The 56,679-nt window shown below is 63.1% G+C and carries 51 protein-coding genes and 2 pseudogenes (2 of these 53 only partly in view); 30 read left to right on the forward strand and 23 right to left on the reverse strand.

Annotated elements, in window-relative coordinates:
• Positions 1-716 carry the 5' portion of a formimidoylglutamate deiminase gene (locus DNK59_RS06600; protein ID WP_110722660.1) on the reverse strand. It extends 649 nt beyond the left edge of the window, so only the first 716 of its 1,365 coding nucleotides appear in the window; the start codon lies at positions 714-716; its stop codon lies beyond the left edge, outside the window.
• 107 nt (positions 717-823) lie between these two features.
• On the opposite strand from DNK59_RS06600, the gene hutC reads away from it, so the two are divergent.
• From hutC to DNK59_RS06695, 19 genes are all read left to right on the forward strand, one after another.
• On the forward strand, positions 824-1,573 hold the full coding sequence (gene hutC / locus DNK59_RS06605) for a histidine utilization repressor (protein WP_092318813.1): 750 nt from the start codon (positions 824-826) through the stop codon (positions 1,571-1,573).
• Complete coding sequence (locus DNK59_RS06610) at positions 1,570-2,142, forward strand: HutD family protein (RefSeq protein ID WP_110722661.1); 573 nt, start codon at positions 1,570-1,572, stop codon at positions 2,140-2,142. The genes hutC and DNK59_RS06610 overlap by 4 nt, the downstream gene beginning before the upstream one ends.
• A gap of 417 nt (positions 2,143-2,559) precedes the next feature.
• Positions 2,560-4,242 (forward strand): urocanate hydratase, encoded by a 1,683-nt coding sequence (hutU, locus tag DNK59_RS06615; protein ID WP_092318817.1) that lies wholly within the window; start codon positions 2,560-2,562, stop codon positions 4,240-4,242.
• Between the two features lie 145 nt (positions 4,243-4,387).
• A complete protein-coding gene (locus DNK59_RS06620) occupies positions 4,388-5,857 on the forward strand; it encodes a cytosine permease (protein WP_110722662.1) in 1,470 nt (489 codons plus the stop codon).
• A gap of 75 nt (positions 5,858-5,932) precedes the next feature.
• On the forward strand, positions 5,933-6,898 hold the full coding sequence (locus tag DNK59_RS06625) for an ABC transporter substrate-binding protein (protein WP_092318821.1): 966 nt from the start codon (positions 5,933-5,935) through the stop codon (positions 6,896-6,898).
• Between the two features lie 72 nt (positions 6,899-6,970).
• The gene (locus tag DNK59_RS06630; protein WP_092318823.1) at positions 6,971-7,822 is read left to right on the forward strand and encodes a proline/glycine betaine ABC transporter permease; all 852 of its coding nucleotides are present in this window, start codon (positions 6,971-6,973) and stop codon (positions 7,820-7,822) included.
• The gene (locus tag DNK59_RS06635; RefSeq protein ID WP_092318825.1) at positions 7,819-8,649 is read left to right on the forward strand and encodes a glycine betaine/L-proline ABC transporter ATP-binding protein; all 831 of its coding nucleotides are present in this window, start codon (positions 7,819-7,821) and stop codon (positions 8,647-8,649) included. Before DNK59_RS06630 ends, DNK59_RS06635 begins: the two co-directional genes overlap by 4 nt.
• Positions 8,650-8,718: 69 nt before the next feature.
• Complete coding sequence (hutH, locus tag DNK59_RS06640; RefSeq protein ID WP_110722663.1) at positions 8,719-10,242, forward strand: histidine ammonia-lyase; 1,524 nt, start codon at positions 8,719-8,721, stop codon at positions 10,240-10,242.
• Between the two features lie 115 nt (positions 10,243-10,357).
• Positions 10,358-11,896, forward strand: coding sequence for a histidine ammonia-lyase (gene hutH, locus DNK59_RS06645; protein ID WP_092318829.1), 1,539 nt, complete (start codon positions 10,358-10,360; stop codon positions 11,894-11,896).
• Between the two features lie 153 nt (positions 11,897-12,049).
• Positions 12,050-13,462: an amino acid permease gene (locus DNK59_RS06650; protein WP_092318831.1), complete on the forward strand. Its 1,413-nt coding sequence runs from the start codon at positions 12,050-12,052 to the stop codon at positions 13,460-13,462.
• A 12-nt stretch (positions 13,463-13,474) separates the two neighbouring features.
• Positions 13,475-14,680: an imidazolonepropionase gene (gene hutI, locus DNK59_RS06655; RefSeq protein ID WP_092318833.1), complete on the forward strand. Its 1,206-nt coding sequence runs from the start codon at positions 13,475-13,477 to the stop codon at positions 14,678-14,680.
• Between the two features lie 10 nt (positions 14,681-14,690).
• The gene (gene hutG / locus DNK59_RS06660) at positions 14,691-15,491 is read left to right on the forward strand and encodes an N-formylglutamate deformylase (protein ID WP_110722664.1); all 801 of its coding nucleotides are present in this window, start codon (positions 14,691-14,693) and stop codon (positions 15,489-15,491) included.
• A gap of 216 nt (positions 15,492-15,707) precedes the next feature.
• The gene (gene pip / locus DNK59_RS06665; RefSeq protein WP_092318837.1) at positions 15,708-16,679 is read left to right on the forward strand and encodes a prolyl aminopeptidase; all 972 of its coding nucleotides are present in this window, start codon (positions 15,708-15,710) and stop codon (positions 16,677-16,679) included.
• Positions 16,676-17,113, forward strand: a complete 438-nt coding sequence (gene dtd / locus DNK59_RS06670; protein ID WP_110722665.1) for a D-aminoacyl-tRNA deacylase — start codon at positions 16,676-16,678, stop codon at positions 17,111-17,113. Before pip ends, dtd begins: the two co-directional genes overlap by 4 nt.
• Before the next feature lie 276 nt (positions 17,114-17,389).
• Entirely contained in the window at positions 17,390-19,213 is a 1,824-nt protein-coding gene (locus tag DNK59_RS06675) for a glucan biosynthesis protein G (protein ID WP_092320567.1), read from the forward strand.
• Positions 19,206-21,776 (forward strand): glucans biosynthesis glucosyltransferase MdoH, encoded by a 2,571-nt coding sequence (gene mdoH, locus DNK59_RS06680; protein WP_110722666.1) that lies wholly within the window; start codon positions 19,206-19,208, stop codon positions 21,774-21,776. The genes DNK59_RS06675 and mdoH overlap by 8 nt, the downstream gene beginning before the upstream one ends.
• Before the next feature lie 224 nt (positions 21,777-22,000).
• On the forward strand, positions 22,001-22,798 hold the full coding sequence (locus DNK59_RS06685; protein WP_110722667.1) for a transporter substrate-binding domain-containing protein: 798 nt from the start codon (positions 22,001-22,003) through the stop codon (positions 22,796-22,798).
• A 147-nt stretch (positions 22,799-22,945) separates the two neighbouring features.
• Positions 22,946-23,908: an amino acid ABC transporter permease gene (locus tag DNK59_RS06690; RefSeq protein ID WP_110722668.1), complete on the forward strand. Its 963-nt coding sequence runs from the start codon at positions 22,946-22,948 to the stop codon at positions 23,906-23,908.
• A complete protein-coding gene (locus DNK59_RS06695; RefSeq protein WP_092318845.1) occupies positions 23,901-24,635 on the forward strand; it encodes an amino acid ABC transporter ATP-binding protein in 735 nt (244 codons plus the stop codon). The genes DNK59_RS06690 and DNK59_RS06695 overlap by 8 nt, the downstream gene beginning before the upstream one ends.
• 61 nt (positions 24,636-24,696) lie before the next feature.
• On the opposite strand, the gene DNK59_RS32410 is transcribed toward DNK59_RS06695, so the two are convergent.
• The 11 genes and pseudogenes from DNK59_RS32410 to ubiE form a co-directional block, all read right to left on the reverse strand.
• Positions 24,697-25,569, reverse strand: a complete 873-nt coding sequence (locus tag DNK59_RS32410; protein ID WP_371920256.1) for a methyl-accepting chemotaxis protein — start codon at positions 25,567-25,569, stop codon at positions 24,697-24,699.
• Positions 25,570-25,602: 33 nt separating this feature from the next.
• Positions 25,603-26,613 (reverse strand): annotated as a pseudogene (locus tag DNK59_RS32415) (methyl-accepting chemotaxis protein); the annotation flags it as partial.
• Between the two features lie 124 nt (positions 26,614-26,737).
• Positions 26,738-27,445 (reverse strand): 16S rRNA (uracil(1498)-N(3))-methyltransferase, encoded by a 708-nt coding sequence (locus DNK59_RS06705; RefSeq protein WP_092318847.1) that lies wholly within the window; start codon positions 27,443-27,445, stop codon positions 26,738-26,740.
• Positions 27,442-28,236, reverse strand: coding sequence for a twin-arginine translocase subunit TatC (gene tatC, locus DNK59_RS06710; protein WP_110722670.1), 795 nt, complete (start codon positions 28,234-28,236; stop codon positions 27,442-27,444). The genes DNK59_RS06705 and tatC overlap by 4 nt, the downstream gene beginning before the upstream one ends.
• Positions 28,233-28,685 (reverse strand): Sec-independent protein translocase protein TatB, encoded by a 453-nt coding sequence (tatB, locus tag DNK59_RS06715; protein WP_110722671.1) that lies wholly within the window; start codon positions 28,683-28,685, stop codon positions 28,233-28,235. Before tatB ends, tatC begins: the two co-directional genes overlap by 4 nt.
• Positions 28,686-28,695: 10 nt before the next feature.
• Complete coding sequence (locus DNK59_RS06720) at positions 28,696-28,977, reverse strand: twin-arginine translocase TatA/TatE family subunit (RefSeq protein ID WP_011058797.1); 282 nt, start codon at positions 28,975-28,977, stop codon at positions 28,696-28,698.
• A 25-nt stretch (positions 28,978-29,002) separates the two neighbouring features.
• Positions 29,003-29,335, reverse strand: coding sequence for a phosphoribosyl-ATP diphosphatase (locus DNK59_RS06725; protein WP_060837142.1), 333 nt, complete (start codon positions 29,333-29,335; stop codon positions 29,003-29,005).
• A 1-nt stretch (position 29,336) separates the two neighbouring features.
• Positions 29,337-29,729 (reverse strand): phosphoribosyl-AMP cyclohydrolase, encoded by a 393-nt coding sequence (gene hisI / locus DNK59_RS06730; RefSeq protein ID WP_011058799.1) that lies wholly within the window; start codon positions 29,727-29,729, stop codon positions 29,337-29,339.
• 80 nt (positions 29,730-29,809) lie between these two features.
• A complete protein-coding gene (ubiB, locus tag DNK59_RS06735) occupies positions 29,810-31,414 on the reverse strand; it encodes a ubiquinone biosynthesis regulatory protein kinase UbiB (RefSeq protein ID WP_092318857.1) in 1,605 nt (534 codons plus the stop codon).
• Complete coding sequence (locus DNK59_RS06740; protein ID WP_092318859.1) at positions 31,411-32,034, reverse strand: SCP2 domain-containing protein; 624 nt, start codon at positions 32,032-32,034, stop codon at positions 31,411-31,413. The genes ubiB and DNK59_RS06740 overlap by 4 nt, the downstream gene beginning before the upstream one ends.
• On the reverse strand, positions 32,034-32,804 hold the full coding sequence (gene ubiE, locus DNK59_RS06745) for a bifunctional demethylmenaquinone methyltransferase/2-methoxy-6-polyprenyl-1,4-benzoquinol methylase UbiE (RefSeq protein ID WP_011058802.1): 771 nt from the start codon (positions 32,802-32,804) through the stop codon (positions 32,034-32,036). The genes DNK59_RS06740 and ubiE overlap by 1 nt, the downstream gene beginning before the upstream one ends.
• A 155-nt stretch (positions 32,805-32,959) precedes the next feature.
• On the opposite strand from ubiE, the gene DNK59_RS06750 reads away from it, so the two are divergent.
• From DNK59_RS06750 to DNK59_RS06760, 3 genes are all read left to right on the forward strand, one after another.
• Positions 32,960-33,235 carry a polyhydroxyalkanoic acid system family protein gene (locus tag DNK59_RS06750; protein WP_110722672.1) on the forward strand — a complete coding sequence of 92 codons (276 nt, stop codon included), beginning with the start codon at positions 32,960-32,962 and terminating at the stop codon, positions 33,233-33,235.
• 200 nt (positions 33,236-33,435) lie between these two features.
• On the forward strand, positions 33,436-33,858 hold the full coding sequence (locus DNK59_RS06755; RefSeq protein WP_060837147.1) for a phasin family protein: 423 nt from the start codon (positions 33,436-33,438) through the stop codon (positions 33,856-33,858).
• 10 nt (positions 33,859-33,868) lie between these two features.
• Positions 33,869-34,684 (forward strand): phasin family protein, encoded by an 816-nt coding sequence (locus DNK59_RS06760; RefSeq protein WP_110722673.1) that lies wholly within the window; start codon positions 33,869-33,871, stop codon positions 34,682-34,684.
• An 81-nt stretch (positions 34,685-34,765) separates the two neighbouring features.
• Here the strand turns inward: DNK59_RS06760 and DNK59_RS06765 are convergent, their stop codons facing one another.
• The 10 genes from DNK59_RS06765 to DNK59_RS06810 all read right to left on the reverse strand — a co-directional run bounded on the left by DNK59_RS06765 (position 34,766) and on the right by DNK59_RS06810 (position 47,628).
• Positions 34,766-35,386, reverse strand: coding sequence for a TetR/AcrR family transcriptional regulator (locus tag DNK59_RS06765; RefSeq protein ID WP_092318864.1), 621 nt, complete (start codon positions 35,384-35,386; stop codon positions 34,766-34,768).
• 63 nt (positions 35,387-35,449) lie between these two features.
• Positions 35,450-37,132 (reverse strand): class II poly(R)-hydroxyalkanoic acid synthase, encoded by a 1,683-nt coding sequence (phaC, locus tag DNK59_RS06770; protein WP_110722674.1) that lies wholly within the window; start codon positions 37,130-37,132, stop codon positions 35,450-35,452.
• Positions 37,133-37,240: 108 nt separating this feature from the next.
• Positions 37,241-38,101: a poly(3-hydroxyalkanoate) depolymerase gene (gene phaZ, locus DNK59_RS06775; protein WP_092318868.1), complete on the reverse strand. Its 861-nt coding sequence runs from the start codon at positions 38,099-38,101 to the stop codon at positions 37,241-37,243.
• Positions 38,102-38,231: 130 nt separating this feature from the next.
• Entirely contained in the window at positions 38,232-39,911 is a 1,680-nt protein-coding gene (gene phaC / locus DNK59_RS06780) for a class II poly(R)-hydroxyalkanoic acid synthase (RefSeq protein ID WP_092318870.1), read from the reverse strand.
• Between the two features lie 258 nt (positions 39,912-40,169).
• Entirely contained in the window at positions 40,170-40,547 is a 378-nt protein-coding gene (locus DNK59_RS06785; RefSeq protein WP_110722675.1) for a gamma-butyrobetaine hydroxylase-like domain-containing protein, read from the reverse strand.
• Positions 40,548-40,626: 79 nt separating this feature from the next.
• Positions 40,627-41,964 (reverse strand): ATP-dependent protease ATPase subunit HslU, encoded by a 1,338-nt coding sequence (gene hslU / locus DNK59_RS06790; protein WP_092318874.1) that lies wholly within the window; start codon positions 41,962-41,964, stop codon positions 40,627-40,629.
• A gap of 57 nt (positions 41,965-42,021) precedes the next feature.
• The gene (hslV, locus tag DNK59_RS06795; RefSeq protein ID WP_003186641.1) at positions 42,022-42,552 is read right to left on the reverse strand and encodes an ATP-dependent protease subunit HslV; all 531 of its coding nucleotides are present in this window, start codon (positions 42,550-42,552) and stop codon (positions 42,022-42,024) included.
• Positions 42,553-42,750: 198 nt separating this feature from the next.
• Positions 42,751-43,458, reverse strand: a complete 708-nt coding sequence (locus tag DNK59_RS06800) for an SPOR domain-containing protein (protein ID WP_092318876.1) — start codon at positions 43,456-43,458, stop codon at positions 42,751-42,753.
• A 1-nt stretch (position 43,459) separates the two neighbouring features.
• The gene (gene argS / locus DNK59_RS06805; RefSeq protein WP_092318878.1) at positions 43,460-45,196 is read right to left on the reverse strand and encodes an arginine--tRNA ligase; all 1,737 of its coding nucleotides are present in this window, start codon (positions 45,194-45,196) and stop codon (positions 43,460-43,462) included.
• Positions 45,197-45,408: 212 nt separating this feature from the next.
• Positions 45,409-47,628 (reverse strand): primosomal protein N', encoded by a 2,220-nt coding sequence (locus DNK59_RS06810; protein WP_110722718.1) that lies wholly within the window; start codon positions 47,626-47,628, stop codon positions 45,409-45,411.
• A 298-nt stretch (positions 47,629-47,926) separates the two neighbouring features.
• On the opposite strand from DNK59_RS06810, the gene rpmE reads away from it, so the two are divergent.
• From rpmE to DNK59_RS06825, 3 genes are all read left to right on the forward strand, one after another.
• Positions 47,927-48,148, forward strand: a complete 222-nt coding sequence (gene rpmE, locus DNK59_RS06815; RefSeq protein ID WP_016962748.1) for a 50S ribosomal protein L31 — start codon at positions 47,927-47,929, stop codon at positions 48,146-48,148.
• A 41-nt stretch (positions 48,149-48,189) separates the two neighbouring features.
• Positions 48,190-48,969, forward strand: a complete 780-nt coding sequence (locus DNK59_RS06820) for a thermonuclease family protein (protein WP_110722676.1) — start codon at positions 48,190-48,192, stop codon at positions 48,967-48,969.
• Positions 48,970-49,156: 187 nt separating this feature from the next.
• Positions 49,157-50,425, forward strand: coding sequence for a malic enzyme-like NAD(P)-binding protein (locus DNK59_RS06825; RefSeq protein ID WP_092318884.1), 1,269 nt, complete (start codon positions 49,157-49,159; stop codon positions 50,423-50,425).
• A 138-nt stretch (positions 50,426-50,563) separates the two neighbouring features.
• On the opposite strand, the gene DNK59_RS06830 is transcribed toward DNK59_RS06825, so the two are convergent.
• Complete coding sequence (locus DNK59_RS06830) at positions 50,564-52,996, reverse strand: penicillin-binding protein 1A (protein WP_371920257.1); 2,433 nt, start codon at positions 52,994-52,996, stop codon at positions 50,564-50,566.
• A 217-nt stretch (positions 52,997-53,213) separates the two neighbouring features.
• Between DNK59_RS06830 and pilM the strand changes: the two genes are divergently transcribed.
• The 5 genes and pseudogenes from pilM to DNK59_RS06855 all read left to right on the forward strand — a co-directional run.
• Entirely contained in the window at positions 53,214-54,275 is a 1,062-nt protein-coding gene (pilM, locus tag DNK59_RS06835) for a type IV pilus assembly protein PilM (RefSeq protein ID WP_110722678.1), read from the forward strand.
• Positions 54,275-54,838 carry a PilN domain-containing protein gene (locus tag DNK59_RS06840; RefSeq protein ID WP_110722679.1) on the forward strand — a complete coding sequence of 188 codons (564 nt, stop codon included), beginning with the start codon at positions 54,275-54,277 and terminating at the stop codon, positions 54,836-54,838. The genes pilM and DNK59_RS06840 overlap by 1 nt, the downstream gene beginning before the upstream one ends.
• Positions 54,835-55,458 (forward strand): type 4a pilus biogenesis protein PilO, encoded by a 624-nt coding sequence (locus tag DNK59_RS06845; protein WP_110722680.1) that lies wholly within the window; start codon positions 54,835-54,837, stop codon positions 55,456-55,458. Before DNK59_RS06840 ends, DNK59_RS06845 begins: the two co-directional genes overlap by 4 nt.
• Complete coding sequence (locus DNK59_RS06850; RefSeq protein WP_110722681.1) at positions 55,455-55,988, forward strand: pilus assembly protein PilP; 534 nt, start codon at positions 55,455-55,457, stop codon at positions 55,986-55,988. The genes DNK59_RS06845 and DNK59_RS06850 overlap by 4 nt, the downstream gene beginning before the upstream one ends.
• A gap of 191 nt (positions 55,989-56,179) precedes the next feature.
• A pseudogene (locus DNK59_RS06855) lies at positions 56,180-56,679 on the forward strand (type IV pilus secretin PilQ) (its annotated part continues 757 nt past the right edge of the window); the annotation flags it as partial.

Consider the following 56,679-nt stretch of genomic DNA (forward strand, 5'->3'; position numbering starts at 1 on the left):
TTCTGCTGCTCGGCAATGTGGATGTGTACCGGGCACTGGGGATCGCTGGCGGCCAGCACTTCGCTGATCTGCTGGGGCGTGACCGCGCGCAATGAGTGAAAGCACAGGCCCAGTTGCTGGTTGGCCTGCTGCGCCAGCATGGGTTGCAGTTGCTGTTGCAGCTTGAGGTAGTTTTCCGTGCTGTTGATGAAGCGGCGCTTGCCGTCATTCGGCGCCTGGCCGCCAAAGCCCGAGTGGCTGTACAGCACCGGCAGCAGAGTCAGGCCGATGCCGCTGCCGGCAGCCGCCTGGCTGATGCGTCGGGACAGCTCGGCGGGGTCGGCATAGGGCCGGCCATCGCTGTCGTGGTGCACGTAATGGAATTCGGCCACCGAGGTGTAGCCGGCCTTGAGCATTTCGATGTACAGCTGGCGGGCGATGACCTGCAGTTGGTCTGGGGTGATCTTGCCCACCAGGCGGTACATCAGGTCGCGCCAGGTCCAGAAGCTGTCATTGGGGTTGCCGGCCACTTCCGCCAGCCCGGCCATGGCCCGCTGGAAGGCGTGGGAGTGCAGGTTGGGCATGCCGGGCAGCAGCGGGCCCTTGAGCCGTTGTGCACCTTCAGCGCTGGCGTTGGCCTGGATCTGTGTCAACAGGCCATCGGGGCTGACTTCAAGACGTACATGATTGGCCCATCCATCAGGCAGCAGCGCGCGTTCGGCAAAGAAGGCGGACATGGTTCAAGCACCCCATCGTGTGTTATTTGTATATACATATACAGACGTTTGCCTGCCCGGTAAACTCCGGCAAGCTAGTCACCTTTTTTGCTCAACAAGGATTTCCTGTGCCGACTCCGCCTGCCAAATCGCCGCTGGCTGCCCATCTGGGCGATAGTCCGGCGCCCTTGTATGCCCGCGTCAAACAGATGATCACCCAGCAGATCGAGAGCGGAAACTGGCCGCCGCATTATCGGGTTCCCTCGGAGAGCGAGCTGGTCAACCAGCTGGGTTTCAGCCGCATGACCATCAACCGCGCGCTGCGCGAGATGACTGCCGAAGGCCTTCTGGTGCGCATGCAGGGCGTGGGGACGTTCGTCGCCGAGCCCAAGAGTCAGTCGGCCTTGTTCGAAGTGCACAACATTGCCGACGAGATCGCTTCCCGCGGCCATCGGCATACCTGCCAGGTCATTACCCTGGGCGAAGAGGCCGCCGGTTCCGAGCGCGCCCTGGCCCTGGACATGCGTGAAGGGCAGAAGGTCTTCCACTCGCTGATCGTGCATTTCGAAAACGACATCCCGGTGCAGATCGAAGACCGCTTCGTCAACGCCCTGGTGGCGCCGGAGTACCTCAAGCAGGACTTCACCCTGCAAACCCCCTACGCCTATCTGTCCCAGGTGGCGCCGCTGACCGAGGGCGAACATGTGGTCGAGGCGATCCTCGCCGAGCCCGAGGAGTGCCGGCTGCTGCAGATCGAACGTGGCGAGCCGTGCCTGCTGATTCGCCGTCGTACCTGGTCCGGACGTCAGCCGGTAACCGCTGCCCGGTTGATCCACCCCGGTTCCCGTCATCGCCTGGAAGGACGCTTTCATAAATGATCCGGCCCACCCTGTTACGCGCCGCCGACTACCCGCGCATGCCCTGGAAGAACGGCGGTGGCAGCACCGAAGAAATCACCCGTGATGCCGGCACTGGCCTGGAAGGTTTTGGCTGGCGCCTGTCGATTGCCGACATTGGCGAGTCCGGCGGCTTTTCAAGCTTTACCGGTTATCAGCGGATCATTACCGTGCTGCAAGGCGCGGGCATGCAGTTGACGGTGGATGGCGAAGAGGTACGGCCGTTGCTGCCGCTGGATCCCTTCGCCTTCAGTGGCGCCAGCCAGGTGAGCTGTGCGCTGCTGGACGGGGCGATCCGCGACTTCAACCTGATCTACTGCCCTGAGCGTTATGTCGCTCGTTTGCAGTGGTTCGATGGTCAGCAGCGCTTCTTTACCCAGGCCCACACCGTGCTGGTGTTCAGTGCTGCCGAGCAAGCCTGGGTCGACACGGGCGGTACTCCGTTGCAGGCCCTGGGTCGTTACGATTGTCTGCGCCTGGATCGCAATGCCGGCGTAGTGGAGATCGCCACCGACGGACGCTGCTGCGTCATCGAACTCACCGCCCGCTGATTCCCAAGGGCCGTCGCAGACCGGGATACGGGCTGCGACGGCCGCAGATTTTCCCTCCTGATACCTTCCCTTCGAGTGCCTCCCGCTGCGGGTCCGCGGCGCCGGTTTGTGCAGCGCATCTTTCCCCACCGGGGCGGTGTCCCCCGCGCACCCATTTGTTACCGAACGCCCCAGAACAGCGCAAAACTGCTGTCTGGTAACAGTCTCGCGGCTGAGCAAAATTCCCTTCTTGAAAAATCTCGCTCTGTTGAAAGCCTTATTCCACAAGGCCTGCAGTTTTATCCCAGGGTTTTTCAGTTACGTCTCAAGCAAGTTGGCCGCTTGATTGCATATGCTTGTATGTACAAGTAAATATGTGTGCGTAAGAGTCGATGGAATCCTCTTCGCACCTTGGACTCATCGCCGAGGAGTTTTTCCGTGACTGACAGCAAACCCACCAAGTTCCGCAACGTCGAAATTCGCGCCGCACGTGGCAACAAGCTGACCGCCAAGAGCTGGCTGACCGAAGCGCCGCTGCGCATGCTGATGAACAACCTCGATCCGGAAGTCGCCGAGAACCCCAAGGAGCTGGTGGTCTATGGCGGCATTGGTCGCGCCGCGCGCAACTGGGAGTGCTACGACAAGATCGTCGAGGCCCTGACCCAGCTCAATGACGACGAAACCCTGCTGGTGCAGTCCGGCAAGCCGGTCGGTGTGTTCAAGACCCACAGCAATGCGCCACGGGTACTGATCGCCAACTCCAACCTGGTGCCGCACTGGGCCAGTTGGGAGCACTTCAACGAACTGGACGCCAAGGGCCTGGCCATGTACGGCCAGATGACCGCTGGCAGCTGGATCTACATCGGCAGCCAGGGCATCGTCCAGGGCACTTATGAAACCTTCGTCGAGGCCGGTCGCCAGCATTACGACTCCAACCTCAAGGGCCGCTGGGTCCTGACCGCAGGCCTGGGTGGCATGGGTGGTGCGCAACCTCTGGCCGCGACCCTGGCCGGGGCCTGCTCGCTGAACATCGAGTGCCAGCAGACCAGCATCGACTTCCGCCTCAAGACCCGTTACGTCGACGAACAGGCCACCGACCTGGACGACGCCTTGGCGCGGATCAAGAAATACACCGCCGAAGGCCGCGCGATCTCCATCGCCCTGTGTGGCAACGCCGCTGAAATCCTGCCGGAACTGGTACGCCGCGGCGTGCGTCCGGACATGGTCACCGACCAGACCAGCGCCCACGACCCGCTCAACGGCTACCTGCCCAAGGGCTGGACCTGGGAGCAGTACCGCGATCGCGCCAAGACCGAGCCGGCCGCCGTGATCAAGGCCGCCAAGCAGTCGATGGCCGAACACGTCAAAGCCATGCTGGCCTTCCAGAAGATGGGCGTGCCGACCTTCGACTACGGCAACAACATCCGTCAGATGGCCCAGGAAGAAGGCGTCGAGAATGCCTTTGACTTCCCGGGTTTCGTCCCGGCCTACATCCGCCCGCTGTTCTGCCGCGGCATCGGCCCGTTCCGCTGGGCGGCGCTGTCCGGCGACCCGCAGGACATCTACAAGACCGACGCCAAGGTCAAGGAACTGATCCCCGACGACGCCCACCTGCACAACTGGCTGGACATGGCCCGCGAGCGCATCAGCTTCCAGGGCCTGCCAGCGCGGATCTGCTGGGTCGGCCTGGGCCAGCGCGCCAAGCTCGGCCTGGCGTTCAACGAAATGGTGCGCAGCGGCGAGCTGTCGGCGCCGATCGTCATCGGTCGCGACCATCTGGACTCCGGTTCCGTGGCCAGCCCGAACCGTGAAACCGAATCCATGCAGGACGGCTCCGACGCCGTGTCCGACTGGCCGCTGCTCAACGCCCTGTTGAACACCGCCAGCGGTGCGACCTGGGTTTCCCTGCACCACGGCGGCGGTGTCGGCATGGGCTTCTCCCAGCATTCGGGGATGGTCATTGTCTGCGACGGCACCGATGAAGCAGCCGAGCGGATTGCCCGGGTGCTGCACAACGATCCGGCTACCGGGGTCATGCGTCACGCCGACGCCGGCTACCCGATCGCGATCGATTGCGCCAAGGAACAGGGCCTGAACCTGCCGATGATCACCGGCAAGTAACCGGAGTATCGGTTCTCCCAACCCTCCCTGTAGGAGCCAGCTTGCTGGCGAAGCAAGCACCGCGGTGCATCAACTGCACCGCCTCGCGAGCAAGCTCGCTCCTGCAGTGGAAGTCGTCTGTAGTGCCCATAGAGGTTTGACGTCCATGGCCTTAGGAAATGATCGTGCAAGCAGCAAGCCGTTGATCGAAAGGCGCTCGATCGACTACATCCCGGAAGCGGAAAGACACGGTCGTCTACTGAGCCAGTTCACTCTGTGGCTGGGTGCCAACCTGCAGATTACGGCGATTGTCACCGGCGCTCTGGCGGTGGTGCTGGGCGGTGATGTGTTCTGGTCGTTGATCGGTCTGCTGATCGGGCAATTGCTGGGCGGCGGGGTGATGGCCCTGCATGCGGCGCAAGGACCGAGGCTCGGGCTGCCGCAGATGATTTCCAGTCGGGTGCAGTTCGGGGTCTATGGCGCGGCCATCCCGATGGTGCTGGTGTGCCTGATGTACCTGGGTTTCACCGCGACCGGTACGGTGCTGTCCGGGCAGGCGCTGGGGCAGATGTTCGGTGTCAGCGACAGTCTCGGCATCCTGATGTTCGCCAGCGTCATTGTGCTGGTCACCGTGCTCGGCTATCGGGTGATCCACTACATCGGCCGGGTCGCCAGCGTGATCGGCGTGGTCGCCTTCTTCTATCTGTTCAGCCGGCTGCTGAGCCAGACCGATATCAGTGCCTTGCTGGCCATTCGTCACTTCAGCTGGAGCAGTTTCCTCCTGGCGGTGTCGCTGGCCGCGTCCTGGCAGATCGCGTTCGGCCCTTATGTGGCCGACTACTCGCGCTATTTGCCGAGCAAGACGTCGCCGTTGAAGACGTTCTTCGCCGCGGGCGCGGGTTCGGTGATCGGTGCCCAGGTGGCGATGGTGCTCGGCGTGTTCGCCGCAGCCCTGTCCAAGGGCCAGTTCGCCGGTCGTGAAGTGGCCTACATCGTCGGCCTGGGAGGCAGTGGCGCGATTGCCGCGATGCTCTACTTCAGCATCGCCTTCGGCAAGGTGACCATCTCGACGCTGAACTCCTACGGCAGCTTCATGTGCATCGCCACCATCATCAGCGGCTTTCGCGGCGAGTTGAAAGTGACGCGCCTGCAGCGGTTGGTCTTCGTGTTGCTGATCGTCGGTGCCGCGACCCTGATCGCACTGCTGGGCCAGCACTCGTTCCTTGGCGCATTCAAGTCTTTCATCCTGTTCCTGCTGGCGTTCTTCACGCCCTGGAGCGCGATCAACCTGGTGGATTTCTACTGCATCACCAAAGAACGCTATGACATCCCGGCCCTGTCCAACCCGGACGGTCGCTACGGTCGCTGGAATGTCATGGGCATCGGCATCTATGTATTCGGCGTGCTGGTTCAGATGCCATTCATCTCTACCCACTTCTATACCGGCCCGCTGGTGGCGAGTCTGGGCGATACCGACATCTCCTGGATCATCGGCCTGGTGGTGCCCGCGGCGTTGTATTACGCCTGCGCGAAGAAGTGGCATGGCGCGGTGCCCGAGCAGTTGATCCTGCCGGTAGAGCAGGGCGCGGCCAACGAACAAAAGCTGAGTGAGGCCGGCCGCGCTGCTGCGGTGTGAGTCTTGACGGGACGTGGACTGGGCTGGATGCCTCTTGACTGCCGTAAGCCAACTCATGATTAGGAGCGTCACACAATGAAAATGCACAAGACCCTGCTGACCACGTTACTGTCCATGGGCTTGCTGGCTGCCTCCGGTGCCCAGGCGGCCGGTTGGTGCGAGTCGGGCAAACCGGTGAAGTTCGCCGGCCTGAACTGGGAAAGCGGCATGTTGCTCACCGACGTTCTGCAGTTCGTCCTGGAGAAGGGCTACGACTGCAAGACCGACAGCCTGCCGGGCAACTCCATCACTATGGAAAACGCCCTGGGCAGCAATGACATCCAGGTCTTCGCCGAAGAATGGGTGGGCCGCAGCGAGGTGTGGAACAAGGCCGAGAAGGCCGGCAAGGTGGTGGGCGTCGGCGCGCCGGTGGTGGGTGCCATCGAAGGCTGGTACGTGCCGCGCTATGTGATCGAGGGCGATGCCAAGCGCAAGCTCGAAGCCAAGGCGCCGAACCTGAAAAACATCGCCGACCTGGGCCAGTACGCCAGCGTGTTCAAGGACCCGGAAGAACCGAGCAAGGGCCGTTTCTACAATTGCCCGGCCGGCTGGACCTGCGAGCTGGACAACAGCGAGATGCTCAAGAGCTACGGCCTGGAAAGCAGCTACACCAACTTCCGTCCGGGCACCGGCCCGGCCCTGGATGCGGCGGTGCTGTCGAGCTACAAGCGTGGCGAGCCGATCCTCTTCTATTACTGGTCGCCGACGCCGCTGATGGGCCAGGTGGACCTGGTCAAGCTGGACGAGAAGCCCGGTGTCGACAAGAGCGTGAGCATCAAGGTCGGCCTGTCCAAGACCTTCCACGACGAGGCCCCGGAACTGGTGGCGGTGCTGGAAAAGGCCAACCTGCCCATCGACCTGCTCAATCAGAATCTGGCGCGGATGACCAAGGAACGCATCGAGTCGCCGAAACTGGCGAAACTCTTTCTCAAGGAACATCCTGAAGTCTGGCACCCATGGGTCAGTGAAGACGCAGCCAGGAAAATCGACGCGGCCTTGTAGGTCGAGCCTTTCCGGCGGTTCGCAAGCACCGCCGGAAGCCGGACCACAACCTCCTTAGATCGAGAGTTTCTTATGTTTCCAGACCGCTTCACTTTTTCCATCGCCGACTGGGTCAACGGCTGGGTCGACGCCCTGGTGACCCAATACGGCGACGTGTTCCGGCACATCTCCGACACCCTGCTGTGGGCTATCGTCAATCTTGAGGGGTTGCTGCGCCTGGCGCCCTGGTGGCTGATGCTGGCGATTGTCGGCGGCATCGCCTGGCATGCGACCCGCAAGCTGCTGACCACGGCGGTGATCGTCGGCCTGCTGTTCCTGGTGGGCGCTGTCGGCCTGTGGGACAAGCTGATGCAGACCCTGGCCCTGATGCTGGTGGCGACGCTGATCTCAGTGCTGATCGGCATCCCCCTGGGGATCCTTTCAGCCCGCAGCAACCGCTTGCGTTCGGTGCTGATGCCGCTGCTGGACATCATGCAGACCATGCCCAGCTTCGTGTACCTGATCCCGGTGCTGATGCTGTTCGGCCTGGGCAAGGTGCCGGCGATCTTCGCCACGGTGATCTACGCAGCTCCGCCGCTGATCCGTCTCACCGACCTGGGCATCCGCCAGGTGGATGGTGAAGTCATGGAGGCGATCAACGCCTTTGGCGCCAACCGCTGGCAGCAGTTGTTCGGCGTGCAACTGCCCCTGGCCCTGCCGAGCATCATGGCCGGGATCAACCAGACCACCATGATGGCTCTGTCGATGGTGGTGATCGCCTCGATGATCGGTGCCCGTGGCCTGGGCGAGGATGTGCTGGTGGGCATCCAGACCCTCAACGTCGGGCGTGGCCTGGAAGCGGGGCTGGCGATCGTGATTCTGGCGGTGGTGATCGACCGCATTACCCAGGCCTACGGTCGTCCACGTCATGAGGTGAGCAAATGAGCAGTGCTGCCGTGAGCAAGATCGAAGTCAGGAACGTCTTCAAGATATTCGGCAACCGCCCCGCTGACGCGCTGGCGATGATCCGCCAGGGCCAGAGCAAGGATCAGGTACTGGCCCAGACGGGCTGCGTGGTGGGGGTCAATGACCTGTCGCTGAGCATCGGCACGGGTGAGATCTTCGTCATCATGGGCCTGTCCGGTTCCGGCAAGTCGACCCTGGTGCGCCACTTCAACCGTCTGATCGACCCCACCAGTGGCGCGATCCTGGTGGACGGCGAAGACATCCTGCAATACGACATGGAGGCCCTGCGCCAATTCCGCCGGCACAAGATCAGCATGGTGTTCCAGAGCTTCGGCCTGCTGCCCCACCGCAACGTGCAGGACAACGTCGCCTATGGCCTCAAGGTGCGCGGCGAAAGCAAGGCGCTGTGCGCCGAGCGGGCCCTGCACTGGATCAACACCGTGGGTCTCAAGGGCTACGAGAAGAAGTACCCGCACCAGCTGTCCGGTGGCATGCGCCAGCGGGTCGGCCTAGCCCGGGCCCTGGCCGCGGACACCGACATCATCCTAATGGACGAAGCCTTCAGCGCCCTGGACCCGCTGATCCGCGCCGAGATGCAGGACCAGTTGCTGGAGCTGCAGAAGACCCTGCACAAGACCATCGTCTTCATCACCCACGATCTGGACGAGGCGGTGCGCATCGGCAACCGCATCGCGATCCTCAAGGACGGCCGCCTGATCCAGGTCGGTACGCCGAAAGAGATCCTGCATTCGCCGGCGGACGAGTATGTCGATCGTTTCGTCCAGCGTCGCGCCGCGACGGTGTAGGAGCCGGCTTGCCGGCGAAAGGTCCGGCAAAGCGGCAGACAACCCAAGGTTTGCAAGAAGAGGTCCCCGATGTCCCAGGCTGAAAAAATCGTTATCGCCGACGCCCCCCTGGGTTGGCAGGATGTAGTCGCCGTCGCCCGTCATGGCGCGCAGCTTGAACTGTCGGCCCAGGCCTGGGCGCGTATCGACAATGCCCAGGCCATCGTCCGCCAGGTGGTGGACAGCGGCGAGCGCGCCTATGGCATCAGCACCGGCCTGGGCGCCTTGTGCAACGTGCTGCTGGCCGGTGAGCAACTCAGCCAGCTGTCGCGCAACACCTTGCTCAGCCACGCTTGCGGGGTCGGGCCGGCGCTGGCCGACGAACAGACCCGGGCGATTCTCTGCGCCGCCATCATCAACTACAGCCACGGCAAGTCCGGTATCCACCGCCAGGTGGTCCAGGCGCTGCTGAACCTGCTCAATCGCGGCATCACCCCGCAAGTGCCGTCCCAGGGCTCGGTGGGTTACCTGACCCACATGGCCCATATCGGTATCGCCTTGCTGGGTGTCGGCCAGGTCAGCTATCGCGGACGTCTTGTCAGCGCCGAACAGGCCCTGGCCGAGGAGGGGCTGCAGCCGGTGCAACTGGGAGCCAAGGATGGCCTGTGCCTGGTCAACGGCACGCCGTGCATGACCGGCCTCAGTTGCCTGGCCCTGGCCGAAGCCAGCCGCCTGTTGCAGTGGGCCGATGTGATCGGCGCCATGAGTTTCGAGGCCCAGCGCGGCCAGATCGACGCCTTCGATGCCCAGATCATTGCCCTCAAGGCGCACCCCGGCATGCAGGTAGTGGGCAGCAATCTGCGGGCCTTGCTCGACCGTAGCGAAGTGATCGCCGCCAGCCGTGGCATCCGCACCCAGGACGCCTTGAGCATCCGTTCCATTCCCCAGGTGCATGGCGCTGCCCGGGATCAACTGGCCCACGCTGTCAGGCAGGTGGAAATCGAACTCAATGGCGCCACCGACAACCCGTTGCTGCTGGGCACTCCGGACCGCTATCGGGTGGTGTCCCAGGCCAACCCTCACGGGCAGTCGGTGGCCCTGGCGGCGGATCTGCTGGCAATCGCCATGGCCGAGATCGGCTCGATTGCCGAGCGCCGCCTGGACCGCCTGATCAACCCTCATGTCAGTGGCTTGCCGGCGTTTCTGGTGAGCGAGCCTGGGGTCAACTCCGGGATGATGATCGTGCAGTACGTGGCCGCCTCGCTGTGTGCCCAGAACCGTCAACTGGCCCAGCCGGCGGTGCTGGACAACTACGTGACCTCGGGTCTGCAGGAAGACCACCTGAGCCTGGGCACCAATGCCGCCCTGAAGTTGCATCAGGTACTGGAGAACTGCACCCAGATCCTTGCCATCGAGTACCTGCTGGCAGCCCAGGCTTTCGAATTTCTCAAGGCGCAGCGCTTCGGCACCGGCACCGGTATCGCCTGGTGCCTGTTGCGCGAGCGGGTCCCGGCCTATGACCAGGACCGCTGGCTGGCGCCGGACATTGCCAGCGCGGCGGCGCTGCTCAAGGACCCGGAGCTGCTGCACAAACGTTTTTCCAAGGTGCAATAAACGGTTTTTCCATCACCAGCGTGCCAAGGCGTCACTCGCGCAGAACCGCAAATGACGACGGATAACGGAAACTTCCGGAGCGACTGGTAGTTATTACAAAACTCTCAAAAGGAGCATGAATGTGACTGCGCTTAATCTGATTCCCGGCCAACTGACCCTGGCCCAACTGCGGGCCATCTATCAGCAGCCGCTGACCCTGACCCTGGACCACAGCGCCTCGGCGCAGATCGACGCCAGCGTGGCCTGTGTCGAGCAGATCCTTGCCGAGAACCGCACCGCTTACGGGATCAACACCGGTTTCGGCCTGCTGGCCTCGACCCGCATCGCCAGCGCCGACCTGGAAAACCTCCAGCGCTCCCTGGTGCTGTCCCATGCCGCCGGCGTGGGCGAGCCGATCAGCGACGATCTGGTGCGTCTGATCATGGTGCTCAAGGTCAACAGCCTGAGCCGCGGCTTCTCCGGCATCCGCCGCCAGGTGATCGACGCCCTGATCGCCCTGATCAATGCCGAGGTCTATCCGCATATTCCACTCAAGGGTTCGGTGGGCGCTTCCGGCGACCTGGCGCCTTTGGCGCACATGTCCCTGGTGCTGCTGGGCGAGGGCAAGGCGCGCTACAAGGGCCAGTGGCTGGACGCCACCGCAGCCCTGGAAATCGCTGGTCTGAAGCCCTTGACCCTGGCCGCCAAGGAGGGTCTGGCGCTGCTTAACGGTACCCAGGTGTCCACCGCGTTCGCCCTGCGTGGCCTGTTCGAAGGCGAAGACCTGTTCGCCGGTGCCCTGGTCTGCGGTGGCCTGACCGTGGAAGCGGTACTGGGTTCGCGCTCGCCGTTCGACCCACGGATTCATGCCGCTCGCGGTCAGCGCGGGCAGATCGATACCGCCGCGGCCTACCGGGCGTTGCTGGGCGAGAGCACCGAGGTTTCCGCTTCGCACCAGAACTGCGACAAGGTTCAGGATCCGTACTCCCTGCGTTGCCAGCCTCAGGTGATGGGCGCCTGCCTGACCCAGTTCCGCCAGGCCGCTGAAGTGCTGGTGGTCGAAGCCAACGCCGTGTCCGACAACCCGCTGGTGTTCGCTGCCGAAGGCGACGTGATTTCCGGCGGCAACTTCCACGCCGAGCCGGTGGCTATGGCGGCCGACAACATGGCCCTGGCCATTGCCGAGATCGCGTCCCTGAGCGAGCGCCGTATCTCGCTGATGATGGACAAGCACATGTCCCAGCTGCCGCCGTTCCTGGTGGCCAATGGCGGGGTCAACTCCGGCTTCATGATCGCCCAGGTGACCGCTGCGGCCCTGGCCAGCGAGAACAAGGCCCTGGCCCACCCGCACTCGGTGGACAGCATTCCCACTTCCGCCAACCAGGAAGACCACGTTTCCATGGCGCCGGCCGCCGGCAAGCGTCTGTGGGAAATGGCCGAGAACACCCGCGGTGTGCTGGCCGTGGAATGGCTGGCGGCCTGCCAGGGCCTGGACCTGCGCGAAGGCCTGAAAACCTCGCCGACCCTGGAAAAAGCTCGCGCCACCCTGCGCGAGAAAGTGGCGTACTACGAGAAGGACCGTTTCTTCGCACCGGATATCAACGCGGCCAGCGAGTTGTTGGCTTCGCGGTGCCTGAATGGGCTGCTGCCAGCCCAGTTGTTGCCGAGCCTGTAATGCACGCCGGGCCGCCAGACAACGCCGTGTTCGGCCAATGGCGGCCCTCGTGGGTTTGCTGTACCTGCAAGACAGGCGCGGAGCGCCTGCTTCTTCTGCCTCGCGCACCTGCGCGGGGCGTATGTGTCCGATAACAATAAAAGGGACGATGACATGCAATCGCAAGAGACTGGATTACGCCGGGGGCTGACAGCTCGCCATATACGCTTCATGGCCCTGGGGTCGGCCATCGGCACCGGATTGTTCTACGGTTCGGCCTCCGCCATCCAGATGGCTGGCCCGGCCGTGTTGCTGGCCTACCTGATTGGTGGCGCGGCGGTGTTCATGGTGATGCGCGCCCTGGGGGAGATGGCGGTACACAACCCGGTGTCCGGCTCCTTCGGGCAGTACGCCAGCCAGTACCTGGGACCCTTGCCGGGCTTCATCCTGGGCTGGACCTATGCCTTCGAGATGCTCATCGTCTGCCTGGCGGACGTCACGGCCTTCGGTATCTACATGGGCTTCTGGTTTCCCGAGGTGGCACGCTGGATCTGGGTGCTGGGCATCGTCCTGCTCATCGGCGGGCTGAACCTTTGCAGCGTCAAGGTCTTCGGTGAGATGGAGTTCTGGCTGTCGCTGCTCAAGGTCGGGGCGATCATCGCGATGATCCTCGGCGGCTTCGGCATCATGCTGTTCGGCATGGGCAGCGCCTTCACCGAGCAGGCCACCGGCGCCAGCAACCTCTGGGCCCATGGCGGCTTCATGCCCAATGGCATCAGCGGGGTGATCGCCTCCTTTGCGGTGGTGATGTTCGCCTTCGGTGGCATCGAGATCATTGGCGTCACCGCTGGTGAGGCCAAGGATCCGCAGCGGGTCATTCCCAAGGCGATCAACGCGGTGCCTCTGCGCATCCTGCTGTTCTACGTGCTGACTCTGTTCGTGCTGATGTCGATTTTCCCCTGGCCACAGATTGGCACTCAGGGCAGTCCGTTCGTGCAGATCTTTGACAGCCTGGGCATCAGTTCGGCGGCCACCATCCTCAATATCGTGGTGATTTCGGCGGCAGTGTCGGCCATCAACAGCGACATCTTCGGGGCCGGGCGCATGATGTACGGCCTGGCCCAGCAAGGGCAGGCGCCCAAGGGCTTTGCCCAGGTGTCCAAGGCCGGGGTGCCGTGGATGACCGTGGTGGTGATGGCCGTGACCCTGTTGGGCGGCGTGGTGCTGAACTACCTGATCCCGGAAGACATCTTCCTGCTGATCGCTTCCCTGGCCACGTTCGCCACGGTCTGGGTGTGGCTGATGATTCTGCTGACCCATGTGGCCATGCGCCGCTCCATGACCGCCGAGCAGGTAGCCAGGTTGCAGTTCAAGGTGCCGTTCTGGCCTTGGGCGCCTGCGGCGGCGATCGCCTTCATGCTGTTCATCTTTGGCGTGCTGGGCTACTTCCCGAAAACTCAAGCGGCGCTGTTGGTGGGCGCGGTGTGGATCGTGCTGTTGGTGGTGGCCTATCTGTTGTGGGTCAAACCGGCGGCGGGACAGGCTCAGCAGATCCGCGTCGACTCTTCTTTACCCACTGATCATTAACGGAGGCCTTGGATGAAAACTCTTTGGCAACACTGCAACGTCGCCAGCATGGCCCAGGGCACTTACTCGATCATCGAGGACGCGGCCATCGTGACGTCAGGGGCGCACATCGAGTGGATCGGCCGGCGCCAGGCGGCGCCGGTCGCCGATTATTCCCAGGTCCAGGACCTGGGCGGTGCCTGGGTCACCCCTGGGCTGATCGATTGCCACACCCACATCGTGTTTGGCGGCAACCGCAGCGGTGAGTTCGAACAGCGCCTGCAGGGCGTGAGCTACGCCGAGATCGCCGCCGCCGGTGGCGGTATTGCCAGCACCGTGCGAGCCACTCGCGCCGCCTCGGAAGAGGAACTGTTCGTCAGCGCCCGCAAGCGACTGCTGAGCCTGCTGCGCGATGGCGTCACCAGCGTCGAGATCAAGTCCGGCTATGGCCTGGACCTGGCCAGCGAGCGCAAGCTCCTGCGGGTCATCCGCCGCCTGGGCGAAGAGTTGCCGGTCAGCGTGCGCAGCACCTGCCTGGCGGCTCATGCCCTGCCGCCGGAATACGCCGAGCGCAGCGACGACTACATCGAGCACATCTGCATGGAAATGCTCCCGGCCCTGGCGGCCGAAGGGCTGGTGGATGCAGTGGATGCCTTCTGTGAATACCTGGCGTTCTCCCCGGCCCAGGTGGAGCGGGTATTCATCGCTGCGCAGCAGCTCGGACTGCCGGTCAAGTTGCATGCCGAACAACTGTCGTCCCTGCATGGTTCGAGCCTGGCGGCACGCTACCGGGCGCTTTCCGCCGATCACCTGGAGTTCATGACCGAGGACGATGCGATCGCCATGGCGGCCTCGGGAACCGTCGCGGTGTTGCTGCCGGGAGCGTTCTATTTCCTCCGGGAAACCCAGCTGCCGCCGATGGCCGCCTTGCGCAAGCATGGGGTGAAGATGGCAGTGGCCAGCGACCTCAATCCCGGCACGTCGCCGGTGCTGTCGCTGCGCCTGATGCTGAACATGGCCTGCACCTGTCTGCGCATGACCCCCGAGGAGGCGCTGGCCGGGGTGACCCTGCACGCGGCCCAGGCCCTGGGCATGGACAAGACCCATGGTTCGCTGGAAGCGGGCAAGGTGGCGGACTTCGTCGCCTGGCAGATCGAGCGCCCCGCCGACCTGGCTTACTGGCTGGGCGGCGACCTGGAAAAGCGCGTCGTGCGACACGGCGTTGAAGTGACTGTTTAGGAGAAGGCTTGTGGATAAGGTTCTGACGTTCAAACAAGGCCGGGTGCCGCTGCTGATCAGCATGCCCCACGCCGGTACGCGCCTGACCCCGGAAGTGGCGGCCGGCTTGGTGCCCCAGGCGCAGAGCCTGCCGGATACCGACTGGCACATCCCGCGGTTGTATGAATTTGCCGAGGAGATGGGGGCCAGCACCCTGGCCGCCGAGTACTCGCGTTTCGTCATCGACTTGAACCGGCCCTCCGATGACAAGCCGCTGTACGCGGGCGCCACCACCGGGCTGTATCCGGCGACGCTGTTCGATGGCCAGCCCTTGTTCGTCGAGGGGCAGGCACCGTCCAAAGAAGATCGGCAGCACTACCTGGAACAGGTCTGGGTGCCTTATCACCGCACCCTGCAGGAGGAGCTGGCGCGGCTCAAGGCCGAGTTCGGCTATGCCCTGCTGTTCGATGCCCATTCCATCCGCTCGCTGATTCCGCATCTGTTCGAGGGCAAGCTGCCGGATTTCAATCTCGGCACCTTCAATGGCGCCAGCTGCGATCCGCAACTGGCCGGCCGCCTGGAGCGCATTTGCGCGGCCCATGGCGATTACACCCACGTGCTCAACGGCCGTTTCAAGGGCGGGCACATCACCCGGCATTACGGCAACCCGGCCGCGCACATTCATGCGGTGCAACTGGAGCTGGCGCAGAGTGCCTACATGGAGGAGTTCGAGCCGTTCCGCTATCGCGAGGACCTGGCGGCACCGACCCAGGTGGTGCTCAAGGCGCTGCTGCAAGGGCTACTGGACTGGGGGCAGGAGCGTTACCGCTGACATTGCTTGCGCCAGCAGGCTGGTTCCTACCGCTGATGCACGCCTTCATGTAGGAGCGAGCTTGCTCGCGAAGCACCCTGCGCTACGCGTCGCAATCCCCCGAACAACCCTGTTTTCTTCAAGGACATGCTGATTGCGTGATTCGGGTTTATGATGCCGAACGGCAGAATAAATGAAGTCCCACCAGGGATGAACCCGACCTCCACGGAGCGCGTAATGCAGACTTTGTACCCGCAGATCAAACCCTATGCCCGGCACGATCTGGCTGTCGACGAGCCCCATGTGCTGTATGTCGACGAAAGCGGTTCACCGGAAGGTTTGCCGGTGGTGTTCATTCATGGCGGGCCGGGGGCCGGCTGCGATGCCTCCAGCCGCTGCTACTTCGATCCGAACCTGTACCGTATCGTCACCTTCGACCAGCGCGGTTGCGGGCGCTCCACCCCTCACGCCAGCCTGGAAAACAACACCACCTGGGACCTGGTGGCCGACCTTGAGCGGATTCGCCAGCACCTGGGCATCGACAAATGGGTGCTGTTTGGCGGTTCCTGGGGTTCGACCCTGGCCCTGGCCTACGCGCAAGCCCATCCCGATCGGGTGCTGGGGCTGATCGTGCGGGGGATCTTCCTGGCCCGTCCCCAGGAAATCCAGTGGTACTACCAGTGTGGCGCCAGCCGCCTGTTCCCCGACTATTGGCAGGACTATGTGGCGCCGATTCCCCTGGAGGAGCGCCACGATCTGGTCAGTGCCTTCCACAAGCGCCTGACCGGCACCGATCAGATCGCCCAGATGCATGCGGCCAAGGCCTGGTCCGGCTGGGAAGGGCGCACCGCGACCCTGCGTCCCAATCCGTTGGTGGTGGACCGCTTCTCCGAGCCGCAGCGAGCGCTGTCGATCGCCCGGATCGAATGCCATTACTTCATTAATAATGCCTTCCTCGAACCCGACCAGTTGATCCGCGACATGGGCAAGATCGCCCATCTGCCCGGGGTCATCGTGCATGGTCGCTACGACGTGATCTGCCCGCTGGACAATGCCTGGGAACTGCATCAGGCCTGGCCCAACAGCGAACTGCAGGTGATACGCGACGCAGGTCACGCTGCGTCCGAGCCGGGCATCACCGATGCCCTGGTGCGTGCCACTGATCAGATGGCACGGCGCCTCCTCGACCTGCCGCCCGAAGAAGCATGAAGGGGCTGTTGCAACGCGTAACCGGCGCGCGGGTCGAGGTGGCCGGGGAAATCGTCGGCGCGGTGGACCAGGGGTTGCTGGTGCTGGTGGCGGTGGAGCCCGAGGACACTCGGGCCAGCGCCGACAAACTTCTGCATAAGCTGCTTAACTATCGGGTGTTCAGCGATGCTGAAGGCAAGATGAACATGTCCCTGACCGATGTGCAGGGCGGGTTGCTGCTGGTGTCGCAGTTCACCCTGGCAGCGGATACCAAGAGCGGGTTGCGTCCAAGCTTTTCCACGGCCGCGCCACCCGCCCTTGGCGAGGAGCTTTTTGACTACCTGGTAGTGAAGGCGCAACAGTTGCATGGCAAAGTGGCATCAGGGCGTTTCGGCGCGGACATGCAGGTGCATCTGGTCAATGACGGCCCGGTAACCTTCCTGTTACAGACCTGAAAACGCCTTAAACAGCTTTTTCCACTGAATTGCGGCGCAAACAGCTGTTTTTCGCGATAAATACTTTGTTACCCCTGATGCGTTGTAACGCGGGCTACTAGATAATCGCGCGCTACGGGGATCAGCGTTCGTTGGTCCATTTTGACTTAAGTAGAGACTTGTCCACGGCCGCTTGGGGAATCATTTAGCCCCATCGGAGTCGGAACAATGCTCGCCAACCTGGCATATAGATAGCTGGCCGTTGGTTTTTTGATCTGTTTTCGGCGAGGGTTGCTCGTGATTGTTAGTCCCTGTAATGCACCAAACTTGTTTGCCAAACGGTTACGAAACGCACTGGTGACGGGCTCTGCGCTGGTCTGCCTGTTCGGTGCCGGTCAACTCATGGCATTCAATCTGGATGATGTGTCGGCCAAGGCCAAGGACCTGGCCGGGCAGAAGTACGAGGCCCCGCGCAGTAACCTGCCGAATGAGTTCCGTGAGATGAAGTTCGCGGACTACCAGAAAATCCGCTTCCTCAGCGAAAAAGCCGAATGGGCCGATCAGAAGACCCCATTCAAGCTGTCGTTCTATCACCAGGGCATGCACTTCGACACGCCGGTGAAGATCAACGAGATCAGCGCCAACACCGTATCCGAGATCAAGTACGACCCGAACCGTTTCGATTTCGGCGACGTGAAGTTCGATCCCAAGGCCACCGAGAAGCTCGGCTACGCCGGTTTCCGTGTGCTGTACCCGATCAACAAGGCTGACAAGCAAGACGAAATCATGACCATGCTCGGCGCCAGCTACTTCCGCGTCGTCGGCAAGGGTCATACCTATGGCCTGTCCGCCCGGGGCCTGGCGATCGATACCGCCTTGCCGTCCGGCGAAGAATTCCCGCGTTTCAGCGAATTCTGGATCCAGCAGCCCAAACCGACCGACAAGCACCTGGTGATCTACGCCCTGCTGGACTCGCCACGGGCCACCGGCGCCTATCGCCTGACCCTGCGTCCCGGCGCCGACACCATCGTCGACGTCAAGGCCCGGGTGTTCCTGCGGGACAAGGTTGGCAAGCTGGGCCTGGCCCCGCTGACCAGCATGTACCTGTTCGGCGCCAACCAGCCGTCGAAAGTCCTCAACTACCGTCGCGAGCTGCATGACTCCAGCGGCCTGTCGATCCATGCCGGCAATGGTGAGTGGATCTGGCGTCCGCTGAACAACCCGAAACACCTGGCCGTGAGCAACTTCTCGGTGGAAAATCCGCGTGGTTTCGGCCTGCTGCAGCGTGGCCGCGACTTCAGCCACTATGAAGACCTCGACGATCGCTACGACAAGCGTCCAAGTGCCTGGATCGAGCCGAAGGGCGACTGGGGCAAAGGCACCGTCGACCTGGTAGAGATCCCGACAGCGGACGAAACCAACGACAACATCGTGGCGTTCTGGAACCCGGAAAAACAGCCGGAACCAGGCCAGCCGCTGGACTACGCCTACCGTCTGCACTGGACCATCGACGAAGCCGCCCTGCATTCCCCGGACAGCGCCTGGGTGCAACAGACCCTGCGTTCCACCGGCGACGTCAAGCAGTCCAACCTGATCCGTCAACCCGATGGCAGCGTGGCTTACCTGGTGGACTTCCAGGGCCCGTCCCTGGCGGCATTGCCGGAGAACGCCGAAGTTCGCAGCCAGGTCAGCGTCGGTGACAACGCCGAGCTGGTGGAAAACAGCGTGCGCTACAACCCGGAAACCAAGGGCTGGCGCCTGACCCTGCGCATGAAGATCAAGGACGCGAGCAAGTCCACCGAGATGCGCGCCGCCCTGGTCCGTGACATTGCCCAGCCCGAGCCGGCCAAGGCCTCGATGCCGAACTCCAACTCTTCTGTGGCCAAGGCCGACAAACTCGCCGCCAAGCAGCAGGAGAAGAAGGACAAGGAAGCCGCCGCAGCCGCCGCCAAGCTGGCTGAAGCCAAGCCGGCCAAGGATGCCAAGAGCGCCAAGGACAAGGACCACAAAGACGCCAAGCAGCCTGCTGCTGCCGAAGCGGCCCCTGCCACACCGGAACCGGTTAAAACTGAACAAGTCCTGACCGAGACCTGGAGCTATCAGTTGCCTGCCGATGAGTAACTCTCAACTACAGCCAGAGTCTCTTGCCGAGTACCTGGCGCACCTGCCGATGTCGGATGCGCAGCGCGCGGAACTCGCGGGCTGCCAGTCCTTCAGCGAATTGCACCAACGCCTGTCGTCAGGCACCTTCGACGCTCCCACCGATGCCGCCCAGGCCTCGGTGGGCCAGCGCCTGCACATGAGCACCGCCGCCGAACTTGAAGAAGCGGAGATGCTCGGTGTCGACGCCGAAGGCCGAGTCTGCCTCAAGGCCACGCCGCCTATCCGCCGCACCAAGGTGGTGCCGGAGCCGTGGCGCACCAATATCCTGGTGCGTGGCTGGCGGCGCCTGACCGGGCGCAGCAACCCGCCAGCGCCGAAGAAGGACGAGCGCGTACTGCCGGCTGCCCGCTGGCGCACCGTGGGGTCGATCCGGCGCTACATCCTGCTGCTGTTGATGCTTGGCCAGACCATCGTCGCCGGCTGGTACATGAAAGGCATCATGCCGTACCAGGGCTGGTCGTTCGTCGACCTAGAAGAGGTCATGCACCAGCCGCTGATGCAGACCGCCCAGCAAGTGCTGCCCTATGCGTTGCAGACCAGCATCCTGATTCTGTTCGGGATTCTGTTCTGCTGGGTCTCGGCAGGTTTCTGGACCGCCCTGATGGGCTTCCTGGAACTCTTGACCGGTCACGACAAGTACCGCATTTCCGGGGCCAGTGCCGGCAACGAGCCGATCCCCAAGGATGCGCGCACCGCCCTGGTCATGCCGATCTGCAACGAAGACGTGCCGCGGGTGTTTGCCGGCCTGCGGGCGACTTTCGAGTCGGTGGCGGCCACCGGTGACCTGGATCGCTTCGACTTCTTCGTCTTGAGCGACAGTAACGACAGCGATATCTGCGTCGCCGAGCAGCAGGCCTGGCTGGATGTCTGCCGCGAAGCCAAGGGCTTCGGCAAGATCTTCTATCGCCGGCGCCGGCGCCGGGTGAAGCGCAAGAGCGGCAACCTCGACGACTTCTGCCGTCGCTGGGGCGGCGACTACAAATACATGGTGGTGCTCGACGCCGACAGCGTGATGAGCGGCGAATGCCTGACCAGCCTGGTACGCCTGATGGAAGCCACGCCGGACGCCGGGATCATCCAGACCGCGCCACGGGCCTCGGGCATGGACACCCTGTATGCGCGCATGCAGCAGTTCGCCACCCGGGTCTACGGCCCGCTGTTCACCGCTGGCCTGCACTTCTGGCAGCTGGGTGAATCCCACTACTGGGGCCATAACGCGATCATTCGCATGCAGCCGTTCATCGAGCACTGCGCCCTGGCGCCGTTGCCCGGTAAAGGTGCCTTCGCCGGTGCGATCCTGTCCCACGACTTCGTCGAAGCTGCGCTGATGCGCCGTGCCGGTTGGGGCGTGTGGATTGCCTACGACCTGCCGGGCAGCTACGAAGAACTGCCGCCGAACCTGCTGGACGAGCTCAAGCGTGACCGTCGCTGGTGCCACGGTAACCTGATGAACTTCCGCCTGTTCCTGGTCAAGGGCATGCACCCGGTGCACCGCGCGGTGTTCCTCACCGGGGTGATGTCCTACCTGTCGGCGCCGTTGTGGTTCTTCTTCCTGGTGCTGTCCACGGCCCTGCTGGCGGTCAACACCCTGATGGAGCCGCAGTACTTCCTCGAACCGCGGCAGCTGTATCCGCTGTGGCCACAGTGGCACCCGGACAAGGCCATCGCGCTGTTCTCCACCACCATCGTGCTGCTGTTCCTGCCCAAGCTCTTGAGCATCATCCTGATCTGGGCCAAGGGCGCGAAAGAGTTCGGCGGCAAGTTCAAGGTGACCCTGTCGATGCTCCTGGAGATGCTGTTCTCCATGCTGCTGGCGCCGGTGCGGATGATTTTCCACACCCGTTTCGTTCTGGCCGCGTTCCTTGGCTGGGCCGCGACCTGGAACTCGCCGCAGCGTGACGACGACTCCACGCCATGGAGCGAAGCGGTGCGCCGCCATGGTCCGCAGACCCTGCTGGGCTTCTGCTGGGCACTGCTGGTGATCTGGCTGAACCCGAGCTTCCTCTGGTGGCTGGTGCCGATCGTCGGTTCGCTGATGCTGTCGATCCCGGTGTCGGTGATCTCCAGCCGAGTCGGCCTGGGCCTGAAGTCCCGTGACGAAAGCCTGTTCCTGATCCCCGAGGAATATGCTCCGCCCCAGGCGCTGCTGGCCACCGACCAGTACACCCATGAGAACCGCTGGCATGCGCTCAACGACGGCTTTATCCGGGCCGTGGTCGATCCGCAGCAGAACGCCCTGGCCTGTGCCCTGGCGACGTCCCGTCATACCCAGGCCGAGCCGATCGAATGGCTGCGTCAGGAACGGGTGCGCCACGCCCTCAAAGCCGGGCCGGCGGCCTTGAACAACAGCGAGCGCCTGGCGCTGTTGAGCGATCCGGTGGCCCTGGGACGCCTGCACGAGCAGGTCTGGAGCGAGGGGCACAGCGAATGGCTGAGCGCCTGGCGCCAGTCGGTGGATACCGATCCCCATGCCCCCCTGCTGCCGTTGCAGCCGCTGAACGCGGTGCCGCAACCGGCCTGAAGCCAACGCCCTTGAGCTCCTGCTCAAGGGCGTTTTGCTATGTGCGGCCGATAGTCTCCATGCCCTTGGCCAGCAACAAAAATCCTTGTGCAAATGGCCGAGTGCGTTAGCATCGCACCCGCAAATTTCTGTGCGTGATCGATAACGGCTTGATCGTCGGGGATTTTCCTTTCCAGGCCCGCCGCGTGCAGACACCACAATAAAATGGCTTCAGGGGACTTGAGATGAAGAAGTATCTTTCGCTGCTGCTGGCAGGCGCTGCCGCCATGCTGGCGGTCAATACCGCCCAGGCCGGCGCCATCGATGATGCGGTCAAGCGCGGCACGCTGAAAGTCGGCATGGACCCGACCTACATGCCGTTCGAAATGACCAACAAGCGTGGCGAAATCATCGGCTTCGAAGTCGATCTGCTCAAGGCCATGGCCAAATCCATGGGGGTCAAGCTGGAGATGGTTTCCACTGGCTATGACGGCATCATCCCGGCCCTGCTGACCGACAAGTTCGACATGATCGGCAGCGGCATGACCCTGACCCAGGAACGCAACCTGCGCCTGAACTTCAGCGAACCCTTCATCGTGGTCGGCCAAACCCTGCTGATCCGCAAGGAGCTGGAAGGCACCATCAAGTCCTACAAGGACCTGAACAGCGCCGATTACCGCATCACCTCCAAACTGGGCACCACCGGCGAAATGGTCGCCAAGAAGCTGATCGCCAAGGCCAAGTACCACGGCTACGACAACGAGCAGGAAGCAGTGCTGGACGTGGTCAACGGCAAGGCCGACGCCTTCATCTATGACGCCCCGTACAACGTGGTGGCCGTCAACAAGGTAGGCAATGGCAAGCTGGTATTCCTCGACAAGCCGTTCACCTACGAGCCGCTGGCCTTCGGTCTGAAGAAGGGCGACTACGACAGCATCAACTTCATCAACAACTTCCTGCACCAGATTCATGAAGACGGCACCTACGATCGCATCCATGACAAGTGGTTCAAGAGCACCGACTGGCTCAAGGACATGGAATAGGTATCAGGTAACTGATGTGCGGTTGATCGCGAGCAAGCTCGCTCCTACAGGGCGTACCACGTTTTTGTAGGAGCGAGCTTGCTCGCGATGAGGCCCGCCTGGGCTCTGCCGAACCTCCCCCCGCTGCAAACCGCTGGAACCTGCAAAGTGAACAAACAGAAAAAAGCCCAATGGCCCTGGCACGTGCTGACCGTGCTGGTGCTGATCGGTCTGGCTGGCGCGTTGTACTACGCCACTTCGTTGATGTCCTACGAATGGCGCTGGAACCGCGTCCCCCAGTACTTCGCCTATCAGGCTGAAGAGTCCCAGCGGGCGGCGGAGATCTCCACCGTCGCCGAAGTGGTGCGCCAGGGTGGCAAGGCACAGGTCACCCTGCGCGGTGAGTCGGGTGCCGAGCAGCATCTGAGCGTCGATGAAAGCAGCCTGCAGGTGGCCAACGGCGATGACGTGGGCGAGGGCGATGTCATCGGCGTGACCCGGCACTGGGCCGCGGGGCCTTTGTTGTGGGGCCTGTGGACCACCCTGTGGCTGTCGGTGGTGTCCGGGGTGCTGGGCTTGATCATCGGCCTGGGCACCGGCCTGTGTCGCCTGTCGAACAACCCGACCCTGCGCGACCTGTCGACGATCTATGTCGAGCTGGTGCGGGGCACGCCGCTGCTGGTGCAGATCTTCATCTTCTATTTCTTCATCGGCACGGTGCTCAACCTGTCCCGGGAGTTCGCCGGGATCGCCGCGTTGTCGCTGTTCACCGGGGCTTATGTGGCGGAGATCGTCCGTGCCGGGGTGCAGTCCATCGCCCGCGGCCAGAACGAAGCCGCCCGCTCCCTGGGGCTCAGCGCCGGCCAGTCGATGCGCCATGTGGTGCTGCCCCAGGCCTTCAAGCGGGTGCTGCCGCCCCTGGCCGGGCAGTTCATCAGCCTGGTCAAGGACACCTCGCTGGTGTCGGTGATCGCCATCACCGAGCTGCTCAAGAGCGGCCGGGAAGTCATCACCACCTCGTTCTCGCCGTTCGAAATCCTGTTCTGTGTGGCGGGCCTGTATTTGTTGATCAACCTGCCGCTGTCGAAGATGGCCAGCCGGCTTGAGCGGAGGCTCGCGCAAAGTGATTGAAGTCCGCGATCTGGTAAAAGTCTTCGACACCCGCGGCCAGGTGGTGCGCGCGGTGGATAACGTCACCACCCGAGTGGCCAAGGGCGAGGTGCTGGTGGTGATCGGTCCTTCCGGTTCCGGCAAGTCGACCTTCCTGCGCTGCCTCAATGGTCTGGAGGAGTTCGACTCGGGCTCGGTGAGCATCGACGGCCTGCAACTGGCCGATCCCAAGACCGACGTGAACGCCTATCGCCGGGAAGTCGGCATGGTGTTCCAGCATTTCAACCTGTTTCCCCACATGACCGTGCTGGAAAACCTCTGCCTGGCGCAGAAGGTGGTGCGCAAGCGCGGTAAGCAGGAGCGCGAGGCCAAGGCCCTGGCGCTGCTGGAGAAGGTCGGTATCGCGCAGAAGGCCCATGAGTTTCCTTCACGGCTTTCCGGCGGTCAGCAGCAGCGGGTGGCGATCGCCCGGGCCCTGGCGATGGAGCCCAAGGTGATGCTGTTCGACGAGCCGACCTCGGCCCTGGACCCGGAAATGGTCGGCGAGGTGCTGGACGTGATGAAGACCCTGGCCCAGGAAGGCATGACCATGGTTTGCGTCACCCACGAGATGGGCTTTGCCCGGGAAGTGGCGAATCGGGTGCTGTTCTTCGATCACGGCAAGCTGCTGGAAGATGCGGCGCCGGATGTCTTCTTCGAGGCGCCGAAAGACCCTCGGGCCCAGGCTTTCCTGCGTCAGGTGCTGTAGGCATTCGCCGGCAAGCCGGCTCCTACAGGGGATGTAGGAGCCGGCTTGCCGGCAAAGCGACTCAGACCCGGAAACGCCCCACCAGGCTCTGCAAGTGAATCCCCAAGCGTGCCAGCTCGGCGCTGGAGGCCGCGGTTTCCTCGCTGGCCGATGATGTCTGTTCGGACACATCCCGCACATTCAACACACTGCGATTGATCTCTTCGGCGACGGCACTCTGCTGCTCGGCGGCGGCGGCGATCTGCTGGTTCATCGCCTGGATCGCCGACACGGTGCGGGTGATGTTCTCCAGGGAACCGCCGGCCCGGCGGGTCAGCTCGACGCTGCTGTCGCTCAGGCTGCGGCTGGTGTCCAGGGTGCTGGCCACTTGCTGGGTGCCGCTTTGCAGGCCGACGATCAGCTCGGCGATTTCCTCGGTGGATTGCTGGGTGCGTTGGGCCAGGCTGCGCACCTCGTCCGCGACCACGGCGAAACCGCGTCCGGCTTCACCGGCTCGGGCGGCTTCGATGGCGGCGTTGAGGGCCAGCAGGTTAGTCTGCTGGGCCACGGACTTGATCACGTCCAGCACGCTGCCGATCTTGTCGCTTTCCTGCTTGAGGTGGCCCATGGCTTCGGTGGAGTTGCCCACCTCGCTGGCCAGGCGCTCGATCTGGGCGATGGCTTCGTTGACCACCCGGTCGCCTTCGCGTGCCTGCTGATCGGCGGCTACGGCCGCTTCCGAAGCCTCTTCGGCGTTGCGCGCCACTTCCTGCACCGTGGCGGCCATTTCGTTCATGGCCGTGGCCACCTGGTCGGTCTCGACTTTCTGGCTGTTGACCCCGGCGCTGGTCTGCTCGGTGACGGCGGACAGTTGTTCGGCGGCGCTAGCGATCTGGGTCACGCCGTCGCTGATGCCGCCGATCAGCTCCCGCAGGCCCAGGGTCATGCGTTGCATGGCGCGTTGCAGCTGGCCCAGCTCATCGCGCCGGTCGACTGTCAGGTCCTGGCTGAGGTCGCCGGATGCCACGCGCTCGGCGGCCTTGAGGGTCTGTTGCAAGGGCTGGGTGATCTGCCGGGTGATGGCCCAGGCAGCGACCATGCCGAATACCAGAGCCAGCAGCGTGGCGATCAACAGGGTGCTCTTGGCCTGGCCGGCCTCGCTGTCACGCTTGGCGGTCTGAGCGGTGGTCAGTTGCTTGCTCAGGTTCATCAGGCGCTCGCCCTGGGCGGCCATGTGCTTGAGGGCAGCGGCGCTGGCTTCCTCTGCGTCGCTGAAGGCGCTGACCGCCGTGCGATAGGCCTTGAGCGAATCGCTGGCCTGTTGCAGGTTGGCGACGTGCTGATCCGGCAGGCGCGAAGGCAGGCCGGTGAGGTTGTTCAGGGCGTTGTCGATGGCGTCCAGGGCCGGCTGCTTGGCTTCGGGCTTGCCGCTGTAGGTGTAGCCGCGAACCTGGAAGCGTGCCTGCTGGATCAGCCTGGAAAGCTCGATGACGTTGTTGAACTGGGCCAGGCTCTCGCCTTGCAGCAGCGACTTCTCGACTTCGGCGACCCGGGCCGCGGCGTTGTCCGCGCTGGCGCCGAGCTGGGAGCGGGCGGCCTCACGGGCGGCGGTGGCGCGTGTCATGTCGTTGAAGGCCCGGTGATACTCGGCAACGGCATCCAGTTGCTGCTCGACCATGGCGATGCTTTCGGGCTGCTGCAACTGTTGGCGGGCGGCGCGCAGGCCCTCGTCGAGCTGTTGGAGCATGCCGTTGACGGCATCGGGACCTTGTTCGCCATGGAGCATTTCGTAGTTGAGGCGGGCGATGCGCAGGTCCTTGGTCATGGCGTAGAGGGTGGAGATGTTGCCCAGCTTATCGCCACGATCGATGACTCCCGCCAAGCCCGTCCAGCCGGTGGCGGTGATCAACAGGGTCAGCAGCAGTACCAGGCCGAAGCCGATGCCGAGCTTGAGGCTGACGCTCAGGTTTCCCAGATTTTTGGCTAGCCAACCGTACATGCTGCGAACTCCCTTTTAGCAATATGGGCTTAACCATAGGCTATCGGCGGGAACCCTGGATTCTGTAACGATAATGGCGGTTTGATATTGCGCGCGACAGACCCGGCTGTGGCCGGGTCCATCCTCAGAACAGACGGGCGAGCAGGGCGGTGACGGCAGTTTCCACCCGCAGGATGCGTTCGCCCAGTTGCACCGGTTGCAATCCGGCCTTGCCCAGCAGGTCGATCTCGTAGGGAATCCAGCCGCCTTCCGGGCCGATGGCCAGGGTCACCGGCCGATCCACGTCGCGTGGGCAGGGCGGGTACTGGCCCGGGTGACCCACCAATCCCAGGGTGCCAGTACAAAGGGCCGGCAAGCGGTCCTCGACGAAGGGCTTGAAGCGTTTCTCGATCACCACGTCGGGCAGCACACTGTCGCGTGCCTGCTCCAGGCCAAGGATCAGTTGTTCGCGAATGGCTTCGGGTTCAAGGAACGGGGTCTGCCAGAAGCTCTTTTCGACCCGGTAGCTATTGACCAGCACCAGCCGGGGCACACCCATGGTGGCTACGGTCTGAAACACCCGGCGCAGCATTTTCGGCCGCGGCAGGGCCAGCACCAGGGTCAGGGGCAGCTTGGCCGGTGGCGCTTGCTCCAGGCTGATTTGCAGTTCGGCTTCGCCTGTTTCCAGGCGCAGGACCCTGGCGCTGCCCATCAAGCCGCCAATGCGCCCCACGCGCAGGCTGTCGCCCACGGCTACCCGATGCACTTCCTGCATGTGGGTCAGGCGTCGATCGCGCAGCACCACTCGGTCGGCCGCGATGAAGTCGGCCTCCTCCAGAAGCAGCAGGTTCACGCTTGGGTCGCTGGCGGCTGGTCGTTGTGATCGTCGGCCGGGGCGTCGTCCGGATGCTCGCCGCGCTTGCTGATCAGCCCGCCGAACAGCACGCCGATCTCGAACAGCAACCACATGGGTACGGCCAGCAGGGTCTGGGAGAAGATGTCCGGCGGCGTGAGGATCATGCCCACCACGAAGCAGCCGATGATCACGTAGGGGCGGATCTTGCGCAGGTACGCCACGTTGACCACGCCGATCCACACCAGCAGGACCACGGCCACCGGGATCTCGAAGGCCACGCCGAAGGCGAAGAACAGGGTCATGACGAAATCGAGGTAGCTGGTGATGTCGGTCATCATTTCCACGCCGGCCGGGGTGGCGGCAGCGAAGAACTTGAAGATCAGCGGGAACACCAGGAAGTAGGCGAAGGCCATGCCGACGTAGAACAGCAGGATGCTCGATACCAGCAAGGGCACGGCGATGCGTTTCTCATGCTTGTACAGGCCGGGTGCGATAAAGCCCCAGATCTGGTGCAGGATCACCGGAATGGCCAGGAACAGCGACACCATCATGGTCAGCTTCAGCGGCGTCAGGAACGGCGAGGCGACGTCGGTGGCGATCATCGTCGCGCCGACCGGCAGGTACTGGCGCAGCGGGGTGGAGACGATGGTGTAGATCTGCTGGGTGAAGGCGAACAACCCGGCGAAGATGATGAAGATCGCCGCTACGCAGCGCAGCAGGCGGGTACGCAGCTCGGTGAGGTGCGATACCAGCGGCATGTGTTGGTCGTTCTCTGGGATATCGCTCATGGTGCTCGCGGCGGCAAGGTGGGGTCGTGGGGGGACGTGGTGGCGGGTGTTGCCACCGGTGCTGCTGGCTCTGCGGTCGGTGCCGAGGTCGCTGTCGCGGGGGCGGGCACTTCGCTGACTGGCGCGGCTTCGGCCTGCGGTGTGGCGCCTGGCGCGTGGATCGTCTGCTCGGCCACGGGCTCCACTGGAGTGGGTTGCTGCTGGGTCGGGGCGAGGATCTTCCGCGCCTCCTGCTCCAGGGACAGAATGTGCTCGTTGTGCAGTTGCCGGCGGATCTCGTCGGCCCCGATTTCCCGTTCAACTTCCTGTTTTATCGCGTTGAAGCTGCGCTTGAGGCGCCCGACCCACAGGCCGGCGGTGCGCGCAGCGCCGGGCAGGCGCTCGGGGCCGAGCACCAGCAGGGCCACCAGGCCCACCAGCAGCAGTTCAGAGAAGCTGATACCAAACATTAGTCAGTGCTCACGAGTCTTTGCGGGTCGGCTCTTCGACTTTCTGGGCCTGCACGTCGATGGTGTGCGGCTGGTTCAGCGGAGCGCTTTGTTGTGGCTGAACCGGTGGCACCGGTTGGGCCGCTGGAGGAACCACGGGCTCGGCCGGTTTTTCGTCGTCGTTCATGGCCTTGCGAAAGCCCTTGATCGATTCGCCGACGTCGGTGCCCAGGTTCTTGAGCTTCTTGGTGCCGAATACCAGTACCACGACCACCAGGATGACGATCCAGTGTTTCCAGTCAAAAATGCCCATGCTGCGTTTCCTCTTAGAAAGTTGTTCAGGCGGACGGGCGCGAGGCTTTCTCGGCGTGTCCGGACAGACCGAAGCGGCGGTCCAGCTCATCGAGCACGGCCTGGGGATGCTGTCCCAGCTGCGCCAGCATGACCATGGTGTGGAACCACAGGTCTGCGGTTTCGTAGATCAGGTCGCTGCAGTCGCCGCTGATGGCGGCGTCCTTGGCGGCGATGATGGTTTCCACCGACTCTTCGCCGACCTTTTCCAGGATCTTGTTCAGGCCCTTGTGATACAGGCTGGCGACGTAGGAGCTGTCGGCTGCGGCGTCTTTGCGTTCTTCCAGCACCTGGGCCAGACGGGTGAGGGTATCGCTCATGTCAGTGTCCTGCAGAATAAATCGCGTGCGGGTCCTTGAGGACCGGTTCGACGGTTTTCCACTCGCCGTCTTCGTAGACGCGGTAGAAACAGCTGTGGCGGCCGGTGTGACAGGCGATGTCGCCGATCTGCTCGACCATCAGGATGATCACGTCGGCGTCGCAGTCCAGGCGCATTTCATGCAGCTTCTGCACGTGCCCGGACTCTTCGCCCTTGCGCCATAGCTTGCCACGGGAACGTGACCAGTAGATGGCGCGGTTCTCGGCAGCGGTCAGGCTCAGGGCCTCGCGGTTCATCCAGGCCATCATCAGTACGCGCCCGGTCTTGTGGTCCTGGGCGATGGCCGGCACCAGGCCGTCCGCGTCCCATTTGATCTGGTCCAGCCAATCTTTCATGTTCGACTCCGACAACCGGGCACAACCCGCTGGTGGCGCCTCGGCGATTGCGACAGTTTGCCAGCAGGTCGCGCCACTGGCTATCGGCGCACGATCAGATACAGGCCCACTGCGATCATCACGCCGGCAGGCCAGTGCCCCAGTTCCTGCAGTGGGCCGCCGGCGGCCAGAACGGCGCCGCCGCCCAGATGGGCAGTGCCCAGCAAGCGCAGGAACCAGTCGTCCTTGCGTCGCTGCCAGGGCGCCGGAGGGTCGGCGACGTGGGGCTGCGACATGCGCTCCAGCAGGTCACGGGTCATGTTGGCCAGGTGCGGCAGTTGCTCGATCTGGCTGTGGATATTGCCGATCACGGCCTTGGGGCTGACCCGCTCGCGCATCCAGCGTTCCAGGAAGGGTTGCGCGGTATTCCACAGGTCCAGGTCCGGGTACAGCTGGCGGCCCAGGCCTTCGATATTGAGCAGGGTCTTCTGCAGCAGCACCAGTTGTGGCTGCACTTCCATGTTGAAGCGCCGGGCCGTCTGGAACAGGCGCATCAACACCTGGCCGAAGGAAATATCCTTCAGCGGTTTTTCAAAGATCGGCTCGCACACGGTGCGGATCGCCGCCTCGAATTCGTTGAGCTTGGTTTGTGCCGGGACCCAGCCAGAGTCGATGTGCAGTTGGGCCACGCGGCGGTAGTCGCGCTTGAAGAAGGCGAACAGGTTGCGCGCCAGGTAGTCCTGGTCTTCCGGGGTCAGGCTGCCGACGATGCCGCAGTCGATCGCAATGTACTGCGGGCTCCAGGGTTGCACGGTGCTGACGAAGATGTTCCCCGGGTGCATGTCGGCGTGGAAGAAACTGTCGCGGAATACCTGGGTGAAGAAGATCTCCACGCCGCGCTCGGCGAGCATCTTCATATCGGTGCGCTGGTCGGCCAGGGTGGCCAGGTCGGTCACCTGAATGCCGTAGATGCGCTCCATCACCAGCACTTTCGGCCGGCACCAGTCCCAGTAGACCTGGGGCACATACAGCAGCGGCGAGCCTTCGAAGTTGCGCTTGAGCTGGCTGGCGTTGGCCGCCTCGCGCAGCAGGTCAAGCTCGTCGTAGATGGTTTTCTCGTAGTCGCTGACCACGTCCACCGGATGCAGCAGGCGCGCGTCGGCGGAGAGCTTTTCCGCGGCGCGGGCAAGGATGAACAGCCACGCCAGGTCCTGGGCGATGATCGGCTTGAGCCCGGGGCGGATCACCTTGACCACTACTTCTTCGCCGGTCTTGAGCTTGGCGGCGTGAACCTGGGCCACCGAGGCCGAGGCCAGGGGTTCGATGTCGAAGCGGCTGAACACGTCGCTGATCTTCTTGCCCAGTTGCTCCTCGATCAGGGCCACGGACTTTTGCGAGTCGAAGGGTGGCACCCGGTCCTGTAGCAGCATCAGCTCGTCGGCGATGTCTTCCGGCAGCAGGTCGCGGCGGGTGGAAAGGATCTGCCCGAACTTGATGAAGATCGGACCCAGGTCCTGCAGCGCCAGGCGCAGTCGGGCTCCGCGGCTCAGGTCCAGCGACTTGCGCGGGAACCAGCGCCAGGGCAGGGCGAAGCGCAGGGCCAGGAGAAACCAGGGCAGGGGCAGGGCGAACAGCAGGTCATCGAGGCGGTAGCGGATCACGACGCGCTGGATGCGCAACAGACGGCGGACGGCAAGCAGCTTCATGCGTTATCGCTTGGGTCAAGGGAGCGGGAAAGGCGCTCGAAGCGCGCCTCAAGGCGTTCCAGGTCGAGTTTGGCCTGATCCAGTTCGCGAAAGCGCGCTTCGGCTTCGCGCTGACCCACCAGGGTCCGCGATTCTTCGGCAAGGAATTCGGCAAGGTTCTGATTCAGGCTGGCAAAGCCCTGTTGATACCAGCGTGCGCGGCTGCGCACATGGCCACTGAACAGCTGGGTGGCCACCGGCCCCAGCCAGCGCGACAGTTCGTATTCCCAGTCCAGCTCCAGGTCCTGGAGGATGGCCGCCAGGTCCAGCAGCGCGCCGCTGTCGCCTTCCAGCTCCACCTCCGGTGCGTGCAGGACAGCGGTCTTGTCCTTGCTCAGTGCCAGGCGTACCAGGCTCGATGCCGGCGCGCGGAGGGTGCAGTCAGGGTCGGCGGCCCACTGGCTGGCCAGTATCAGGCCTTCATCACTGGGCAGGATAAACAGCTGCAACGCCGGGCTGCGGCAGTCGACGGCGATCACCTTGCCATTGAGGTGCTGCAGGCGCGGCAGGGCCGTGCTGTCCAGGCGCAGCACCCGGTTGATGCCGGTCTCGACGCTGGCGAGCAGGCCGCTGAGCAACATCAGGGCTTGATGCCGCGGTGCAGGGCGACGATGCCTGCGGTCATGTTGTGATAGGTCACGCGGTCGAAACCGGCCTCGACCATCATCGACTTCAGGGTTTCCTGATTGGGGTGCATGCGGATCGATTCGGCCAGGTAGCGGTAGCTTTCCGAGTCGTTGGTGATCAGCTTGCCGGCCAGGGGCATGAAGGCGAACGAATAGGCGTCGTAGACCTTGGACATCAGGGCGTTGGTCGGCTTGGAGAATTCCAGTACCAAGAGGCGGCCGCCGGGCTTGAGCACCCGCAGCATGGAGCGCAGGGCGTCTTCCTTGTGGGTGACGTTGCGCAGACCGAAGGCGATGGTCACGCAGTCGAAATGGTTGTCCGGGAACGGCAGTTTTTCCGCATCGGCCTGGACGAATTCGACGTTGCCGGCCACACCCAGGTCCAGCAGGCGGTCACGGCCGACCTTGAGCATGGATTCGTTGATATCGGCCAGCACCACTTGGCCGGTAGGGCCCACCAGGTGGGAAAAACGCTTGGTCAGATCGCCCGTGCCGCCGGCGATGTCCAGCACGCGATTGCCGGCGCGCACGCCGGAGAGCTCGATGGTGAAGCGTTTCCACAAACGGTGCATGCCGCCCGACAGTACGTCGTTCATCAGGTCGTACTTGGCCGCTACCGAGTGGAACACTTCTGCGACTTTTTCCGCTTTCTGGCTTTCAGGAACGTTCTTGAAGCCGAAGTGCGTGGTGGGTTCGGCATCGCTGCCTTTGCGCTGATCAGTCATATCGCTGTCACCAAAAGAGAATGCGCGACATTCTAATCCCGGTGGCGGCCTTTGTCTTGGCAAGGCTGAATGTAAGATAGCGAACCGCCGGGACGTTTTGACGCACGCAGGGTCAAGATGCTTCAGGCAAGTCCGGAAACAGCAGGAGTCCTTCGATGGCCCGTATTAGTGTTGAACGCGCCCATGGCCTGGGTAAGCAGGTAGCCCGTGAAAAGGCCGACAAACTGGCGCAGAAACTCGCCGATCAGTATGGCCTGGAGCCGAAATGGGCGGGGGATACGCTGAACCTCAAGCGCTCCGGGGTCAAAGGCGCGGTGCATGTGGGTGAGGCGTCGATCCGGATCGATGTGGAGCTGGGGCTGTTGATGTCGGCCATGAGCGGCACCATCAAGTCCGAAATTGAAAAAGCCCTGGACAAGGCCCTGGCCTGACCCCCGATCCCCAGGCGCCGGCTGCAGGCAAATTGCAGGTACTGCAACGGTGCCATGCTCAAGAGCCTCGCCGGCGAACCGGCTCCTACATCAATTGATGACATTCGTTAGGGTGCCGATTCTAATTTTTCTCTTTAGGTTGTGCCTCAGGTCCTCGTTCCGAGGACAGTTCCTCAAACCTTCCGCGCGTGAGGTGCACCATGGCCAAAGTGATTCTGAAGAAAAAAGTTGATGTTCAATCGACTGCTCTGAGCGAAGTCAAATCCTATGCCCGCAAGATCTGGCTGGCTGGCCTGGGTGCCTACGCCAAAGTCGGTCATGAGGGCAGCGAATACTTCCAGGAGTTGATCAAGGCCGGTCAATCCGTTGAAAAGAAAGGCAAAAAAGTTGTCACTGAACAACTTGAAGCGGCCAACAGTCAGATAGACAGCGTTAAAGGGGATGTCAGTACGCTTAAAGGCAAGGTCGAAGTGCAACTGGACAAGGTCGAAAAGGCCTTTGACACGCGCGTCGCCAGTGCCTTGAATCGCATCGGCATTCCGTCTAAACATGACGTTGAGACACTCTCTGCTAAGCTCGATGAGCTGACGGCGTTGCTCGAACGTGTCGCGCGTAAACATTAAGGAGAACGGGATGGCTGGTAAAAAGAATACTGAAAAAGAAGGCAGCTCGTGGATCGGGAAAGTCGAAGAGTACTCCCGTAAAATTTGGCTTGCTGGTTTAGGCGTGTACTCGAAAATCGACTCTGACGGCAGCAAGCTTTTCGAGACATTGGTCAAGGACGGTGAGAAAGCCGAGAAACTGACCAAGAGCGTAGTCGGCAAGAAAGTTGATGCCGCCAAAGACTCCGCAAGTTCGGCCAAGTCGCGCATCAGCGACGTCAAGGACCGCGCCTTGGGCAAGTGGGACGAACTGGAAGGCGCTTTCGACAAGCGTTTGAACAGTGCCATCTCGCGTCTGGGCGTGCCGAGCCGCAATGAGGTGAAAGCGCTGCATGACAAGGTCGATACCCTGACCAAGCAGATTGAAAAACTCACAGGTGCCAAGGTCGCGCCGGTTGCGGCCAAAACCGCCGCTGCCAAGCCTGCGGCTAAACCTGCCGCCAAGCCTCTGGCCAAACCAGCGGCCAAAGCTGCAGCGAAACCCGCCGCGAAAACCGCTGCCGCCAAGCCGGCTGCCAAACCCGCTGCCAAGCCGGTTGCAGCAAAACCTGCGGCCAAGCCCGCCGCCAAGCCAGCGGTGAAAGCCGCCGCCAAACCCGCGGCTAAGCCGGCGGTGGCGAAAAAGCCTGCCGCCAAGAAGCCTGCTGCCAAGCCCGCGGTAGCGGCCAAGCCTGCAGCGACAGCGCCGACGGCTTCGGCCAGTACGGCAAACTCCGCCGCAGCCCCGAGCCCGGCGGTCGCGCCGACTGCTGCGCCAGCTCCAGCGACGCCAAGCAGCCAGTCCTGATTGCATCGGGCACAAAGAACGCCCGGTCTGTAAAGGCCGGGCGTTTTTTATTGGGCCGCATTCGCTACTCGCCAGCTGCGCCTAGCCCTGTTCTTCCAGGTAGCGCAATGCCATTTGTTCGGTGGCCAGCTTCGCCGGCGGCAACAGGTGCGGTGCCACCAGCATCATGATCTGGTAGACCACCAGGCGCACTTCCCCTTCGCGATCAAGAATCCGCTGGTAGTCCAGGGAGAACAACAGGGTCAGGGTGATCTGTTCCACCAGTTGGCCCAGGGCCTGCGTCCCGCTGACCAGCTGTCCCCGAGTCTTGAGTCGGGCCAGCAGCGAGGCCAGGGTTCGCTTGAGGGCGTTGAGCAGGTTACGAATGCCCTTGGCCAGTTTCGGCAAGCGTCCCGCCAGGTTGGACAGATCCTGGAACAGGAAGCGGTAGTGGGCCAGGCGTTCGACAATCAGGTGCAGGAACAGCCAGTAGTCTTCCGGTGCCAGTTGGGCATCGGACGGCGGGTCCAGCAGCGGTGTCAGCTCGTTCTGGAAACGTTCGAACAGGCCGAGCACCAAAGGCTCCTTGCCATGGAAGTGGTAGTAGAGGTTGCCGGGGCTGATGCCCATCTCATTGGCCACCTCCATGGTGGAGACGTTGGGCTCGCCCTTCTGGTTGAACAGTTGCAGGGCACATTCGAGTATCCGGTCGCGGGTCTTCATCCTGACTTCTTGTCGGTCCATTGGGGGCACGACTCCAGCATGGAGTCGTGGAGCAAAGTGTTTTCAGCGCACGCGCACGTAGGTGCCCGGAGCATCCTCCATGGGCGGATAGTTCTGGTTGCCGAGGGTGGTCAGGGTTTCCCGCTGCGCTCCCGAGCGCTCCTGGACCCAGCTCAGCCACTGGCCCCACCAACTGCCGTCGACATGCTTGGCGTCGTAATACCAGGCTCGCGGATCGCTGCTGAGCTTGTGGTTTTCCACGTAGTTGGCCTTGGGGTTGCTCGGGGGATTGAGAATGCTCTGCACATGCCCGCTGTTGGACAGCACGAAGCGCCGTTCTCCGCCCAGCAGCAGGGTCGAGCGATACACCGCATCCCAGGGGGTGATGTGATCGTTGATGCCGGCCACGCTGAAGCTGTCCACCGTGACCTTCTGCAGATCGATCGGGGTGCCGCAGACTTCAAGTCCGCCTTCGTGGCTCAGCGGGTTGTGCTTGAAAAAGTCCAGCAGGTCGCCGTGCAAGGCGGCGGGCAGGCGGGTGCTGTCGTTGTTCCAGTAGAGAATGTCGAAGACCGGCGGCTCCTTGCCCAAGAGGTAGTTGTTGACCCAGTAGTTCCAGATCAGGTCGTTGGGGCGCATCCAGGCAAACACCTTGGCCATGTCGCGGCCATCGAGCACCCCTTGCTGGTAGGAGCGACGCTTGGCCGCTTCCAGGGTTTTTTCATCGGCAAACAGGGTGGCCGGGCTGTCCAGTTGGCTGTCCAGCAGACTCACCAGGTAAGTGGCGCTGGCGACCCGGCGCAGTTGACGCTTGGCCTGCAGGTGACCTTGCAGGGCGGCGATGGTCAGGCCGCCGGCGCAGGCACCTACCAGGTTGACTTCCCGACTGCCGGTGATGGCCCGGGTGACATTCAGTGCCTCTTCGGTAGCCTCTACGTAGCTCGACAGGCCCCACTCGCGATGGCGCACGTCCGGGTTGCGCCAGCTGATCATGAACACCTGCAGGCCGTTCTTCAGGGCGTACTGGACGAAGCTGTTGTGCGGGCTGAGGTCGAAGATGTAGTACTTGTTGATTTGCGGCGGCACGATCAGCAACGGCTTGGCGTACTGTTTCTCGCTCATGGGGCTGTACTGGATCAGTTCCAGCAGCTCATTGCGAAACACCACCGAGCCTGGGGTCACGGCCAGGTTCTTGCCGATCTCGAAGGCGTGCTTGGTCACCTGGCTGGGCAGTCCGTTGTTGTGCAACAGGTCGTCCAGCAGGTTGCCGATGCCGCGCACCACGCTATTGCCGCCGGTGTTGAAGATTTCCTTGAGGGCCAGGGGATTGAGCAGAGTGTTGGAGGGTGACACCGCGTCGTTGAGCAGGGAGAAGGCAAAGTGCGCTCGGGCCCGGTCGTCCTCGCTCATGCCGCTGTCATCGATCCAGTGCCGAACCTGCTTCTGCCAGCTCAGATAGGCCTGCAAGCCTCGCTTGTAAAAGGGGTTGAGGCTCCAGGCCGGGTCGGCGAAGCGGTTGTCCTTGGGGTTGGGTTTATGCAGGGTCTGCCCCAGCAGGACACGTCCCAGCTGACCACCCAGCGCCAGGGTATGGCGGGCACTGTGCAACGGGTTGCGCACACTGTGGGCCGCAATGCTGCGCAGTGTCGAGAGCAGATCCCGGCCGCGCAGACCGGTGATCGCGCTCTGTGCGTTGATGTAGGCCGCAGGGGCCGGAAGCGAACCCTGTGCAGGCTTGTCTTGCATGAGTCAACACTCCTTCGTCAAACCACTAACAAGCAGACCAATCCAAGACAGACAACATAGTCGCTCCTGGCCTTTCTTGCGCGCGACGACCCTGTCGGCAGCGTTGTTTTATTTCATTGGGTGCGATGGCAGTGGATGCGGGTGCATCACGGCGCGCTGTCGCTCTTCCTGGAGGAATTTCATGATGATCGGGGCGACGGCCTCGGCCCGGGTGATCAGGAACAGGTGGCCGTCGTCGATGATGTGCAACTGCGCGTTGGGAATCCGCCAGGCCAGCATGCGCATGTTGATCAGGGGAATCAGTGGGTCATCGTCGCCGGCCAGCACCAGGGTCGGCTGGTGGATCTTGTGCAGCCAGTGGATGCTGGTCCAGCCCAGTCCGGCGAACAGTTGCCAGTAGTAGCCCAGCTTGCCGGCCGAGCGGACCTTGGCGGCGTGTTCGGCGGCCAGGTTCGGATCGCGACGGAAGGCGCCGCCGTAGATCAGCGGCGCGATGCGCATCACATGGGAAGGCTGCACGTAGCGCCGTGGACTGGCCATCATCCACAGCACCTTGGGTTTGCCGGGGACCATGAAGGCGCCGGCGGCAGTGGCCGCCAGTACCAGTTTCTTGCAGCGCTCGGGGTAGTCGTAGGCGAACTGCTGGGCCAGGGCTCCACCCCAGGACACACCCACGGCATTGACCTGGCCGTAGTCCAGGTAATCGAGCATGCGGGCGGTCAGCTTGGCCAGGCCGGGAAAGCGATAGGGCCGGCTTGGGGTTGAGGAACCGCCCACGCCGGGGACATCGAAGGCAATGACTTCCAGGTCAGGGTCCAGGGCCTGGACAAAGGGAAAGACCAGCTCCAGGTTGGCGCCGATACCGTTGAAGATCAGCAGCGGCGTCAAGTGCGGCTTGCCGGGGCGTACCGCCGTGCGGATGGTCTGTCCATCCAGATCAACGGTGCGAAAGATGAAAGAGTGTGGCATGCCTTAGCCCTGTGAATTGAACCATGGGCGACGCCGTCCCGGGCGTCGTCCGGATTTTCCGAGGCCGGGCCTCGTACCAAGAATAGGGCTTGGCGACGCCTCCTGGCGTCGCGTCGTTGAATGCCTTGCCTTAGCGCTCGTGGACGTAGGTCCCCGGTGCGGCCTCGGCGGCGGGGTACTTTTTGTTGCCCAGCGTGCTGGGAGCCGCTTTCAGCTCACCGGAACGCTCCGCCTGCCAGGCTTGCCAGTGCAGCCACCAGGAGTCGGTGTGCTTGATCGAGTTTTCCTGCCATTGATCGGGGCAGGCCGGGATCTCGGTGCTGGTCATGTAGCGCGCCTTGGGATTGCCTGGCGGATTCAGGATGCTCTGGATATGCCCGCTGCTGGACAGCACGAACTCCACGTTGCCGCCAAACAGTTGCGCCGACTTGTAGCAGGACTTCCAAGGGGTGATGTGATCGTTGGTGCCGGCCAGGGAAAAGATATCGGCGGTCACCTGTTTCAGGTCGATGGGCGTGCCGCACACTTCCAGTGCATTGGGGCGTACCAGGGGGTTGTTTTTGAACATTTCGATCAGGTCGCCGTGGAACGCCGCGGGCAGGCGGGTGGTGTCGTTGTTCCAGAACAGGATGTCGAACACCGGTGGTTCGTTGCCCAGCAGGTAGTTGTTGACCCAGTAGTTCCAGATCAGGTCGTTGGGGCGCATCCAGGCAAACACCTTGGCCATGTCGCGACCTTCGAGCACGCCGGCCTGGTAGGAGTGGCGCTTGGCCGCTTCCAGGGTCTGCTCGTCGACGAACAGCGCCACCTGGGTATCCAGGGTGGTGTCGAGAACGCTGACCAGCAGGGTCAGGGCATTGACCTTTTTTTCTCCGAGCGCGGCGTAGTGGCCCAGCAGTGCGGTGCAGGTGATACCGCCGGAGCAGGCCCCGAGCATGTTCACATCCTTGCTGCCGGTGATGGCGGTGACCACGTCGACCGCCTCCTTCAGGGCCTCGATGTAGGTCGACAGGCCCCATTCCCGCTGTGCCTTGGTGGGGTTGCGCCAGCTGACGATGAAGGTCTGCACGTTGTTGCGCAGGCAGAAGCGCGCCAGGCTCTTGTCCGGGCTCAGGTCGAAGACATAGAACTTGTTGATCTGGGGCGGCACCACCAGCAGTGGGCGCTCATGCACCTGTTCGGTGATCGGCCGGTACTGGATCAGCTCCAGCACGTCGTTGCGGAACACCACCGCGCCTTCGCTGGTGCCGAGGTTCTTGCCCACCTCAAAGGCGTCCATGTTGACCTGGCTGGGCATGCCACCGTTCTGCACCAGGTCCTTGGCCAGATGGGACAGGCCGTCCAGCAGGCTCTTGCCGCCAGTTTCGAAGAAGCGCTTGACCGCGGCGGGGTTGGCCATGCTGTTGGTCGGGGCCATGGCCTCGGTCATCAGGTTGATCACGAAGTGGCCGCGGCTGATGTCCTGATCGGACAGGTTGCTGTCGCCGATCCAGTCGTGAAGTTCCTTGCGCCACGCCAGGTAGGTTTGCAGATAGCGTCGGTACAGCGGGTTCTGGCTCCAGGCCGGATCGTTGAAGCGACGGTCGTCGCTCTCCGGTTGCAGGGTCGACTTGCCGAACATCACGTTCTTCAGCTCAAGGCCGAAATGGGCGACATGCTTGACGCTGTGGATGGGTTGTTTGATGGCCTGGGCGAGCACCATTCGAGCAGAGGTAAGCAGATCCTTTCTACGCAAGCCGATGACCGGATTGAGCCCCAGTGTGTTTTCCGAGGCTTGGCGTTTCAGGTCATCGATATTCTTGTTACTCATCTACGACGCTCCATTGTCCTGAGACGAGTACCGGACCTGCTGTGCAGTCACACAGCACGATGCCAGGTACTACTGCTCGGGTGACCGTTGATTGCGTACCGCTGCTTTAAAAGTGCAGAGAACTCTGCAGGGAACTTGCCAGTTCCATTGGTTACCCGAGTTTAATTTTTTTCGCAAGCAGGCCATTCATTGGCCATACAGCCCAGCATTCAAACAGATGAAATTAGAAAATGCCCTCTAAACAGCAGGAGGCTCGGACTAGAGCATCAGCTTGATTATCGACTCATTCGGATCGCGGGATTTTCCGGCCGTTTTGAGCTCTGCCAGATAATCGCTCCACAGCTCGTCCTGACGCTGAGCCAACTGGTACAGGTAGTCCCAGGTGAACAGCCCGCTGTCATGGCCGTCGTCGAAGGTCAATTTCAGTGCGTACTGGCCCGCCGGTTCAACCTTGCTCAGGCCCACGCCAAGCTTGCCGAACTGCAGGATGGGGTTGCCGTGGCCCTGGACCTCGGCGGAGGGAGAGTGCACCCGCAGGAACTCTGCAGGCAGGTGATAGACCTCGTCCGGCCCGTAGGTCAGGGTCAGGGTTTTCGAGGCTTTGTGCAGGTTGATGCCGGTGGGGAGTTTAGTCATGACGGCAGCTTAAAGCTGGCAGCCGCAAGCTACAAGATGACCGCGGTCAACTTGCAGCTTGATGCTTTGAGCTTGTCGCTTAGAGGATGTAACGGGACAGGTCTTCGTTCTGCGCCAATTCGCCCAGGTGGCTGTTGACGTAGGCCGCGTCGATGCGGATCGGCTCTTCGCTGTGGGCGCTGGCCAGGTCGCCGGCGCTGAACGACACCTCTTCCAGCAGGCGCTCGAGCAGGGTGTGCAGGCGACGGGCACCAATGTTCTCGGTCTTCTCGTTGACCTGCCAGGCAATCTCCGCCAGGCGCTTGATGCCTTCGGGCAGGAACTCGATGTTCAGGCCCTCGGTCTTGAGCAGCTCACGGTATTGCTCGGTCAGCGAAGCGTGAGGCTCGCTGAGGATGCGCTCGAAGTCTTCCGGCGATAGCGCCTTGAGTTCGACGCGGATCGGCAGGCGCCCTTGCAGCTCCGGAACCAGGTCGCTGGGCTTGCTCAGGTGGAAGGCACCGGAAGCGATGAACAGGATGTGGTCGGTCTTGACCATGCCCAGCTTGGTGTTGACGGTGCAGCCCTCGATCAGCGGCAGCAGGTCGCGCTGCACGCCTTCGCGGGACACATCGACGCCGCCGGAGTTGCCGCGCTTGGCCACCTTGTCGATTTCGTCGATGAACACGATGCCGTGCTGCTCGACCGCTTCCAGGGCCTTGGCCTTGAGCTCTTCGTCATTGACCAGGCGGCTGGCCTCTTCGTCGCGCACCAGCTTCAACGCTTCCTTGACCTTGAGCTTGCGGCTCTTGCGCTTGCCCTTGCCCATGTTGGCGAACAGGTTTTGCAGCTGGTTGGTCATCTCTTCCATGCCCGGTGGCGCGGAGATGTCGACACCGGTGACTTCCGCCACTTCGATCTCGATTTCCTTGTCGTCCAGCTGGCCTTCGCGCAGGCGCTTGCGGAACAGCTGGCGGGTGTTGGAGTCCTGGGCCGGCGCTTCATCGCTGCTGAAGCCCATGCGCGCCGGCGGCAGCAGGGCGTCGAGGATGCGTTCTTCGGCGGCGTCTTCGGCGCGGTGGCGAACCCGGATCATTTCCTGTTCGCGGAACATCTTGATCGCCGCATCGGCCAGGTCACGAATGATCGATTCGACATCGCGACCCACATAACCGACTTCGGTGAACTTGGTGGCTTCGACCTTGATGAACGGTGCATTGGCCAGCTTGGCCAGGCGGCGAGCGATTTCGGTCTTGCCGACACCGGTGGGGCCGATCATCAGGATGTTCTTGGGCGTCACTTCAACGCGCAGTTCGGCTGGCAGTTGCATCCGGCGCCAGCGGTTGCGCAGGGCGATCGCGACGGCGCGCTTGGCATCGTCCTGGCCGATGATGTGGCGGTTGAGTTCGTGGACGATTTCGCGGGGTGTCATGGACATAGTAATTGGCGGTCCTCAAGCAAGAATGAATGCCGTGGCGCGAGCGCCGCAACAGGCTTATTCCGCGAGATCCTGCTCCTCGATGGTTTGAGTGTGGTTGGTGAATACGCAGATGTCGCCGGCAATGCCCAGGGCCGTCTCGACGATTTCGCGAGCCGACAGGTCGGTCTTTTTCAGCAGGGCGCTGGCCGCTGCCTGGGCGTAGGCGCCACCGGAGCCCATGGCGATCAGGCCATCTTCGGGCTCAACCACATCGCCGTTGCCGGTGATGATCAGGGAGGCGTCCTTGTTGGCGACGGCCAGCATGGCCTCCAGACGGCTGAGGGAGCGGTCGGTGCGCCATTCCTTGGCCAGTTCGACGGCTGCGCGCACCAGGTGACCCTGATGTTTCTCCAGCTGGCCTTCGAAACGTTCGAACAGGGTGAAGGCGTCAGCGGTGGCCCCGGCGAAACCGGCGATGACTTGGCCGTGGTACAGGCGACGGACTTTTTTCGCGTTGCCTTTCATCACGGTGTTGCCGAGAGAAACCTGGCCGTCGCCGCCCATGACGACTTTGCCGTGGCGGCGGACTGAAACGATGGTGGTCAAGGGGAAGTCTCCACACAGCGGGGCGAAAGTGCCCTGATGGAAACTCATATGGGGGTGGCTGGGCGTTTTTCAACCGGAGGTTGTAGCGGGGGACCGACGGTATTTGTTGCAAGCTGCGAGAGCTTCGCGGGCAAGCCCGCTCCTGCGGCGCGTTGTGCAGGAGCGGGCTTGTTCGCGATAGATCGTCTAGCCGTTGGCTTAGCGGCTCTGGCGCTGTTGTAACAGCAGGTTGCTGAAACCGGCGCCAGCCAGTTGCTTCTGGGCCACGGTCAGTTGTTCACGGTTGCTGAACGGCCCGACCAATACCCGGTACCAGGTTTCTTCCTTCACCGTGCCGGATTCCACCGCCACCGACTGGCCCAGCAGGATGATCTGCGCCCGTACCTTGTCGGCATCGGCTTGCTTGCGGAACGAACCGGCCTGGAGGAAGAACTTGGTGACCGGCGCCGCCTTGGCCACCGGTGGCGCCGGTGGTGGGGTGATGCCGGCAAGGGCGGCCTGGGCCCGCGCGGTGTCGATCTTCGCCGCTTCCGCCGGGGTTACCGGGGTGGTCGGCACCGGTGGCACTTGCGGCGTTGGCAGGGTTTTCTCCGGCACCGCTTCCGGCGGCACTATGACCTCCGATTCCGGCAGCAGGGTATAGAAGTCGTACTTCGGCTTCACCGGTTGCTGCGGGCTCGGCGGGGTCTTGTTGGCCTCGGCGATCTTGCTGGCTTTCTGCTGTTCGATCTTTTCGCGCTTGACGCTGTCGCCGCCCTTGCCCGGTTCGAGCTTCATCAGGAACACGATGAAGGCGCCGATGGTCAGGCCGATGGCCAGCCACAGCCAGCCCGGGATCGGCTTCTTGGCCGGGGCCTGGTAGCGGCTGGCGCCACGCTTGGGTGCAGGTTTTTTCTTGGCAGCCAACTTACATTTGCTCCAGGACTTTGAGGCCCAGCAGTTCCAGACCTTGCTTGAGGGTACGGCGAGTCAGCTCGGTGAGGCGCAGGCGGCTGTGCATCTGCGTCGGCGTCTCGGCCGCCAGGATCGGGCAGTTCTCGTAGAAGCTGGAGAACAGGCCGGCCACGTCGTACAGGTAGGTGCAGAGGATGTGCGGCGTGCCCTTGTCGGCGACGTTGTTGAGGATCTCGCCGAACTGCGCCAGCTTGGCCGCCAGCTCCAGTTCCTGGGGCGCGTGCAGTTCGATCTGGCCGCCGACTTCGCTGAAATCCTTGCCCAGCTTACGGAACACACCGGCGGCGCGGGTGTAGGCGTACAGCAGGTACGGCGCGGTGTTGCCTTCGAAGTTGAGCATCAGGTCGAAGTTGAAGCTGTAGTCGCTGGTGCGGTGCTTGGACAGGTCGGCGTATTTCACCGAATCGATGCCCACCACCTTGGCAATGCTGCGCAGATCGGCTTCCGGCAGTTGCGGGTTTTTCTCCTTGACCAGGGCGTAGGCGCGTTCTTCGGCTTCGGTCAGCAGGTCGATGAGCTTCACGGTGCCGCCGTCGCGGGTCTTGAACGGACGGCCGTCAGCGCCGTTCATGGTGCCGAAGCCCATGTGTTCCATCTCCATCGGATGGGTCACGAAGCCGGCCTTGCGAGCCACGGCGAACACTTGCTGGAAGTGCAGGGCCTGGCGCTGATCGACGAAGTACAGGGCGCGATCGGCCTTGAGCGTGCCGCTGCGGTAGCGCACGGCGGCCAGGTCGGTGGTGGCGTACAGGTAGCCGCCGTCGGCCTTGACGATGATCACCGGCAACGGCTCGCCTTCGGCATTCTTGAACTCGTCGAGGAACACGCACTGGGCGCCGTTGCTTTCGACCAGCATGCCCTGGGCCTTGAGGTCGTTGACCACGTTGATCAGGTCATCGTTATAGGCGCTCTCGCCCATGACGTCGGCCATGGTCAGCTTGACGTTGAGCAGCTCGTAGATCTTCTGGCAGTGGGACAGCGAGATGTCCTTGAACTTGGTCCACAGCTCCAGGCAGTCCGGGTCGCCGGCTTGCAGCTTGACCACCAGGCCACGGGCACGGTCGGCAAAGGCTTCGGATTCGTCGAAGCGCTGCTTGGCGGCGCGGTAGAAGTTCTCTAGGTCCGACAGCTCGTCGCTGGTGATCGGGTTCTCTTCCAGGTAGGCCATCAGCATGCCGAACTGGGTGCCCCAGTCGCCGACGTGGTTCTGGCGAATCACCGTGTCGCCGAGGAACTCCAGGACCCGTGCCACGCCGTCACCGATGATGGTGGAGCGCAGGTGGCCAACGTGCATTTCCTTGGCCAGGTTCGGTGCCGACATGTCGATCACGGTGCGCTGCACCGGGCCGGCCTTGCGCACGCCCAGGTGCTCGTCGCCGAGGGCAGCGTCCAGGCGCGCGGCCAGGGCCTGGGTGTTCTGGAAGAAGTTGATGAAGCCCGGGCCGGCGATTTCCGCCTTGCTCAGGTCCTCATGGGCCGGTAGCGCGGCGATGATCTTTTCCGCCAGGTCACGCGGCTTCATGCCGGCGGGCTTGGCCAGCATCATGGCGATATTGCTGGCGAAGTCGCCGTGGGTCTTGTCGCGGGTGTTTTCGACCTGGATCGCCGGCGTCAGGCCTTCTGGCAACACACCTTCGGTGACGAGTTGGGTGATGGCTTGCTGGATGAGCTGGCGAATGGTGTCTTTCATGGTCTTCTCGTTCGACCGCTGGCGCGGCGGCGCGTTGGTGCGCGGGTGGAAAAACTGGGCATTATCCGTTGCTGGAACGGCCTTGCCAACTATAGAGGGCTGCTGGTGGATCGGTGGTGGCTATTCGGTCCTGTTCGCGGGCGAGCCCGCTCCTACGGGTTTGATGCCGCCCCATTGTAGGAGCGGGCTAGCCCGCGAAAACGCGATATCGATCAATACAAATCCACCGGGTCCACGTCCAGCGACCAGCGCACCTGGCGTCCGCTGGGCATCTGCTCCAGCACCAGCAGCCAACTGCTCAGCAGCCGATGCAGCGGTGCCCGGGCATTGGCTTGCAGCAGCAACTGCGCACGATAACGCCCGGCGCGCCGTTCCATCGGTGCCGGAACCGGCCCCAGCAGCTCGATGCCCCCCAGGTTCTGTTCCGCCAGTAGGCGCTCGGCCTCGCTGCAGGCTTCATCGAGAAAACCTTCGGCCTGCCCCGGCTTGTGCGCCTCGGCTCGCAGCAGCGCCAGATGGGCGAAGGGTGGCAGGCCGGCGGCGCGACGCTCGCTCAGGGCCTGTTCGGCAAAGGCGAAGTAGCCCTGTTCGGTCAGTTGCACCAGCAGCGGGTGGTCGGCGAGGTGGGTCTGGATGATCACCTTGCCGGGCTCTTCGGCACGCCCGGCGCGCCCGGCGACCTGGACGATCAGTTGCGCCATGCGCTCGCTGGCGCGGAAGTCTCCGGAAAACAGGCCGCCGTCGGCATCGAGGATCGACACCAGGGTGACCCGGGGGAAGTGGTGCCCCTTGGCCAGCATCTGGGTGCCCACCAGGATGCACGGATGACCTTTCTGAATGGTGGCGAACAGCTGGTTCATCGCGTCCTTGCGCGAGGTGCTGTCGCGGTCCACCCGCAATACCGGGTAGTCGGGAAACAGAATGCCCAGGCGTTCTTCCGCGCGCTCGGTGCCGGCGCCCACGGGACGCAGGTCGACCTTGCCGCATTGCGGGCAGTGCCGGGGCACCCGCTCCACATGGCCGCAATGGTGGCAGCGCAGTTCGCCGGAGCGCTGGTGCACCGTCATGCGAGCGTCGCAGCGCTGGCATTCGGACATCCAGCCGCAGTCGTGGCAGAGCAGGGTCGGGGCGAAGCCGCGGCGGTTGAGGAATACCAGGACTTGCTGGTCGGCGGCCAGGGTCTGGCCGATGGCTTGCTGCATGGGGCCGGAAATGCCGCTGTCCAGAGGGCGGCTCTTCACATCCAGGCGCAGGAAGCGCGGTTGCTTGGCGCCGCCGGCCCGCTCGTTCAGGCGCAGCAGGCCATAGCGGCCGGTGTAGGCGTTGTGCAGGCTTTCCAGGGATGGCGTGGCCGAGCCCAGGACGATGGGGATGTTTTCCTGGCGGGCGCGCACCAGGGCCAGGTCCCGGGCGTGGTAGCGCAGGCCTTCCTGTTGCTTGTACGAGCCGTCGTGCTCCTCATCGATAATGATCAGTCCGGGATTCTTCATCGGTGTGAACAGCGCCGAGCGGGTGCCGATGATGATATCGGCCTCGCCATCCCGGGCGGCGAGCCAGGCATCCAGGCGTTCGCGGTCGTTGACCGCCGAGTGCAGCAGGGCGATGCGGGCGTTGAAGCGTTGTTCGAAGCGCGCCAGGGTTTGCGGCCCCAGGTTGATCTCCGGGATCAGCACCAGGGCCTGTTTGCCGGCTTCGAGGGTTTCGCGGATCAACTGCAGGTAGACCTCGGTCTTGCCGCTGCCGGTGACCCCGGCCAGAAGAAAGGCGTGGTAGCTGTCGAACCCGGCGCGGATCGCTTCATAGGCGGCGCGTTGCTCGCTGTTGAGCGGCAGTTCGGGCTGTGCCAGCCAATGTTCATGGCGCACGCCTGGAGCGTGCTTGCGCACTTCTACCTGCACCAGATCCTTGGCCAGCAACAGGTCCAGGCTGTCCTTGCTCAGCATCAGCTTGCTCAGCAGGGCGTGGGGCACGCCATGGGGGTGTTGGGCCAGGGTGGCCAGCGCTTCGCGCTGACGCGGGGCGCGGGCGATGCGCGGGTCATCAAGGCGGGCGCCTGGGGCTATCGACCAGAAGCGTTCCTGACGGGCCTCGGCCAGCTCGCCCTGGCGCAGCAGCACCGGCAAGGCCCAGCTCAGGGTGTCGCCGAGGCTGTGCTGGTAGTACTGGGCGGTCCACAGGCACAGCTTGAACAGGGCCGGGGGCAGTGGTGGCGTGGGGTCCAGCAGGGCCAGGGCCGGCTTGAGCTTGTCGGCCGGAACTTCACTGTGATCCGCCACTTCCACTAGGATGCCGATCATTTCCCGGCGGCCGAAGGGCACTCGCAAGCGCATCCCCGGATGCAGCTGGGCGCGCAGCACACCGGCTGGGGCACGGTAGTCGAAGAGGCGGCGCAGAGGCGAAGGCAGGGCGAGGCGCAAGATGGCGTCGGGCACGCGGGACAATCTCGATGAGCAGACGGTAAATAGGCTCCGGAGCCTAACAGACGAGCCGTGGGGTGTCCTGTATAAGCGTGCACGCGTCCTGGTCTGTGGAGGTTTTCCCGCGGCCGAGGTGGCGCCGCAGTTGGGTGCGTGGCAAAGCCGGGGCTGTCAAGGTTTCGCCGGCTTTTTCTGATGGGGGGTACTCAGGATCTCTTGCGCGTTTGACGCGGTCTGGTAGAATCCGCGCCCTAATTCGTGCGGTATTCAACAATAGTGTTGGGTGGCGGCACGCTAGCCTGAGGAATACACCATGAAAGCCGATATCCATCCAGTATACGAAGCCGTTACCGCTACCTGCAGCTGCGGTAACGTCATCGAAACTCGCTCCACCCTGGCCAAGCCTCTGAGCCTGGACGTGTGCAACGAGTGCCACCCGTTCTACACCGGTAAGCAAAAGACTCTGGACGTTGGCGGTCGTGTCGACAAGTTCAAGTCGCGCTTCGGTGCTTTCGGCGCAACGAAAAAGGCCTGAGGCTGATCGTTCTGGAAAGCCGATACCGACTTTCCTCGCTGATGAAAAAGGCGTCCCATGTGGGCGCCTTTTTTGTGTCTGCGATTTGGCTGACCGCCGCCCAGGCGTTTTGCCCGGCCCCCGAGGGGCTGATTCCTGCAACGGTCCAGCGGGTGGTGGATGGCGATACCTTGCGTCTCAAGGATGGTCGCAGCGTGCGGATGATCGGCCTCAATGCGCCGGAGCTGGCCAGTCGGGGGCGCCCGGCCGAGCCTTTCGCGGTGGCGGCGCGGCAACGTTTGCAGCGCCTGGTGGCGCAGAGCGGTGGTCGGGTCGGCTTGCTGCCCGGGCGTGAGCGGCACGATCGCCACGGTCGGACGCTGGCCCATGTCTATGACGGCAGCGGGGCCAATCTCGAAGCCCGGTTGATTGCCGAAGGGCTTGCCTATCAGATCGCCATCGTGCCGAACGTCGCCCTGGTCGCGTGTCAGCAAGCTGCGGAAAACCACGCGCGTCGAGCGGGGCTGGGGCTCTGGCGACGCTCAGCTGTACTGAAAGCGGAGCAGATCCGCCGTTCGGGCTTTGTCGTGCTCGAGGGGCGTGTGAGCAAGGTAGAACGCAATCGTGGCGGGGTTTGGATCACATTGCGCGGTGCAGTTGTATTGCGTATTGCACCCAATGTTCTGGGGCGTTTCGATCGTCAGTGGCTCAAGGGGCTTGTCGGGCGGCGGATCGAGGCTCGGGGCTGGGTACGGGTACGTTCGCGTTCCGGCGGTTTCAGGTCGAGCGGGGCAGGCTGGATGTTGTCGCTGACCGACGTTTCCATGGTCAGACTTCTCTGATAAAGAAAAATTGTAGACATTTTTTAATTGGATTGTGAACAGTTGAAAGCCTTGTACCCCGTGGCTCTTGGCCCAAAGTCGTACGCTACGGGCCTTGACAGGGGTGACTGGGCAGTCTTGTAGGGACTATGCGACACGCGTATCCTCGGCGGTCCGTCTGTCCAACAGTAAAAAGCGGAATGCCCACATGTCTGATTTGAAAACTGCCGCTCTCGAATATCATGCCAATCCTCGTCCAGGAAAGCTGAGTGTCGAGCTCACCAAGGCCACTGCTACCGCTCGTGATCTGGCGCTGGCCTACAGCCCCGGCGTAGCCGAGCCGGTACGCGAAATCGCTCGCGATCCGGAACTGGCCTACAAGTACACCGGCAAAGGCAACCTGGTTGCCGTCATTTCCGATGGCACCGCGATTCTCGGCCTGGGCAACCTCGGCCCACTGGCCTCCAAGCCGGTGATGGAAGGCAAGGGCGTGCTGTTCAAGCGTTTCGCCGGTATCGATGTATTCGATATCGAAGTCGACTCCGAGAGTCCGCAGGCTTTCATCGACACCGTCAAGCGCATCTCCATCACCTTCGGTGGCATCAACCTGGAAGACATCAAGGCGCCAGAGTGCTTTGAGATCGAACGCGCTCTGATCGAGCAGTGCGACATCCCGGTGTTCCACGATGACCAGCACGGCACCGCGATCGTGACCGCCGCCGGCATGATCAACGCCCTGGAAATCGCTGGCAAAACCCTGGCCGATGCCAAGATCGTCTGCCTGGGCGCCGGTGCGGCCGCCATCTCCTGCATGAAGCTGCTGGTGAGCATGGGCGCGCAGATCGAGAACATCTTCATGGTTGACCGTACCGGCGTTATCCACGCTGGCCGTGACGACCTGAACCAGTACAAGGCGGTCTTCGCCCACACCACCGACAAGCGCACCCTGGCCGACGCACTGCAAGGCGCCGACGTGTTCGTTGGCCTGTCCGGTCCGAACCTGCTGAGCGCTGAAGGCCTGAAGTCGATGGCGCCGAACCCGATCGTGTTCGCCTGCTCGAACCCGGATCCGGAAATCGCTCCAGAGCTGGCTCACGCCACCCGTGACGACGTGATCATGGCCACCGGTCGTTCGGACTACCCGAACCAGGTGAACAACGTGCTCGGCTTCCCGTTCATCTTCCGTGGCGCCCTGGACGTTCGCGCCAAGCGCATCAACGAAGAAATGAAGATCGCCGCGGCCAACGCCCTGCGCGAGCTGGCCAAGCTGCCAGTACCGCAGGAAGTGTGCGACGCCTACGGTGGCATCAAGCTGGAATTCGGTCGTGAGTACATCATTCCGAAGCCAATGGATGCCCGCCTGATCACCGTGATCTCCGATGCCGTGGCCAAGGCCGCTATCGAGACTGGCGTGGCGACCCTGCCGTATCCGAAGAACTACCCGCTCAAAAACGTGGATGATGTGTTCAACGGCTAACAGCCGCCCATAAAAAAACCCGGCCATCGAGCCGGGTTTTTTTATGGGCAAGCAATCAGCGGCTAGCTCCAAGTTTCCAGCTGCAAGAGCAGGGCGCGCTCTTGCTTGCCGCTGATCACTTGCAGCTTGCCGCTGCCCTTAGAAGAGGTCGATCGGCGCCGCTTCGTCCGCCGGCAGCGGGCTGCCCGGTGCGACGCCATTGCCCAGCTCGTTGACCGAGGGTGGGGTGTCTTCGCTCTTGAACAGCTCGAAGTAGGCATTCGGCGTGCCCGGAGTGGCGGCGCGGCCGCTGACCGGGTCGACCCGCAGGCTGAGGATGCCCTCCGGTTCGGCCTGTGTGTGCGCAGGCTTGCCCTTGAGCGCGGCGCCCATGAAGTTCATCCAGATCGGCAGGGCCACAGTGCCGCCGTATTCGCGACGTCCGAGGCTTTCCGGCTGGTCGAAACCGGTCCAGACCGTGGTCACGTAGTCGGCGTTGTAGCCGGAGAACCAGGCGTCCTTGGACTCGTTGGTGGTACCGGTCTTGCCGGCCAGGTCCGAGCGGCCCAGGGCCAGGGCTCGGCGGCCGGTGCCCAGCTTGATCACGTCCTCGAGCATGCTGTTGAGGATGTAGGTGGTGCGTCCGTCAATGATCCGTTCGGCGACGGCAGGCGTCTGTACCGGAGCCTGGACCGGGCTTTCGCCGGCCACGGTGTTGACCGTGAAGTTGTGCTCTGGCGCCGCGATGCCGCTGCTGGCCGTGTTCCCGCTGGGGACGCTGGGCGGGTTGGCGCTGAACAGCAGCTCGCCGTTGCGGCTTTCGATCTTGTCGATGATGTACGGGGTGATCTTGTAGCCGCCGTTGGCAAAGGTACTCCAGCCGGTGGCGATCTCCATGGGGGTCAGGGTCGCAGTGCCCAGGGCCAGGGACAGGTTGCGCGGCAGGTCCTGCTTGTTGAAGCCGAACTTGCTGATGTAGTCGATGGTGTGGTCCACGCCCATGCTTTGCAGCAGGCGGATCGATACCAGGTTGCGCGATTTGTACAGCGCTTCGCGCATGCGAATCGGGCCGAGGAAGGTATTGGTGTCGTTCTTCGGCCGCCAGACCTTGTCCAGGTATTCGTCGACGAACACGATCGGCGCGTCATTGACCAGGCTGGCCGCGGTGTAGCCATTGTCCAGGGCTGCGCTATAGACGAACGGCTTGAAGCTCGAGCCGGGCTGGCGTTTGGCTTGCATTGCGCGGTTGTAGTTGCTCTGTTCGAAGGCAAAACCACCGACCAGGGCGCGGATCGCACCGTTTTGCGGGTCCAGGGTCACCAGGGCGCCCTGGGCGACCGGAACCTGGCTGAACTTCAGGGAATTGTCCGCCTGGCGCTGCACGCGTATCAGGTCGCCGACCTGGGCCACGTCCGCCGGCTGGCGAGGAGCTGCGCCCATGCTATTGGTGTTGAGGAACGGCCGGGCCCACTTCATGCTCTCCCAGGCCACATGTTCCTCGCCGTTGCGGGTCAGCACCTGGATGCCGTTCTTCTCGACCTGAGTGACGATCGCCGGTTCCAGGCTGCTGATGGTCCGCTGCTTGGTCAGCTCTGTGGCCCAGGCGGCATGGGTCTTGCCGGGCAGGCGCGACTCGGGACCACGGTAGCCGTGGCGCTGGTCGTAGGTCATCAAGCCTTCCTGGACCGCGGTATTGGCCATTTCCTGCAGGTCACTGGGCACCGTGGTGGTGACGCGGAAACCTTCGGTGTAAGCGTCGCTGCCATAACGGCCGACCATCTCGGCGCGTGCCATCTCGGCGATGTAAGGCGCGTTCACCTCCGGCGTCGGCACGTGGTAGCTGGCGTTCAGCGGTTCGTTGATGGCTTCGGTGTAGGCCGCTTCGGTGATTTTGCCCAGCTTGTACATGCGGCCGAGGATCCAGTCGCGGCGCTCCTTGCTGCGCGCCGGATTGGCCAGCGGGTTGAAACGCGAAGGGGCTTTGGGCAGGCCGGCGATCATCGCCATCTGTGCCAGGCTCACGTCACGAATGGACTTGCCGTAGTACACCTGGGCTGCCGCCTCGATCCCGTAGGCGCGGTTGCCCAGGTAGATCTTGTTGACGTACAGCTCGAGGATCTCGTCTTTGGTCAACTGCCGCTCGATCTGCAGGGCCAGGAGAATCTCGGTGGTCTTGCGCGAAAAGCTGCGCTCGCTGCTGAGGAAGAAGTTCTTCGCCACCTGCATGGTGATGGTGCTGCCGCCGGACTGGATGTGTCCGCTCTTGACCAATTGGGTCGCGGCGCGCATCAGGCTGCTGGGGTCAACCCCGTAATGGTTAGCGAAGTTGTCGTCTTCAGCACTTAGTAACGCATTGATGAAGTTGGGGGGGATTTCGGCGAAACGTATGGGTGTGCGGCGCATTTCGCCAAATTCTGCGATCAACTTGCCGTCGCTGCTGTACACCCGCAGAGGAATCTGCAACTGGATGCTTCTCAGGGCCTCAACCGATGGAAGGCCGGGACTAAGATAGAGAAACGCACCGGAGAGGGCGAGAAGCAGCCCGCAGAACACAGCGACGATGGACCACCCGAAAAACTTCAGCAGACGAATCAAGGCTTTTGGATTTCCAGAGAAAGGAATGAATTAGGCGTCAGGGCATTCAAGGTAATCAGGGACCGACCCACGCAGCAGGCAAAGCGGGAAAAAACGCTGGGCATTATAAGCATTTTCCGCCGAGAGCGTCATTTGCCCGTCTGTCAAGGTGTGGCGATTCAATGCGCTGCTGCTCGTGGGGTTCGTAAGTCACGGATAGTCAAAGGGAATTGGTGTGCTTGGAGTCTTCAGCAGAAAGTCGAGTTCCCTCCTGGGGGTCGATATCGGCGCCACATCGGTCAGGCTCCTGTCCTTGAGCCGGGATGGCCGGGGCTATCGGGTCGAGGCTTATGCCAGGCAAGACCTTGCCCTCGACTCAGTTTTCGAATCGGGCGGTGTCGATCCCGAGGCGCAGGCCATGGCGCTGTCCCGGGCCTGGCGCACCAGCGGCAGTCGTCTCAAGGCAGTCGCGGTGGCGGTGCCCGGTGAAGCGGTGATCAGCAAGCTGATCGAGATGCCGGCGGGGCTGGATGAAGCGGAGCTGGAGTGCCAGCTCAGTCTGGAAGCGGGCCAGTACATTCCCTACCCCCTGGAAGAGGTGGCCATCGACTTTGAGGTGCAGGGCCGGGTGCCGGGCAATCCCCGGCGGGTTCAGGTGCTGCTGGTGGCCTGTCGCCACGAGACGGTCGAAGCCGCGGAGGCGCTGCTGGCCCAGGCGGGTCTGACGCCACAGGTGGTGGAGAGCGCGCCCCTGGCCCTGGAGCGTTGCCTGGCGCTGATGACGGCGCAGAATCCGCTGGCTGCGCAGTCTGCGTTGGCGTTGTTGGACTTGGGGTCGAGCGTGAGCAGTTTCAGTGTGATGCGCGACCAGCGAATCATTTATAGCCGCGAGCAACTGTTCGGTAGCCGACCGCTGAGCCAGGTCCTTGAGCAGCGTTTTTCGCTGACTCTGGATCAGGTGCTGCAAGCCGAGCGCCAGGGAGGTTGCTCGCCAGTCGGTATCGAGGAGGCGCTGCAGTCCTTTGAGCAGGACGTGCTGCAGAATGTCCAGCGCGCCCTGCAACTGTTCGCCGAGTCGCCACAGCGGCAACCGGTGCAGTGGTTACTGCTGGCTGGCGAGGGCAGTCGCCTTGCCGGGCTGGCGGTGCGGATCGAGCGGCAACTGGGGATAGCCACGGCCCTTGCCAATCCGTTCGTCGGCATGAGCGTCGGGCCTCGGGTCGATGCCCAGGCCCTCGCCAAGCAGGCACCGGAGCTGTTGCTAGCCTGCGGCCTGGCCCTGAGAGGGTTCGACTGATGGCCCGGATCAACTTTCTTCCCTGGCGGGAGACTGCGCGGGTGCAGCAGCATCGGCGCTTTCTGCAGGCACTGGCAGTCATCATGCTGCTGGGATTGGGGCTGGTGCTGTTGGCCGATGTCGGCATCGAGCGCTTGAGTGCTCGGCAGCAGGCCCGCAACCAGTACCTGGAACAAGCGAACGTGGGCCTGGATCAGCAGATTGCCGCTGTTCGCGAGCTCAAGGCCCGGCGCCAGCAACTGCTTGAGCGCATCAGGGTTATCGAGGACCTGCAAGGCAACCGTCCGACCCGTGTGCGGATTTTTCAGGAGCTGACCCGCAGCGTGCCCGATGGCCTGCACTTCACCGAAGCCGATCTGCAGGGGCAGAACTTGAGCATCAGTGGGGTTGCCCAGGCCAATGGCCGGATTGCCGACTTGCTGCGCAATCTGCAAGCTGCCGCCGGTTTTGCCGCTCCCAGCCTGGCCGAAGTGAAAAAGGCCAGCGAAGTGCAGCCGCAGCCGAGCAATCTGTTTCGGCTCAGCGTCGGCTTGATGCTGTTGCCTGAGGAGGCGAAGCGATGAAGCCGAGCGGGTGGCTGGCGCAGCTGCGAGGCGCCGATCTGCGAGAGCTGGAGCTGAGCAACCTCGGCTCCTGGCCGACGCCGTTGCGGGCGCTGACGGCGGCCTTGTTACTGCTGGTGATCCTGGCTGCAGGCTATGGCCTGTACCTGAGCCCTCATCTGCGGCAACTGCAGCAGGTGCGCCAAGAAGAAACCCGCCTCAAACAGCAGTTCGCCAGCAAGGCCCGGCAAGTGGCCAATCTCGAGCTTTATCGGGAGCAGCTTGCGGCCCTGCGCAACAGTTTCGAGCAATTGCTGCGTCAGTTGCCCAGCGATAGTGAAGTCCCGGGGTTGCTTGAAGACATCAGTCGCCTGGGCATGGGCGGCGGCCTGGCGTTCGAGGAGATCAAGCTGCAGCCGCAAGTGCCGCGGCCGTTTTATGTCGAGCTGCCGATCCAGATCACGGTTACGGGGGGCTATCACGATCTGGCGGCCTTCGTCAGTGGCGTCGCCGGCCTGCCGCGAATCGTCACCTTGCATGATTTTCAGCTCAGGCCCCTGGAGCCGGGTGATCCTGCACGATTGCGCTTGAGCATCGGGGCGCGAACCTACAGGTACGACAGCCCGGAACCGCAATCATGAAGGGCTGGCGCTGGCGCTGGCTGCTGGGCGCTTGCGTTGGTCTGGGCTTGTGCGGGTGCGAGGGAGTCGCAGACTTGGCTGAAACCCAGGCATACATGAACCAGATGCGTCGGCAAGCGCCGGAGCCGATTGAGCCGCTGCCGGTCATTCGGTCCTACCCCGCATTCATCTATGACGCCAGTGGGTTGCGCAGTCCGTTCCAGCCCCCGCAGAGCGTCGAGCGAGTCGAGCGTCGATGGGGAGCGCGCGCAGTCCGGCCCGATCCGCAGCGACCCCGGCAGCGTCTGGAGGGCTTTGATATCGAGCAGTTGCAGATGGTCGGAACCTTGTCCGGCGCCAGCGCAAGCTTCGCCCTGTTGCGCAGCGCCGATGGTGTCCACCCTTTGCAGATTGGCGACTACCTGGGGCGAAGCGAAGGTCGGATCGTGGCGATCGGCGAGTCTCGGGTAGAGGTAGTGGAAATTGTTGCCGATGGGGCGGGGGGCTGGCAGGAGCGACCACGGACGTTGCTGCTGAAAAAACACTCTTAGGTGGAATTCGCACAATGAACAGGACTGTTTCAGCCAGCGGTGTGGTGCTATGGATGGCGCTGCTGGCACCGCTGATCGGCGCCGCCGAGCTCACGACCACCTTGGCCGGTGAGGCTGCTCGGGTATCCGCGCCGCTTCAGGCTGGGGCTGCAACCCCGACGCACTCGACCGGCGGCGCTGTGACCCGGCCTGCTTATGGTGGCGCCAAGCTTTCGTTGAACTTTCAGGACATCGAAGTGCGTTCGGTGCTGCAACTGATCGCCGACTTCACGGGCCTCAACCTGGTGGCCAGCGATACGGTGCAAGGCAGCATTACCTTGCGTCTGCAGCACGTGCCCTGGGATCAGGCCCTGGATCTGGTGCTCAAGACCAAGGGCCTGGACAAGCGCCAGGTGGGGGATGTCTTGCTGGTGGCCCCAGCGGATGAAATGGCCGCCCGGGAACGCCAGGAACTGGAGTCGCAGAAGCAGTTGCAGGACCTGGCGCCGCTGCGCCGGGAGCTGCTACAGGTCAACTACGCCAAGGCCGCGGACATCGCCAAGCTGTTCCATTCGGTGACCGGCGTCGAGGACCGTGCCGGCGAGCGGGGTTCGATCACCGTGGACGAGCGCACCAACAACATCATTGCCTACCAGACCCAGGAACGCCTCGATGAGCTGCGGCGCATCGTTGGTCAACTGGACGTCGCGGT

It is taken from the genome of Pseudomonas sp. TKO26 (genome assembly GCF_003225665.1).
GTDB classification, from domain to species: domain Bacteria; phylum Pseudomonadota; class Gammaproteobacteria; order Pseudomonadales; family Pseudomonadaceae; genus Aquipseudomonas; species Aquipseudomonas saponiphila.

What these genes read in the sequence shown, in the direction of transcription:
- ubiE (WP_011058802.1), bottom strand. Translation starts at nt 32,804, where the DNA reads ATGACTGATCAGCGCAAAGGCAGCGATGCCGAACCCACCACGCACTTC.
- phaC (WP_110722674.1), bottom strand. Translation starts at nt 37,132, where the DNA reads ATGCAAGACAAGCCTGCACAGGGTTCGCTTCCGGCCCCTGCGGCCTAC.
- DNK59_RS06845 (WP_110722680.1), top strand. Translation starts at nt 54,835, where the DNA reads ATGAAGCCGAGCGGGTGGCTGGCGCAGCTGCGAGGCGCCGATCTGCGA.
- argS (WP_092318878.1), bottom strand. Translation starts at nt 45,196, where the DNA reads ATGAAAGACACCATTCGCCAGCTCATCCAGCAAGCCATCACCCAACTC.
- tatC (WP_110722670.1), bottom strand. Translation starts at nt 28,236, where the DNA reads ATGAGCGATATCCCAGAGAACGACCAACACATGCCGCTGGTATCGCAC.
- DNK59_RS32410 (WP_371920256.1), bottom strand. Translation starts at nt 25,569, where the DNA reads ATGCAACGCATGACCCTGGGCCTGCGGGAGCTGATCGGCGGCATCAGC.
- DNK59_RS06650 (WP_092318831.1), top strand. Translation starts at nt 12,050, where the DNA reads ATGCAATCGCAAGAGACTGGATTACGCCGGGGGCTGACAGCTCGCCAT.
- hisI (WP_011058799.1), bottom strand. Translation starts at nt 29,729, where the DNA reads ATGAAAGATTGGCTGGACCAGATCAAATGGGACGCGGACGGCCTGGTG.
- DNK59_RS06760 (WP_110722673.1), top strand. Translation starts at nt 33,869, where the DNA reads ATGGCTGGTAAAAAGAATACTGAAAAAGAAGGCAGCTCGTGGATCGGG.
- dtd (WP_110722665.1), top strand. Translation starts at nt 16,676, where the DNA reads ATGAAGGGGCTGTTGCAACGCGTAACCGGCGCGCGGGTCGAGGTGGCC.
- pip (WP_092318837.1), top strand. Translation starts at nt 15,708, where the DNA reads ATGCAGACTTTGTACCCGCAGATCAAACCCTATGCCCGGCACGATCTG.
- ubiB (WP_092318857.1), bottom strand. Translation starts at nt 31,414, where the DNA reads ATGAAGCTGCTTGCCGTCCGCCGTCTGTTGCGCATCCAGCGCGTCGTG.
- DNK59_RS06610 (WP_110722661.1), top strand. Translation starts at nt 1,570, where the DNA reads ATGATCCGGCCCACCCTGTTACGCGCCGCCGACTACCCGCGCATGCCC.
- tatB (WP_110722671.1), bottom strand. Translation starts at nt 28,685, where the DNA reads ATGTTTGGTATCAGCTTCTCTGAACTGCTGCTGGTGGGCCTGGTGGCC.
- phaZ (WP_092318868.1), bottom strand. Translation starts at nt 38,101, where the DNA reads ATGCCACACTCTTTCATCTTTCGCACCGTTGATCTGGATGGACAGACC.
- DNK59_RS06685 (WP_110722667.1), top strand. Translation starts at nt 22,001, where the DNA reads ATGAAGAAGTATCTTTCGCTGCTGCTGGCAGGCGCTGCCGCCATGCTG.
- DNK59_RS06785 (WP_110722675.1), bottom strand. Translation starts at nt 40,547, where the DNA reads ATGACTAAACTCCCCACCGGCATCAACCTGCACAAAGCCTCGAAAACC.
- hutH (WP_092318829.1), top strand. Translation starts at nt 10,358, where the DNA reads ATGAATGTGACTGCGCTTAATCTGATTCCCGGCCAACTGACCCTGGCC.
- mdoH (WP_110722666.1), top strand. Translation starts at nt 19,206, where the DNA reads ATGAGTAACTCTCAACTACAGCCAGAGTCTCTTGCCGAGTACCTGGCG.
- DNK59_RS06820 (WP_110722676.1), top strand. Translation starts at nt 48,190, where the DNA reads ATGAAAAAGGCGTCCCATGTGGGCGCCTTTTTTGTGTCTGCGATTTGG.
- DNK59_RS06850 (WP_110722681.1), top strand. Translation starts at nt 55,455, where the DNA reads ATGAAGGGCTGGCGCTGGCGCTGGCTGCTGGGCGCTTGCGTTGGTCTG.
- hutH (WP_110722663.1), top strand. Translation starts at nt 8,719, where the DNA reads ATGTCCCAGGCTGAAAAAATCGTTATCGCCGACGCCCCCCTGGGTTGG.
- DNK59_RS06740 (WP_092318859.1), bottom strand. Translation starts at nt 32,034, where the DNA reads ATGTTGCTCAGCGGCCTGCTCGCCAGCGTCGAGACCGGCATCAACCGG.
- DNK59_RS06755 (WP_060837147.1), top strand. Translation starts at nt 33,436, where the DNA reads ATGGCCAAAGTGATTCTGAAGAAAAAAGTTGATGTTCAATCGACTGCT.
- hutI (WP_092318833.1), top strand. Translation starts at nt 13,475, where the DNA reads ATGAAAACTCTTTGGCAACACTGCAACGTCGCCAGCATGGCCCAGGGC.
- DNK59_RS06625 (WP_092318821.1), top strand. Translation starts at nt 5,933, where the DNA reads ATGAAAATGCACAAGACCCTGCTGACCACGTTACTGTCCATGGGCTTG.
- DNK59_RS06750 (WP_110722672.1), top strand. Translation starts at nt 32,960, where the DNA reads ATGGCCCGTATTAGTGTTGAACGCGCCCATGGCCTGGGTAAGCAGGTA.
- DNK59_RS06765 (WP_092318864.1), bottom strand. Translation starts at nt 35,386, where the DNA reads ATGAAGACCCGCGACCGGATACTCGAATGTGCCCTGCAACTGTTCAAC.
- DNK59_RS06630 (WP_092318823.1), top strand. Translation starts at nt 6,971, where the DNA reads ATGTTTCCAGACCGCTTCACTTTTTCCATCGCCGACTGGGTCAACGGC.
- DNK59_RS06825 (WP_092318884.1), top strand. Translation starts at nt 49,157, where the DNA reads ATGTCTGATTTGAAAACTGCCGCTCTCGAATATCATGCCAATCCTCGT.
- phaC (WP_092318870.1), bottom strand. Translation starts at nt 39,911, where the DNA reads ATGAGTAACAAGAATATCGATGACCTGAAACGCCAAGCCTCGGAAAAC.
- rpmE (WP_016962748.1), top strand. Translation starts at nt 47,927, where the DNA reads ATGAAAGCCGATATCCATCCAGTATACGAAGCCGTTACCGCTACCTGC.
- DNK59_RS06725 (WP_060837142.1), bottom strand. Translation starts at nt 29,335, where the DNA reads ATGAGCGATACCCTCACCCGTCTGGCCCAGGTGCTGGAAGAACGCAAA.
- DNK59_RS06720 (WP_011058797.1), bottom strand. Translation starts at nt 28,977, where the DNA reads ATGGGCATTTTTGACTGGAAACACTGGATCGTCATCCTGGTGGTCGTG.
- hslU (WP_092318874.1), bottom strand. Translation starts at nt 41,964, where the DNA reads ATGTCCATGACACCCCGCGAAATCGTCCACGAACTCAACCGCCACATC.
- DNK59_RS06635 (WP_092318825.1), top strand. Translation starts at nt 7,819, where the DNA reads ATGAGCAGTGCTGCCGTGAGCAAGATCGAAGTCAGGAACGTCTTCAAG.
- DNK59_RS06620 (WP_110722662.1), top strand. Translation starts at nt 4,388, where the DNA reads ATGGCCTTAGGAAATGATCGTGCAAGCAGCAAGCCGTTGATCGAAAGG.
- DNK59_RS06840 (WP_110722679.1), top strand. Translation starts at nt 54,275, where the DNA reads ATGGCCCGGATCAACTTTCTTCCCTGGCGGGAGACTGCGCGGGTGCAG.